This window comes from Planobispora rosea (genome assembly GCF_014648175.1).
Classification (GTDB): Bacteria; Actinomycetota; Actinomycetes; order Streptosporangiales; family Streptosporangiaceae; genus Planobispora; species Planobispora rosea.
Genome location: NZ_BMQP01000004.1, coordinates 1 through 57,443 on the forward strand (window position 1 = coordinate 1; position 57,443 = coordinate 57,443).

Consider the following 57,443-nt stretch of genomic DNA (forward strand, 5'->3'; position numbering starts at 1 on the left):
GGGATGAGCGTGGCGGCCTGGGGACCGCTCGCCGGCGGCGTGCTGTCGGGGAAGTTCACCGGCCCGCAGGCGCCGGATACGCGCACCCGGGTCGATCCGTCCTCCCTCACTCCTCGCGATCACACGGTCGCGCGCGCCGTCCGGCGGGTGGCGGACGAGCTGGGCGCCACCCCCTCCCAGGTGGCGATCGCCTGGACCCGTGCCCGCTTCGCCGCCGTCCACCCCATCGTCGGGGCGAGGGACGTCGAGCAGCTCAGGGACAACCTGGGCGCGATCGACGTCGTCCTGCCCGAGGAGGCGGTCCGGCGGCTGGAGGCGGCGGCGGAGTTCGAGCTGGGGTTCCCCGGCGACTTCATCGCCGAGTGCGAGGCCGACCCGCGGGTGTTCGGCGAGGCGGCCGGGAGGGTCGGCCGGCCGGAGGGCGGCCCCGGCCGTCCGTAGGGGCCTGTACGGCGTGCTCGCCGTAGACCCCGGCCCGTAGGACCCCCCCTGATCCCGGAAGAGCCCTGCGAAGCTCTCCGGGCATCTCAGCGGCTGCCACGGCGCCTTTCCGGGCGTCCGAACCCGGGCCCCTCCCCGAGCCGGGGCCCTCCGCCGGGCCCCTCCCGTCAGGCTCCGGACTGGCGCGAGCCGTACGGGAACGTCCTGTACGGCTCGCGCGCCGGGATCGCCGGGCCCGGCGCCCGCTACCTCTTCTGCGCCTGCTTCTTCTCGCGGATCTTCATCGTGACCTCGAGCGGGGACCCGGCGAAGCCGAACTCCTCGCGGATGCGCCGCTCGATGAAGCGGCGGTAGGTCTCCTCCAGGAAGCCCGAAGTGAACAGCACGAACTTCGGCGGCTCCGTCGCCGCCTGGGTGGCGAAGAGGATCTTGGGCTGCTTGCCGCCGCGGACCGGCGGCGGGGTCGCCGCGACCAGCTCGGTGAGGAAGGCGTTGAGACGGGCCGTCGGCACGCGGGTGGACCAGGACTCCAGCGCCTTCTCGATGGCCGGGACGAGCCGGTCGACGTGCCAGCCGGTCTTGGCGGAGATGTTGACCCGCAGCGCCCACGGCACGCGGACGAGCTGGCGGTCGATCTCCTTCTCCAGGTAGTAGCGGCGGTCCTCGTCGAGCAGGTCCCACTTGTTGAACGCCACGACCATGGCCCGGCCGGACTCGATCACCAGGGAGATGATCCGCAGGTCCTGCTCGGTCAGCACCTCGCTGGCGTCGATGAGCACGATCGCGACCTCCGAGCGCTCCAGCGCTCCCCGCGTCCGCATGCTGGCGTAGAAGTCGGCGCCCTTGAGTTCGCGGTCGCGGCGGCGGATGCCCGCGGTGTCCACGAAGCGCCAGGTCTTCCCGCCGAGCTCGACCAGCTCGTCCACCGGGTCTCGGGTGGTGCCGGCCATCGGGTCGACGAGCACGCGCTCCTCGCCGACGAGCTGGTTCAGCAGCGAGGACTTGCCCACGTTGGGCTTGCCGAGCAGCGCCACCCGGCGGGGGCCCCGCTCGGCCCCGAAGCGCTGCGGCGGCGTCTCGGGCAGCTTGTCGAGCACCACGTCGAGCAGGTCGCCGCTGGAGCGGCCGTGCAGCGCGGACACCGGCTGGGGCTCGCCCAGGCCGAGCGACCACAGCGTGGCGGCCTCCAGCTCCATCTGCTGGTTGTCGACCTTGTTCGCGGCCAGGATGACCGGCTTGCCGGAGCCGCGCAGCACGTGGCCGACGATCTCGTCGGAGTCGGTCACGCCCACCGTGGCGTCCACCACGAACAGGATGACGTCGGCCAGCTCGGCCGCGATCTGCGCCTGCTCGGCGATCCGCAGGGCCATGCCGGTCGCGTCGGGGTCCCACCCTCCGGTGTCGACCACCGTGAACCGGCGCCCCCGCCAGGTGGCCTCGTAGGTCACCCGGTCCCGGGTCACGCCGGGCACGTCCTCCACGACCGCCTCGCGACGGCCGATGATCCTGTTGACCAGGGTGGACTTGCCCACGTTGGGGCGGCCCACCACGGCCACGACGGGCAGCGGACCGGAGTCCGGCGCCTCGTCCGATGAGCTGTCCTCGGTCCCCAGATCGGCGAGCTCAGCGTCGATCCAGCCGCGGTCGTCGTCGTATTCCCCAGTCACACTTTTTCCTTGATCACGCGTAGTACCTCGGCGATGACCTCGTCGAGGTTCAGCGGTGTGGTGTCCAGCTCGACGGCGTCGTCGGCCATCGCCAGCGGGTCGGTCTTCCGCGTCGAGTCCAGGGTGTCACGCCGGGCCATCGCGGCCTTCTGCGCCTCCACCGTGGTGCCGGTCAGCTCCGCCGTACGGCGGGCCGCCCGGGCGTCCGCGCTCGCCGTCAGGTAGATCTTGACCGGTGCGCCGGGGGCGACCACGGTCCCGATGTCACGGCCCTCGACGACGATGCCGCCCGTCCCGATGATCTCACGCTGCTCGGCGACGAGCCGGCGCCGCACCTCGGGCACCGCGCTCACCGCGGAGACCGCGGCGGTCACCTCGGCGGTCCGGATCGGCCCGGCGACGTCGGTGCCGTCCACGGCCACCGAGGGGGCGTCGGGGTCGGTGCCCATGGTGAGCACCGGCTCCGCCGCCCTGGCCGCGATGGCCGCCGGGTCGTCGAGGGCGATGCCCTGCCGGAGCACCCACCAGGTGATGGCCCGGTACATCGCCCCGGTGTCGAGATATCTCAGTCCCAGTGCCCGCGCCACCCCCCGCGACGCGCTCGACTTGCCCGACCCCGAAGGCCCGTCCATGGCGACGACCAGCCCGGTCACCGTGTTCATCTGGCTCGCTCCACTCGTAACCGCCCCGCGCCGCCGTGTCGCAGGCACCCGCCACGCGGTTCACCACCCGCTTGAGTTGTCCGTACGAGGCTACCGGGAGCGGGGGCGGAAGCGCGCATCGCGCACCGGGCGTCCCGCCGCGCGGCCCCGGGTCCCGGGGCCGCGCCTGTCAGGGGAGATGCCAGCCGTGCGCGCGCAGGGCCGCCGAGAGCGTGTCCGCCGCCTCCGGCTGCACGGACAGCTCGGCGGCGCCCAGCGGCAGGCCGGGGGCGTGCTCCAGGCGGACGTCCTCGATGTTGACCCCGGCCTCCTCGGCCACCTGGAACAGCCGGGCCAGCTCTCCGGGGCGGTCGCCGATGATGACCTGGACGGTCGCGTAGGTGCGGGCCGGGCCGCCGTGCTTGCCGGGGATCCGGCCGGTGCCCGCGACGCCCCGGCGCAGGAGCTCGGTGACCGTGCCCATCGCCGTACCGTCCTGCGCGTCGGGGCCGGGCGCCGGGGAGGACTCGTCGGGTACGGCGGAGGACTCGGCGGGCGCGGCGGAGGACTCGGCGAAGGCGCGCAGCGCGGCGGCCGCGGCGGCCAGGTCGGCCGCCACCGCCTCCAGGACCTCGGCCACCGGGGCCGCGTTGCCCGACAGAATCCCGGTCCACAGGTCCGGGTCGCCGGCCGCGATGCGGGTGACGTCGCGGACCCCCTGCCCGGCCAGTCCCAGCGCGGCGGCCGGAGCGTCGGCGAGCCGGGCGGCCACCGCGGAGGCGGCCACGTGCGGGGCGTGCGAGACGAGCGCGACCGCCCTATCGTGCTGTACGGCGTCCACCTCGACGGGCTCGCCGCCGCAGAGCTTGATCAGTCCGCGCAGGGCCTCCACCGCGTCGGGCGAGGTCCGCTCGGTCGGGCACAGGGCCCACGGCCGCCCGAGGAACAGGTCGGCGCGGGCCGCGGCGGGCCCGGAGCGCTCCCGGCCGGCGAGCGGGTGCCCGGCGGCGTAGGTGGCCAGGTCGCAGCCGAGGGCCTCGGCCCGCCGGATCGGGGCGGCCTTGACGCTGGCCACGTCGGTGTAGAAGCGGGCGGCCCCGGCGCGCTGAAGCCGGGCGAGCTGCTCGGCGACCAGGTCCGGCGGGACGGCGATGACCGCGAGGTCCACCGGCCGCCCCGGGTACCACTCGGCGCCCGCGTCGAGGTGGGCCGGGCGCCCGGGATTCCACTCGATGCCCGCGCCCAGCTCGCTGGCGAGCCGTACGGTCGCCGGGTCGCGGTCGGTCAGGTAGACGGTGACGCCCTGCTCGCGCAGGGCCAGGGCGACCGAGGTGCCGATCAGTCCCGTGCCGACGACGAGGACGCTCTCCAGACCGCTCACGCCGCCGCGTCCACGGATCGCTCGCTCCGCTCGCTCACGAGTGCCTCCTTGGGCGCGGGGAGGGAAGAAGGGACCACCGGGGCCGTGCGGGGACGCGGGGCGGTCACCGGGGCCACGGGACGACATGGGGAGGTCACTGGGCGATGTCCACGCGGAGGGCCACCGCGCCGCGCAGGTAGACGTGCTGGATCTCCTGACGGGGCCTGCCGGTCTCCACGTGGGCCATCAGCCGCACCACGCGGGGCAGCGCGCCCGGGACGTCGATCTCGGTGGCGCAGATGAGCGGCACGTCGTGGAAGCCGAGCTTGCGGGCGGCCAGCGCGGGGAACTCCGCGGTCAGGTCGGGCGTCGCCGTGAAGATCACGCTGATCACGTCGTCGGTGGTGAGGCCGTTGCGCTCCATCACCTCGCTGACCAGTTCGGTGACACCGGACAGGATGGCGTCCCGGTCGTTGCCGTCGACCTGGATCGCGCCGCGGATCGCCCGCACCATCGTCGCTCCTTCATACCGTTCACGCCGGATCGCCGGTGGGGCGATCCGGCGTGTCCCGGAGATCTGTGCTCTGCGTTTCCTGGATATTCCGGAAGCCTTCTACGTATTCCGGAAGGTTACATCCCGACGGCGGCGTACAGGTCGCCGACCTCCTTGACGGTCAGCGCACGGACGGTGCCCGGCTTGAGACGGCCCAGCTTGACCGGGCCGAACTCGATGCGGGCCAGGTCGATGACCGGGTGCCCGACCTCCTCCAGCATGCGCCGGACGATGTGCTTGCGGCCCTCGTGCAGGACGATCTCGACCAGCGACTGCTGCCCGTGTTCCTGGACCACCGTGAAGGAGTCGGCCTTGGCGATGCCGTCCTCCAGCTCGACGCCCTTCTTCAGGCGGCGCGCCACCTCCGGCTTGATCCGCCCGGGGACCTTCGCCCAGTACTTCTTCTGCACGCCGTAGCTCGGGTGGGTCAGCCGGTTGGCCAGCTCGCCGTCGTTGGTGAGCAGGATCAGGCCCTCGGTCTCGGTGTCGAGACGGCCCACGTGGAACAGGCGCTCGGTGCGGTCGGCCACGTAGTCGGCGAGGGACTGGCGGCCCTCCGGGTCGGACATGGTGCTGACGACGCCGATCGGCTTGTTGATGGCGAAGTAGACCAGGTCGGGCATCGTCGGCAGCCGCTTGCCGTCCACGTGGATGACCTGCTTGGCCGGGTCGACGCGGGCGCCGAAACGGCGGACCACCTGACCGTCGACCGTGACCCGGCCCTCACCGATCATCTCCTCGCAGGAGCGCCTGCTGGCCACACCCGCCTGGGCGAGGACCTTCTGCAGCCGGACGCCGCCCGGGACCTCGGTGGTGTCGCGCTCGTCGGCGTAGTCCCTGTCGTAGAAGTCGGAGTCCCGCAGGGGCTGGCGGGCGGTCTTGAAGCGGTCGTTCTCGATCGCTCCGGGCCTGCGCCCCGCCTTCGCCGCCGGGGCGCGGTCCGAGCCGGTACGGCCCCGGCCGCCGTACTGCCCGGCGCGCTTGCCGCCGATCGTCTGGATCTCGTCCCTGCGACCGGTCCGGCCGTAGCGGCTGCGGGAGCCGCCCCGCTCGCCCTGCCGGGGAGCGGCGGACCGGGAGTCGTCCCGGTCGCCGTAGCGCTCCGGACGGGACGACCCGGCGTACTCGTCACGGCGCCCGGACCGGAAGTCCCGGTCGTCACGTGAGCCGTGGCCGCCGCGCTCATCGCGGCGCTCGGAGCGGACACCACCCCGCTCGTCGCGGAAACCGCCACGGTCATCGCGGGAGCCGTACCCGCCGCGCTCGTCACGGCGCTCGGAGCGGAAGCCACCACGGTCATCGCGGAAACCGGCGCGCTCGTCGTCGCGCGCGGGCTTGCCGTACCGGCTCCGCGAGCCGCCGCGGTCATCGCGGGAGCCGTACCCGCCGCGCTCGTCACGACGCTCGGGGCGGAAACCGCCACGGTCATCGCGGGAGCCGTACCCGCCGCGCTCATCGCGGCGCTCGGGGCGGGCACCACCCCGCTCGTCGCGGAAACCGCCACGGTCATCGCGGGAGCCGTACCCGCCACGGTCATCGCGGGAGCCGTAGCCGCCACGGTCATCGCGGCGGCCGGAGCCGTACCCGCCGCGGTCGTCGCGGCGCTCGGAGCGGAAGCCGCGGCTGTCGGCACGGAACCCGCCGCTGGAGCCGCCGCCTCCGCGGGGGTCTCCACCGCGCGGGGCCCCGCCACGGCCTCGACCGCGTCCATCACCGGACGGGGTGCTACGCCTGTTGTTCACTGTCTGTGCTCCTCTAGGGTTTCCACGTCGTCGGGCAGGAAGGGGGCGAGTTCGGGAAGCTCGCTGAGATCCCGCAGGCCCATCCGCTCGAGAAAATATGAAGTCGTCCGGTAGAGCACGGCCTGGCTCTCCGGTTCGGTGCCGGCCTCCTCGACCAGCCCTCTGGCCACCAGCGTGCGCATGACGCCGTCGCTGTTGACCCCTCGGATGGCCGCCACCCGCGCCCGGCTCACGGGCTGCCGGTAGGCGACCACGGCCAGGGTCTCCAGGGCGGCCTGGGTGAGCCGCGCCTGCTGGCCGTCGCGGACGAACCGCTCCACAAGGGAGGCGCACTCGGCCCGCGTGTAGAACCGCCAGCCGCCCGCGACCTCTCTCAGATCGAAACCACGGCCCGCCGCGGTGTATTCCGCCGACAGCTCCCGCAGCGCCGCCGCGACCTCGTGCGTGGGCCGCTCCAGCACCTGGGCGAGCGTCACCTCGGCGACCGGCTCGTCCACGACGAGCAGGATCGCCTCCAGCCCGGCGCGCAGACCGGGCCCGGACGCCTCGAACACCTCCGGCGCACCGGGCACCGCGCCAGACGCCTCGGCCAGGCCGGGCGCGCCCGGCGCCGGTGGCGGATCGGACGCCTCGGCCGCCGCCTCAACCGTCGGCTCGGCCATCGGCGGGCTCCTTCCTCGCTGGGTCGTCGTAGTCGTCGGCCACGGCGATGTCCCCGTCGTCGCTGCCGGTCCAGGTCACGTGCAGTTCACCGAGCGGCTCGATCTGCTCGAAGGAGACCGCCGCCTCCCGGAAGAGCTCCAGGACGGCCAGGAACCGTGCGACGACTTCGAAGGTGCCGGCGCAGTCGGAGGTGAGGGCCCGGAAGGTCGCCCGGCGCAGCCGCCGCAACCGCTCGACAAGGATAACCGCCTGCTCCCGGACATTGGCGAGCGGTTGGTAGATGTGGGCGACGGAGACCTCGGGCGGGGCCTTGGGCGCGAAGGCGCGCTGGGCGATCTGGGCCAGGCGCTCGGGCCCGACGCCGAGCACCAGCTCGGGCAGGAGGTTGGCGAACCGGGCCTCCATCGGCACGGTCCTGGGGAAGCGCAGGGCCTCCTCGGCCATCCTGCCGGAGAAGACCTTGGCGACCTCCTTGTAGGCCCGGTACTGCAGGAGGCGGGCGAAGAGCAGGTCCCGCGCCTCCAGCAGGGCGAGGTCCTCCTCGTCGTCGACCTCGCCGGAGGGCAGCAGCCGGGCGGCCTTGAGGTCGAGCAGGGTCGCGGCGACGAGCAGGAAGTGGCTCGTCTGGTCCAGGTCCCACTCCGGTCCCCTGGCCCGGATGTAGGCGATGAACTCGTCGGTGACCTGGCTGAGCGAGACCTCGGTGATGTCCAGCTTGTGTTTGGAGATCAGGCCGAGCAGCAGGTCGAAGGGGCCCTCGAAGACCTCCAGGCGCACCCTGAAGGTGCCGTCATCGGTCACCTGCGGCTGCTCGGTCATCCCGCCATTGTCCCGCACCCGGCGACGGAGCCGGTCGTTCCTTTCCGGGGCACGGGCTCACGACCGGTCCGTCCCGGGACGGGGCCACCCCGTTCCGGGGCGCGGGAGCGCGATCGTTTCGCCGGGCGCGGTTACTTCTCCGCGTCCCACCGGGCGAGGACCTCACGCGCCAGTTCCCGGTAGGCGCTCGCACCGAGCGAGGACGGGTCGAAGCTGGTGATGGGCTCACCGGCCACGGTGGCGTCGGGGAAGCGGACCGTACGGTTGATCACCGTGTGGTAGACCTTGTCGTCGAAGGCCTCGACCACCCGGGCCAGCACCTCGCGGCCGTGCAGGGTGCGCGCGTCGTACATCGTGGCGAGCAGGCCCTCGATCACCAGCTCGTCGTTGATGCGCTCCTGGACCTTCGTGATGGTGTCCATCAGCAGCGCGACGCCGCGCAGCGCGAAGAACTCGCACTCCAGCGGAATCATGACGCCGTGCGCGCAGGCCAGGGCGTTGATCGTGAGCAGGCCCAGGGAGGGCTGGCAGTCGATCAGGCACACGTCGTACTCGGGCAGGAGAGGCTTGATCACCCGGCCGAGCACCTGCTCGCGGGCGACCTCCGTGACGAGCTGGACCTCGGCGGCGGACAGGTCGATGTTGCTGGGCAGCAGGTCCATGTTCTCGACGCCGGTCTCCAGCAGCACCTCCTCGGCGGTGACCTGGCGGTCCATGAGGAGGTTGTAGACCGTCAGGTCCAGCTGGAGCGGGTTGATCCCCAGGCCCACCGAGAGGGCTCCCTGCGGGTCGAAGTCGACCAGCAGCACCTTCAGCCCGGCCTCGGCCAGCGCCGCGCCCAGGTTGATGGTGGTGGTCGTCTTCCCGACGCCGCCCTTCTGGTTGACCATGGCGACGACGCGGGACGGTCCGTGGACCGTCCGCGGGCGCGGGTCGGGAAACACCGGCCGGGGTCGCCCGGTCGGCCCCAGGGTCCCCCCTGCGCGGGGGGTCCCGGAGGTCTTTGTGTCCCCCCAGGGGTTCTCGGGGTTTCCCGAGTTCGTTTCCCGGATAGAACCGTCGGCGGTCACAGTCACCAGTCGAACCTCCCTGACGGTCTCGAACCGGACCGTCCGGACGGACACTACGACGACAACACGTATGCGGCAAGGCGGCACGCCCTGCCGCATCGGCAGTCAGCGCCGCCCGCGCGGATGCGCCGCGGCGTATATCTCACGGAGCCTGTCGGCCGCGGCCGGGGTGGACACCTGTCCGGTGATCACCGAGGCATGACCGAGCAGCTCCTGCACTACCCTAACGTCCGCGCCGCCGTCCAGGAGGTGCGTTGCGAACGAATGCCGCAACATGTGCGGCGAGACACCCGCCAACCCGGCGCGCTCGGCGGCGGCCTGGAGCACCTCCCAGGCGCCCTGGCGGGTGAGCCGGCCGCCGCGCGCGTTGAGGAACAGCCCCGGGGTGGCGCCCCGGCCGTGCGCGGCGATGTCCGGGCGGGCCCGGGTGAGGTAGGCCTCCAGCGCGTCCCCGGCGAGCCGCCCGAGCGGCACCGCCCGCGCCTGCCCGCCCTTGCCGCTCAGCCTGACCTGCCGGGTCCCCGGGTCGAGGTCGACGTCGTCCACGGCCAGGCCGACGGCCTCGGAGATGCGGGCGCCGGTCCCGTACAGCAGTTCCAGCAGCGCCCGGTTGCGCAGCGTGAGCGGCGCCCCGTCGGGACCGGCCGCGGCGATCAGGCGCTCGACCTCCTCGACGCCGATCGCCCTGGGAGCCCTCCGGAGCTGGCGCGGCGGGCGGACCCGGCGGGCCGGGTCGTGCCCGGAGACGCCCTCGCGCAGCGCGAAGCGGTGCAGGCCGCGCACCGCGGAGACGGCCCGCGCCGCCGAGCTGGCGACGAGGGCCCGGTGGGTCTCGTCGCCTTCGCGCAGCGCGGCCAGGAAGGCCGTGACGTCGGCCTCGGCGATCTCACGGAAGGTGACGCGGCCGCGGTTCTTCAGGTGCTCCACGTAGCGCACGAGGTCGCGCCGGTAGGAGGCCAGGGTGTTGGCGGCCAGGCCCCGCTCCCCCGCCAGGTGGGCGAGGTAGCTGGAGAGCACGGCCTCCGTCTCGCTCAGGATGTCCTCCCGTCATGCCTCCGGTGCGTCGGCGGGCCGCAACGAGGCGAAACCGTCCGCCGAGGCGGCGTATGCGGCGAGGATACCGGCCACAGCCTGGGAATTGTGGATCATTCCCCCCAGGGCGCGTCGAACCGCTTCGGCCAGCGGAATCCACACCGCCGGCATGTCGGCCTCCTCGTGCCTGCGCACGAAGTCGAGCTCATCGGCGGGGAGCGGGCTGACGTCCCGGGCGAGGAAGATCCTGGTCCGCTCGTCCGACATGCCGGGCGAGGTGAAGGCGTCGACCAGGACGTTCCAGGTCCCGGCCCGGTAGCCCGCCTCCTCGGCCAGTTCGCGGGCGGCGTTGACGTGCAGCGGCTCGCCGTCGACGTCCCGCAGCCCGGCGGGCAGCTCCCACAGCAGGTGGCGGGCCGGGTGGCGGTACTGCCGGATCAGCAGCACCCGCTCCCGCTCGTCCATCGCGACCACGGCCACCGAACCGAGGTGGGTCACGTAGTCGCGGTCGACGACCTCACCGTCGGGCATGACGACCGCGTCGGTGACGCCCGTGATGACCCGGGCCCTGAAGTGCTCGGTGGTGGAGACCACCTTCCACTCCTCGGGGACGTCCTCGACGTCCCAGTCGCCGGCCTGCCCCTCCCCGGTCTTCCAGTCGTCCCCGGTCATGCCCCCGCCTCCGGTCGCGTCCCTCACTTGCCCCGCCCGGCCTTGACCACGGCGCCGCGGGCGTCGGCGTAGGAGAGGGCGGCGCCGATGAGACCCTTGAACAGGGGGTGCGAGCGGGTCGGCCGGGAGCGGAACTCCGGGTGCGCCTGGGTGCCGATGAAGAACGGGTGGACGTCGACGGGCAGCTCGGCGTACTCCACCAGGCGGCCGTCGGGCGACAGGCCGGAGAAGACCATGCCGACCTTCTCCAGCTGCTCGCGGTAGGAGTTGTTGACCTCGTAGCGGTGGCGGTGGCGCTCGTCCACCTTCGCCTTGCCGTACAGCTGGCGCGCGAGGGAGCCCTCGGCGAGCTTGGCGGGGTACAGGCCCAGGCGCATGGTGCCGCCCATGTCGCGCTCGCCGGAGACCACGTCCTCCTGGTCGGCCATGGTGGAGATGACCGGGTGGGTGGTCTCGGGGTCGAACTCGGTGCTGCCGGCGTCCTCGATGCCCGCCAGGTTGCGGGCGGCCTCGATGACCATGCACTGCATGCCGAGGCAGAGACCGAGCAGGGGAACGCGGTTCTCCCGGGCGTGGCGGACCGCGCCGAGCTTGCCCTCGATGCCGCGCACGCCGAAGCCGCCGGGGATGACCACGCCGTCGACGCCGTCCAGTTCGCGCTCGGCGCCCTCGGGGGTCTCGCAGTCGTCGCTCTTGACCCAGCGGATGTTGACGCGGGCGTCGTTGGCGAAGCCTCCGGCGCGCATCGCCTCGGTGACCGACAGGTAGGCGTCGGGCAGGTCGATGTACTTGCCGACGAGCGCGATGGTGACCTCCTTGGCCGGGTGGTGCACCCGGCGCAGGAGCTGCTCCCACTCCTTCCAGACCACGTCGCGGAAGGGCAGGCCCAGGCGGCGCACGACGTAGGCGTCCAGGCCCTCGGAGTGCAGCACCTTGGGGATGTCGTAGATGCTCGCCGCGTCGACGGCGGAGACCACGGCGTCCTCGTCCACGTCGCACATCAGGCTGATCTTGCGTTTGATCGCGCTGGTGACCGGGCGGTCGGAGCGCAGCACGATCGCGTCGGGCTGGATACCGATGTTGCGCAGCGCGGCGACCGAGTGCTGGGTCGGCTTGGTCTTCAGCTCCCCGCTCGGCCCGATGTACGGCAGCAGCGAGACGTGCAGGAAGAACACGTTGTCCCGGCCGACCTCGTGGCGGACCTGGCGCACGGCCTCCAGGAAGGGCAGCGACTCGATGTCGCCGACGGTGCCGCCGACCTCGGTGATGACCACGTCGACGTCGGGGCCGGCCATGGACCGGATGCGGTCCTTGATCTCGTTGGTGATGTGCGGGATGACCTGCACGGTGTCACCGAGGTATTCGCCGCGGCGCTCCTTGGCGATGACGTTGGAGTAGACCTGGCCGGTGGTCACGTTGGCCGAGCCGTGCAGCTCGGTGTCCAGGAAGCGCTCGTAGTGGCCGACGTCGAGGTCGGTCTCGGCCCCGTCGTCGGTGACGAAGACCTCGCCGTGCTGGAACGGGTTCATCGTCCCGGGGTCGACGTTGAGGTAGGGGTCGAGCTTCTGCATGGTGACCCGGAGGCCACGCAGCTTGAGGAGCCGTCCCAGGCTGGAGGCCGTCAGTCCCTTGCCGAGACTGGAGGCGACGCCGCCGGTGACGAACAGATGCTTGGTGTGTGCGGCGCTGCGCAAGGAGTCTCCCGTGGTCGTGACAGATCGTCGGAACCGCTCTGATGAGCGGCCTACAGGTCCACGGGCTCTCAGAATATCAAACCCTGTTCGCGAGACGCCCGTACGCCCCCTGCTTTCCCACCACGTCTCCGGGCATGTACCGGCCGGAGAGCCGGCTCGCCGGGCCACCGCGCCCCATGTGCCGCCTGCTTTCCTCCACGCCCACGTCGCCCCACGTTCTCCCGGCAGATGACCAAGCGGTAACTTTGGCTCTTATGTCGCTTCGTGGCGTGGTACGGCGTGCCGCCGGCACCCTCATTCACCGTGGCTGGAACGCGATCCGCGCGGCCGGCACGGTCAGCCCGGCCAACCCCGCCGGCTACCGCTTCCGCCGCCTCGGCGAGGGCGTCTGCATCGCGTTCCCCGTCGGCGCCATCTTCGGCGAGGCCTGGATCGAGATCGGTGAGCACACCCTCGTGGGCGAGCGCGTCTCCATTTCCGCGGGCATGGGACCGGGGGTGGACCTCGGCCCGGACCCGATCGTGCGGATCGGCCGGAGCTGCTCGATCGGACGGGGCAGTCACATCGTCGGCCACCAGTCGATCGACATCGGCGACCACGTGTTCACCGGGCCGTACGTCTACATCACCGACCAGAACCACGTCTACGACGATCCCGAGACGCCGATCGGCCGGCAGTGGCCGCGCAACAGGCCTGTCTCGATCGGCTCGGGCTCGTGGCTGGGCACCGGCGCGATCATCCTGCCGGGTACCCGGATCGGCCGCCAGTGCGTGGTGGCGGGCGGGGCCGTGGTCCGCGGCGAGTTCCCCGACCACAGCGTGATCGCGGGCATCCCCGCCAGGGTCGTCCGCCGCTACACCCCCGGTGAGGGCTGGCAGCCGCCCCAGCTGAACGGCGCCCGCCCCGCTTTCACCGAGCCCTCCCCCGCGGAGACCGCCCCGGCGCTCGACCCGGCCTGACCGGCCCGTCCCCTATCAGCCTGTCCCGCACGGCCCGTCCTGAGCGGTCTGTCCTGAGCGGCGGTCTGCCCTGAGCGGTCTGTCCTGAGCGGTCTGTCCCGGGCAGAGCGCCCCGAGTGGACCGGCATTCCGGGAGACCCTGGACCGAACATCATTCTGGAATTACGGTCACGGCATGCGGACCACGATCTGTGAGATGTTCGGCGTCGACTTCCCGATCTTCGCCTTCAGCCACTGCCGCGACGTGGTCGCCGCGGTGACCAACGCGGGCGGCTTCGGCGTCCTGGGCGCCGTCGCCTACTCCCCCGAGCAGCTCGACACCGAGCTGACCTGGATCGACGAGCGGGTCGGCGGCAGGCCGTACGGCGTGGACGTGCTCGTGCCCGGCAGGATCGACTCCTCGGTCACCGACCTGGGCACCCGCCTGGCCGACGCCATCCCCCAGCGGCACCGCGACTTCGTGACCCATCTGTTCGGCAAGTACGGCCTGGACGCCCGGGAGCCGCTGCCCGTCTCGCTGTCCGCCTACGCCGACGAGGTGGGGCGGCGGGTGACGGCCGAGGGCGCGGGCGGGCTCATCGACGTGGCGCTGAGACACCCGATCCGTCTGATCGCCAGCGCGCTCGGCCCGCCGCCGCCCGAGATGGCGGACAAGGCCAGGGCCGCCGGGGTCCCGGTCGCCGCCCTGGTCGGGACCGTCGAACACGCGCGCCGCCAGGTGGCCGCCGGGGTCGACGTGGTCGTGGCCCAGGGAACGGAGGCGGGCGGGCACACCGGCGAGATCTCCACCATGGTCCTGGTCCCCCAGGTGGTCGACGCGGTGGACGTCCCGGTGCTGGCGGCGGGCGGGATCGCGGACGGCCGCCAGATGGCGGCGGCGCTGGCGCTGGGGGCCGAGGGGGTGTGGTGCGGCTCGGTCTGGCTGACCACCGAGGAGGCCGAGACGCCGCCCTCCGTCAGGGACAAGATGTTGTCCGCCGCCTCCTCCGACACCGTGCGGTCCCGCTGCCGGACCGGCAAGCCCGCCCGGCAGCTGAGGTCCGCCTGGACCCAGGAGTGGGACGAGGCGCCGGAGAGTCCGGGAGCGCTGCCGATGCCGCTGCAGCTGCTGCTCGCCGAGGGCGCCATGGCCGGGATCAACCGCGCGGCCGAGCGGGGCGACCCGGGCGCGCGCGAACTCGCCGGATACTTCGTGGGCCAGGTCGTCGGCCAGCTGAACCAGGTGAAGCCCGCCCGGCGGGTCGTCCACGACATGATCGAGGAGTTCGCCTCCGCCGTCGCCCGCATGCGCGCCGTCACCCATGACGACGCACCCGCCGTACCCGGCGGGATCTCTTTCCCTCCGGAAGACGTTGAAGGGAGAGAGACGACGGAGGTGTGATGCTCGCGGCACTGACCGGCCTGGGCCTTTCCACCGCGGCCGGGCTGAACGCCTACATCCCGCTGCTGGTGGTGGGCCTGCTGGCCAACACGACCGATCAGGTACGGCTGCCCGAGGAGTTCGCCTGGCTGGCCAACGGCTGGGTGCTGGGGATCATCGGCGTACTGCTCCTGGCCGAGATCGTGCTCGACAAGGTCCCGGTGGTCGACAGCGTCAACGACATGATCCAGACGGTGGTCCGCCCGGCCTCCGGCGGCGTGGTGTTCAGCGCCACCGAGGCCGCGGCCCGGCTCGACGGGTCGGCCTGGATGGCCGAGCACCCCTGGGTGGGCTGGGTGCTGGGGATCGGGGTCGCGCTGGCCGTCCACGTGATGAAGACCACCGCCCGGCCCGTGGTGAACGCCTCGACCGCCGGAGTGGGTGCGCCGGTGGTGAGCACGGTGGAGGACGCCGGCTCGCTCGGCATCAGCCTGGTGGCGATCTTCCTGCCGGTCCTGGTCCTCGTGATCGTGATCGGGCTGGCCCTGCTCGCCTGGTGGGTGGTACGGAAGGTACGGCGCCGCCGCCGGGCGCGGGACCGCGGCGGAGCGCGCTCCGGCTGATCCGCGACCGCCCGCCGCGGACCGCGGGCGGTCTCCGGCAGGCTCTCGGCGGCCCCTCAGCGGGCTCTCGGCGGCCGCACAGAAATGAACCGCCCATGGGCGGGAAACCGTCATCAAACGTCCGGAAACCACGTGCAGGCGGGCACGCGGGATATGCTCGAAGGACCTCGAACGACCCCCACCGGGAGGTGGCTCCGATCGGCACTTTCCTCACCATCATCCTGGTGATCCTGCTGTTCCTCCTCATCCTTGGAGGAGCCGGGATCTACCTGCTGGCCAAGGTGGGCAAGAAGGCCACGAAGAAGGCCCGGAAGGTGACGTCCCGGGTGGTCTCCCACGTGGCCGCGATGGACCCCGGTGACGCGGGTGAGGCCGAGCGCATGCGGCTGGACCTGCGTCGCGAGGTCTCCATCACCCGCCAGGCCGTGGACCAGGCCCTCCGGGACGGCTGGGGCCTGGGCGAGCTGCCCCAGCTGGTGGGCGAGATCGCCATGCACGCCAACCAGCTCGACGACCAGCTCAGCCGCTACGCCCAGCAGAGCCGCGTGTCCCCCTACGTCGACCACGCCACGCTCGCCCGCCTGCGCGACCAGCAGGCCAAGCTGACCACGGCCTGCGCGCGCATCCGCGCCGACCTGATGAACGACCAGATGGCGCACACGGCCAGCGGCATCGACGCGATCCAGAGCCGCACCGACCTGGAGATCGAGGCCCGTCGCCAGGCCCCGATCCCCGACCCCCTGGACCAGATCGACGAGCTCTACAACCGCACGATGATCGACCGCGCCCGCCCGGAAGAGCCCCGCTGACGATCACTGGCTGTGCCGTGACGGGTACAGCCAGTCTGTCCCGGTCCGGGTGTCAGATACCTCTGGCGGATCGAGCAAGAAGATGAACGACCGGTCGCCCCTACCTTCGAGCTGGAACCGTCCGTGAAGGCCTACGTCCCCACCGGGATCCACCGCGGGCGGCTCCGGACGCACGTCGGCTTCGACGTGGACATCGATCTGGATCTCAGCGAGTTCATCCGCGGCTGAGCGCGTCGTAGGTCTCCGCCAGCTCCTCGTAGGTCGCACCGGCGTTGATCTTCGCGCGCATGGTCTGCGCCTGCGCCGTGGTCGGCAGGAAACCCTCCAGCAGGAACGGCAGGCCCGAACGCCAGCCGAGCACCGCGCCGGGTGACTGCCGGTGCGCGGCGCGGACCACGGAGACGCCGACCCGGATCGCGTGCTCGTTGCCCGGCGGAACGCCCGGCCGGTCGGTCTCGATCGCCGAGTAGCGGAATCCGTCGGCCAGGTCGCAGGGCGGGCATCCACGGGGACCCCGCCCCAGCCGCGAACCGCACTCGGCGCACGCCAGCCGGTCCAGGGCGGCGTCCACGACCCGCCAGTCATGCCGGGAGGGCTCGTCCGCGACCATCTCGGCGATCGCCGTCTCATCCGCCCCGGACGGGTCCGCCGTACCGAACTCGCGTCGCAGGAACGCGCGCCAGCCCTCCTCGACGAGGGCATCGACCAGGGCCAGGCAGCGGGCGCAGCCGGGAGCCCCGCCGTACTCCCGGCACCCGCACTCGGCGCATCTCCGCATCCCGTCCTCGTTCCCCCAGCCCGCCAGCCCGCCAGCCCGCCAGCCCGCCAGCCGCGACCATATCCGCCCGTGCGGGTCGTGGGCGATCGATTTTGATCGCCCACGGCGCCGCCCGGTCCGGGAGAGCGGCGCCGCGGATCAGGCCGGACCGAGGGTCAGGTGACCCCGGCCTCGCGCATGTCGCGGACCTCGCGCTTGAGCTCCTTGATCTCGTCGCGGAGACGGGCGGCGACCTCGAACTGGAGATCCGCCGCGGCCTGGTGCATCTGCTCGGTGAGCGACTCGACCAGCGACTCCAGCTGGGCGCGGGGCATCTCACCGGCGATCGCCTTGGCGTGCTGCCCGGCCTGTTTGACCGCGAAGCCGGGCACCGGGGCCTTGCCGCGCGACTGCTGGCGGCCGCTGCCGCCGAGGAGCTGGGCGGTGTCGGCGTCCTCGCGGGTGAGCGAGTCGAGGATGTCGGCGATCTTCTTGCGGAGCGGCTGCGGGTCGATGCCGTGGGCCTCGTTGTAGGCCTGCTGCTTGGCCCGGCGCCGGTTGGTCTCCTCGATCGCCCGCTCCATGGAGGGGGTGATCCGGTCGGCGTACATGTGCACCTGGCCGGAGACGTTACGGGCGGCGCGGCCGATGGTCTGGATCAGTGACGTCTCCGAACGGAGGAAACCCTCCTTGTCGGCGTCGAGGATGGCGACCAGCGACACCTCGGGCAGGTCCAGGCCCTCCCGGAGCAGGTTGATGCCGACGAGCACGTCGAACTCACCGCTGCGCAGCTCGCGCAGGAGCTCGATGCGGCGCAGCGTGTCGACCTCGCTGTGCAGGTAGCGCACCCGGATGCCGAGTTCCAGCAGGTAGTCGGTGAGGTCCTCGGCCATCTTCTTGGTCAGCGTGGTGACCAGGACCCGCTCGTCCTTCTCGGTGCGGCTGCGGATCTCGTGGACCAGGTCGTCGATCTGGGACGTGGTCGGCTTGACGACGACCTCGGGGTCGACCAGGCCGGTCGGGCGGATGACCTGCTCGACCACCTCGCCCTTGACCCGGCCCAGCTCGTACGGGCCCGGGGTGGCGGACAGGTAGACGGTCTGGCCGATCCGGTCCAGGAACTCCTCCCACTTCAGCGGGCGGTTGTCCAGCGCCGAGGGCAGGCGGAAGCCGTGGTCGACCAGGGTGCGCTTGCGGGAGGCGTCGCCCTCGTACATCGCGCCGATCTGCGGGACGGTCTGGTGGGACTCGTCCAGGACCAGCAGGAAGTCCTCGGGGAAGTAGTCGAGCAGGGTGTTGGGCGCGCTGCCGGCGGGGCGGCCGTCCATGTGGCGCGAGTAGTTCTCGATGCCGGAGCACGTGCCGATCTGGTGCATCATCTCCAGGTCGTAGGTGGTGCGCATGCGCAGCCGCTGGGCCTCCAGCAGCTTGCCCTGCCGTTCCAGCTCCTCCAGCCGCTCGGCCAGCTCGGCCTCGATGCTCCGGATGGCCCCGGCCATCCGCTCCGGACCGGCGACGTAGTGGGAGGCCGGGAAGATGTAGAGCTCCTCGTCCTCCGTGATGACCTCTCCGGTCAGCGGGTGCATGGTGGAGAGCTTCTCGATCTCGTCGCCGAACATCTCGATCCGGACGGCGAGTTCCTCGTACTTCGGGATGATCTCGATGGTGTCGCCGCGCACCCGGAACGTGCCGCGGGTGAAGGCGAGGTCGTTGCGGGTGTACTGCATGTCGACGAGGCGGCGCAGCAGCTGGTCGCGCTCGACCTCCATGCCGACCTTGACCCGGGTCATGCGGTCGACGTACTCCTGCGGGGTGCCCAGGCCGTAGATGCACGAGACCGAGGCGACCACGATCGTGTCACGGCGGGTGAGCAGGGAGTTGGTCGCCGAGTGCCGCAACCGCTCGACCTCGTCGTTGATCGAGGAATCCTTCTCGATGTAGGTGTCGCTCTGCGGGACGTACGCCTCGGGCTGGTAGTAGTCGTAGTAGGAGACGAAGTACTCGACCGCGTTGTTGGGCATCATCTCGCGCAGCTCGTTGGCGAACTGCGCGGCGAGCGTCTTGTTGGGCTGCATGACCAGCGTGGGACGCTGCAGCCGCTCGATCAGCCAGGCCACCGTCGCGGTCTTGCCCGTACCCGTGGCGCCGAGCAGGACGTTGTCCTTCTCCCCCGCCCTGACGCGCCGCTCCAGCTCGGCGATCGCGGCGGGCTGGTCGCCCGACGGAGTCATGTCCGTGATGACCTCGAAGGGGGCCACCTTACGCTGCAAATCTGTTACCGGCCTCACCTGTCCCACTGTAGGCGGAAGGGCCGACAATCCTTATTCAACTGTTCGGCAAGTGGTCCGCAAGCCCGATGCACTTGACTCTCGTCCGTGCCAGGCCCACCGAATACGACATATCGGGCTTCCAGCACATGACTACCTCGGAGGTGTGATGTCCCGGCCAAGAGAGGCCGTCCGGCAGGCAGCCGCGGCGGCGGCCCAGGCGATCGCGCAGGGCGGTGATCCGCGCCAGGCGGTCGGGCAGGCGGTCGGCCAGGTCGCGGGGCAGTTCTCCGGGCAGACCCCCGGCGAGAAGGGCTTCTCGCTCAACCCCGGTGACTTCCTGGCCGCCCGCGACCAGGGCGTGTCCACCGGCACGGTCATCGAGGCCCGCAGCGCCTCGCTGAACGAGGCCGGCGAGATCGTCAACCGCAGCTTCAGCGAGCGCGGCGAGAACGGCGAGCCGGTCCATGTGATCTCCCCCGTCGTCATCCCCAAGGGGACCACCGCCCGGGTGGTCCTCCCACTGATCGTGCTGGCGGTCCTCGGCGTGGTCGGCCTGGTCGCCACCGGGCTGCCGGAGGGCGCCCGGGCGCTGTTCGGCGTGCACTACTGGGTCGTCCTGGTGCTGGCCGCCGCGTTCCTGTGGTGGCGGCGGAGCGTGGTCATGGTTCCCGAGGGCTGCAAGGCCCTGATCACCAAGTTCGGCAAGCTCGTGCAGATCGCCGAGCCGGGCCGGGTGACGCTGTTCAACCCGTGGAAGCGGGTCAGCTACATCGTCAACACCACCCGCGAGTACCCGTTCAACGCCCCGATCCGCGAGGCCCCGACCCAGCAGGGCGTCAAGGCCAGCGTGGACCTGTTCCTGCAGTTCCGGATCGAGGACCCGGCGGAGTTCATCTTCGTCCTCGGCTCGGTCGGCGGCTTCCAGGCCAAACTGCAGAACGCCATCAGCGAGGTCACCCGATCCCTGATCTACGCCCAGCGTGCCGAGGACATCTACGACCTGGTCGGGGAGAGCACGCTCGGCATGCTGGAGAGCCTCAACCAGCAGTTCCTGCCCGCCGTACGGCTCACCGACGTGAACATCACCCACGCCGAGCCCTCCAGCCAGGAGTACCGGATGGACCTGGCCGCCCCGGAGATGATCCGGGTGGCCAAGGAGGCCTACACCTACGAGTACGAGCTTCAGCTCCGCAAGGAGCAGAACGAGGGCGACCTGATCAAGGAGCTCGCCGGGCTGCAGGAGCAGCTGTCGGCCATCCACGCCGAGATCGCCGGCTACCAGGCCCGGATGGACACCGCGCTGGAACGCGCCTCCCACCAGGCCAAGGCCCAGGCGAGCCAGCGGCTGGTCGAGGCCGAGTCGACCGCCAAGGCCAACGCCGCGCTGCTGGAGGCCCAGGCACTGGACATCCGGGCGCTGAGCGCCGCCGAGGCCCCGGAGATCCTCGACTACCGCTTCCAGCAGGACATGCTGGACAAGCTGGAGGCCGTGGCCGCGCACCTGCCCCGCGTGGTCCAGGTCGGCGAGACCGTCGACATCGACCTGCTGGCGCTGGCCCAGCAGCTCGTCGGCAGCCGTGAGGCGACGCTGTTCTCCGAGACGGACATGGCCGCGATCCGCGCCCGGGTCGCCGAGATCGGGCACCGGGTCGAGGCCCGGGAGTCGGAGATCACCGCCCTGCTCAACCCGCCCGCCGAGGTAGCGGCCACGAGTGCGGCATCCGCCGGGACCGTGACGCCCGCCGTACACAACGATGACGTCAAGGAGGTGAAGGACCTGTGAGCAGGGAGTTCTCGAAGATCAAGGAATCGCTGGCGGCCTGGTCCGACATCCGCCAGCTGCTGCGCGGCGGCGAGTCCGGCCAGCTCGTGCCGGTGGTGATCCCCAAGGATCGCCGCGGTTTCGCCTGGGTGACGCTGCTGTTCCTCGCGCTGTACATGGCGGGCACCGCGGTGTTCGCCGGCGGGACGCTGCGCCTCCTGGCCGCGGGCGGCGCGGTCTTCTTCCTCATCGCCGCGGCGGTCTGGCTCTGGCGCCGGGCCATCATCGAGATCGAGGAGGGCACCACCGGCGTGCGCAGCCGCTGGGGTGCGATCACCGGCACCCTTCCCCCGGGCCGGCACTACCTGTGGCTGCCGTGGGACCGGGTCGACGCGGTGGTGGACACCTCCACCGAGATCCCCTACTCGGCGCCCATCGTGGCCTGCCCGACCGCCGAGAACGTGCCGCTGAAGTCCATCGAGTTCTTCCTGAAGTTCCGCATCGTCGACCCGGTCGCCTTCGTCCGGACGATCGGGGCGGGCAACTTCGACCTCGTGCTCAGCAGCGCCGTCCAGGACGCCATCCGCCAGCGCAGCCGCCTGGTGCACACCGAGCGCGCCTACGACCTGCGGGGCTCCGACGTGGGCGACATGCAGGACGCGCTCAACCGCCAGCTCGGCCGGTACGGCGTGCGGATCACCGGCGCCAACATCCCCGACGTCCAGCTTCCCGACACCTACCAGCAGCACCTGGCCACCCGCGAGAAGGTCGCCAAGGAGATGTCGGCCTTCGAGCGGGAGTGGGAGCTCACCCGCAAGCGGAGGATCGACACGCTGCTCATGGAGATCGAACGCGCGAAGAAGACACGCGACGCGCGTATCGTCGAGGTGAGAGCCGCTGCCAACACCGCGCGCAAGGATGTCGCCCGCATGCTGGAGGAGCACGAGACCGAGGCCCAGCGGGTCCGCTGGGAGATCGAGGCCCGGGGCCGGGCCGAGCTCACCTCGGCGGAGAACGAGGCCAAGGCGCTGCGCCGCCTGGCCGAGTCCTACCGGGACAACCGCGCCGTGCTCCAGTACGAACTCGCCCGCCGCCGTCTGGACGTGGGAGCCAGGCTCGCCGAGAGCGCGCCGCGCCCCGTCGTCGTCCGTACCGCGGGCGCGCAGGGCGATTCGTCCGCCCTGTCCACTCTGCTCCTGGCCCAGATCCTGCCGCAGCTCAGCGGCGGGAACGGCCGGGCCACGCCCCCCGTTGAACACAACGCAACCCACTGATAACCCGTCTCTACCTCCTGGGAGTCTCCCGATGGTGTTCCGTAAGCTGAAGGCCGCGTTCGGAGCCGGTGTCGAAGTCGACACCGTCCTGCAGAACTCCAACGTCCGGCCCGGCGAGATCCTGCGCGGGCAGGTCAACTTCCGCAGCAGCAGTTCCGACTACAAGGTCGAGGGCATCTTCATCGACTTCACCGCGGTCGTGGAGGTGGAGAGCGGCGACAACGAGTACAAGACGACCTACAGCTTCCTGCGTCAGCAGGTCGCCGGACCGTTCCAGCTCGCCGCCGGCGCCGCGCACTCGACCCCCTTCGAGATCCCGGTGCCGTGGGAGACCCCGATCAGCGCGATCGGCGGCCACCCGCTGCACGGCATGAAGCTGGGCGTCGCCACCGAGCTCGCCCTGGCCGGCGCGATGGACAAGGGCGACCTCGACCCGCTGTTCGTCAACCCGCTGCCCGCCCAGGACTACATCATCCGTGCCCTGGACGGCATGGGCTTCCGCTTCAAGAAGGCCGACCTGGAGCGCGGCACCCTGCACGGCTCGACCATGCCGTTCTTCCAGGAGATCGAGTACTACGCGGGCCCCGAGTGGGGCCGCCACTTCAACGAGCTGGAGCTGACCTTCCTCGCCGGGCCGAACGCGATGGACGTCATCCTGGAGGCCGACAAGCGCGGTGCCTTCGGCGGCAGCCACGACACCTACAGCCGCTTCACGGTCCGCTACACCGACAACCCCGCCCAGGCCGACCAGGCCCTGCGTGGCGGCCTGCAGGCGATGGCCCAGAAGCGCGGCTGGTTCTGACCTGCTGACCGCCTGACCGCCGACCCCGTGGTCCGCTGATCCACTGGTCCGCTGATCCACTGGTCCGCTGATCAGGACCGCCGTGTCCGGTGGCGATCTCAGCCCACCGGACACGGCGCGCCGGGTCCGCCATCCGGGTCACCGGCTCACCGGAGGCCCCGGGAGAGACCCCTCATGCGTCCCCCAGCGGTCAGGCCCTCCCGGAGAGCTCGGCCCAGACCTCGTCCACGCGGGCGTCCAGGTCCTCCAGGGACCCCTCGTTGGGGATCACGATGTCGGCGATCGCCAGCCGTTCCTCGCGGCCGGCCTGGGCGGCGATCCGGGCGCGGGCGTCCTGTTCGCTCATGCCGCGCAACCCCGTCAGCCGGGCCAGTCGTACCTCGTCGGACGCGTCGACCACGATCACCACGTCGTACATCGGGGCGAGCTTGTTCTCCGCCAGCAGCGGCACGTCGTAGACGACGACCGCGTCCTCGGCGGCCCGGCTCTGCAGCTCGGCGACCCGGGCCCCGACCAGGGGATGCACGATGGCGTTGAGGGAGGCCAGCTTCTCGGAGTCGGCGAACACGATCGAGCCGAGCTTCTCCCGGTCGAGAGCGCCGTCCTGGCGGAGCACCCCGGACCCGAAGACGGCGGCGACCCGGGCCAGCCCTTCGGTCCCCGGCTCGACCACCTCGCGGGCGATCTTGTCCGCGTCGATCACCATCGCGCCCCGGTCCGACAGCCGCCGCGACACCTCGCTCTTGCCCGACCCGATCCCACCGGTCAGCCCTACCTTCAGCATGGTCGGCAGCATACGGGTACGGCCCGCCCACCGGGAGACCGGGCACGCGGCCACCCGTGGACCGGGAGCGCGTCAGAGGTGGTCCCGCCCCGCCTCCCTGCGCATGTGCACCAGGGTCAGGTGGTCGCTCATCCGTTCCCTGCGGGTCTCGCGGTAGCCGTGACGGCGGTAGAGCCGCAGGTTGCCCTCCGACAGGTGACCGGTGAACAGGTCGAACGCCTGTGCCGGGGCGACCTCGTCGTGCAGGGCCGCCAGCAGCGCCCCGCCGATCCCCCGGCCCTGCATGTCGGGCGCGACGACCAGCCGCCCGACCCGGCAGGTCGTCTGGGACAACTGGCCGCGGACCGCGCCGACGACGCGCGAGCCGTCCCGGGCGACGAGCACGACCGCGGTCTCGACGACCTTGCGCACCTGCTCGGCCGTCTCGATCAGAGGGGGGATGAACGGGTCCCCGTAGAGCTGCGCCTCGCTCACGTAGGCCGCGCGCTGCACGGTGAGGATCTCACCTGTGTCCCCGGGCTCCGCCCGCTCGATCGTCGTCACGACGCCACCCTAACCCCCTGCCGGGACTCCCACCCCGGCACCGGGAGAGGCGGTGGAAAAGGAGAAGGGCCCCGCCGGAGCGGGGCCCTTCACCGGACTGCTACTCGTGCCTCACAGGCTCAGCTCTGGCCGCCCGCGAGCTTCTCGCGCAGGGCGGCGAGAGCCTCGTCGGAGGCGAGGGCGCCACCCGCCGGGGCGGAGGGGCCGCTGCTGGCGCTGCTGGGGGCGGTCTCACCGGAGTAGGACGTGGGGGCGGCCTCGCCCGCCTCGGCCTCGGCCTTGCGGGCCTCCTCGACCTGCTTCTTGTGCGCCTCGAAGCGGGTCTGGGCCTCGGCGTACTGCCGCTCCCACTCCTCGCGCTGCTTGTCGAAGCCCTCGAGCCACTCGCCGGTCTCCGGGTCGAAGCCCTCGGGGTAGATGTAGTTGCCCTGATCGTCGTAGGTCGCCGCCATGCCGTACAGCGTGGGGTCGAACTCGACGTCGGCGCCCATCGCGCCCTCGTTGGCCTGCTTGAGCGAGAGCGAGATCCGGCGACGGTCGAGGTCGATGTCGATGATCTTCACGAAGATCTCGTCGCCGACCTGGACGACCTGCTCGGGGATCTCGACGTGGCGCTCGGCCAGCTCGGAGATGTGGACCAGGCCCTCGATGCCCTCCTCGACGCGGACGAACGCGCCGAACGGCACCAGCTTGGTGACGCGGCCCGGCACGACCTGGCCGATCTGGTGGGTGCGGGCGAACTGCTGCCACGGGTCTTCCTGCGTCGCCTTGAGCGACAGGGAGACGCGCTCGCGCTCCATGTCCACGTCGAGAACCTCGACGGTGACCTCCTGGCCGACCTCGACGACCTCGGACGGGTGGTCGATGTGCTTCCAGGACAGCTCGGAGACGTGCACCAGGCCGTCGACGCCGCCGAGATCCACGAACGCACCGAAGTTGACGATCGAGGAGACGACGCCCTTGCGGACCTGACCCTTCTGCAGGGTGTTGAGGAAGGTCTGGCGGACCTCGGACTGGGTCTGCTCCAGCCAGGCGCGGCGGGACAGGACCACGTTGTTGCGGTTCTTGTCCAGCTCGATGATCTTCGCCTCGAGCTCGCGGCCGACGTACGGCTGCAGGTCGCGCACGCGGCGCATCTCGACCAGGGAGGCCGGCAGGAAGCCGCGGAGGCCGATGTCGAGGATGAGACCACCCTTGACGACCTCGATGACGGTGCCGGTGACGATGCCGTCCTCGTCCTTGATCTTCTCGATCGTGCCCCAGGCCCGCTCGTACTGAGCGCGCTTCTTGGACAGGATCAGGCGACCTTCCTTGTCCTCCTTCTGGAGGACCAGGGCCTCGACGTGCTCGCCAACCTCGACGACGTCCGCCGGGTCGACATCATGCTTGATCGAGAGCTCACGCGAGGGGATGACACCCTCGGTCTTGTAGCCGATGTCGAGCAAAACTTCATCTCGATCGACCTTGACGACGGTGCCCTCGACGATGTCGCCGTCGTTGAAGTACTTGATGGTCAGGTCGATCGCGGCGAGGAACTCTTCCTCGGACCCGATGTCGTTGACCGCTACCTGCGGGGTGCTCGAGGTGGCCTCAGTGCTGCTCGTCATGTGTGGAATTGCTCCGAACGCGGACAGATGTCGATGTGGCGAACGCGCGGCAGGCCTTTGAATCGTTCAGCCGAAGGAGTTTGGCATCGACGTGATCGAGCGCGAGCCCACTCCGTCCGAGACACGCGCGAGCCCACAGCGCAGCGATCAGCATATGAGACCAGACGGGCCTGGTCAATCCGGAGACAGGAGACGCCAGGCTCCCCGAAGGGATGAAAACGGCGGCGGGCAGCCTCAATAGGCGTTGACCTGCTGTCTCCGCTTGGAGCTGATATTACCCTGAAGTTCCTTCGGGATGGAGATGCGTTCGGGGTCGCCGTCCGCGGTGTAGCGCTTGCCGGGGTGCCTGTTCAGCCACTCCAGCCAGTACTGCGAGCACCACCGCCGGCACTCGCCCTTCTTGCCGTTGCTCTGGATCCGCTGGATGGCCCGCCAGTCGTAGTCCTCGGCGAAGGGCGACACCGACGGCTGCGCGCCGGCGAGGAAGACCCCCTTGAAGCCGAAACGGGTCCCGTCCCACTTGCCGCGCTGCACGCTGGAACGCGGGAACGGCATGGCGCCGAACGGCAGGGCGAGCGTCTGCGAGGGACCGGCGCCGAGGTCGACGAGCATCCGCTCGACCCTGACCAGCTGCTCGGCGATCCGCTTCCTGGACAGTCCGGGCAGCGCCGGATGGCTCCAGGTGTGGTTGGCCACCTCGAACCCGCGCGAGGTCAGCCACCGCACGGCCCGCGCCTGGTCGGCCTTGTCCCGCAGACCGAACGGCTGCCGGTTCACCCAGAAGGTGGCGACGGGTCGGAAGTCAGGATATTTCCGGGCGACCTGGTAGATGATCCCGACCGCCGTGTCCTTCGCCGGCATGCCCGCCCCGTCCAGCGCGAAGTGGCTGGGGTGACCGTCGTCGAAGGTCAGCACGACCGGATGCTTCCCGGCCGGGATGTCCATCCTGCCGTTGACGAACTCCCGGGCGGTGACCGGCACGTAGCCGTCCCGGGCCAGCCTCTCCATCTCCGCGCGCACCTGGGCGGGGGTGCGGTCGATGGAGGCCCGCCGCTTCTTCGTGATCCGGTGGTACATGATCACGGGGACCATCCCCGCCTCGTTCGCCTTCACCTGCCGGGCGAACTCCGGGGTGGCGACGACCGGCGGAGGCAGGTCGGCGGAGGGCAGGTCCGGCTCGGGCGGCGCCGAGGCCCCGCCCTTGGCCTTGCCCGGCCCCGCCGTGCCGGAGGCCGCCGGGATGCCCGTCCCGGACCGCCGCTCCTCGGCGGGCAGGACCTGGAGCACCCCCACAGCGATGATCACGACCAGTGCGTTGGCCACCACGATGATCTGGGTGAGAAGAGATGGACTCCGCACAAAACTCCCGTGCCCGTCGAGGTGTCGGCCTGCCGTCCAACCCTAGAACAGACTCAGACAAGCCCGGCCACTGCGACACCCGACCCACGGCCGGGCGAAGCAGTGCCTTCCACGCGGACCGGCAGCACCCCGGAGGCGGCTCCGGGCGCCTCCGGGGTCCACCGGCCGACCGCGGCGGGCCGGAAGACCCCCGGCGACGACCTAGTGGCCGGCGTCCTGCCAGGTACGGCCCACGCCCACGGAGACCTCCAGCGGGACGCGCAGCGCGTAGGCGGCGTTCATCCGGTCGCGCACCAGATCGCGCAGGGCGTCCAGCTCTCCGGGCGCCACCTCGAACACGAGCTCGTCGTGGACCTGCAGCAACATCCGGGAGCCCAGGGCCGCCTCCTTCATCGCGCCGTGGACGTGGAGCATCGCGAGCTTGATGATGTCGGCCGCCGAACCCTGGATCGGCGCGTTGAGCGCCATCCGCTCGGCCATCTCCCGGCGCTGCCGGTTGTCGCTGTTGAGGTCGGGCAGGTAGCGGCGGCGGCCCAGGATGGTCTCGGTGTAGCCGTCCTGGCGGGCCTGGGCGACGATCGCGTTGAGGAAGTCGCGGACGCCGCCGAACTCCTCGAAGTACTCGTTCTTGAGCCCCCTGGCCTCCGCGACCGGGATGCCCAGCTGCGCCGCGAGGCCGAAGTCGGACAGGCCGTAGGCCAGGCCGTAGTTCATCGCCTTGATCTTGGCGCGCATCTCCCCGTCGACCCGCTCGGGCTCGATGCCGAAGACCCGGGCGGCGGTCGCCTGGTGGAAGTCGTGCCCGGACTCGAACGACGCGATCAGCGCCTCGTCGCCGGACAGGTGCGCCATGATGCGCAGTTCGATCTGGCTGTAGTCGGCCGTCAGCAGCGTCTCGTAGCCGTCGCCGACCACGAAGCCCTGCCGGATCCGGCGCCCCTCCGCGGTGCGGATCGGGATGTTCTGCAGGTTGGGCTGCTTGGAGCTGAGCCGCCCGGTCGCCGCCACGGTCTGCTCGAACGTCGTGTGGATGCGGCCGTCGTCGGCGATCTCCTTGATCAGGCCCTCGACGGTGGTGCGCAGCTTGTCCTGGTCGCGGTGGCGCAACATGATCGTCGGCAGCTCGTGCTCGGTCTGCGTGGCCAGCCAGGCCAGCTGCTCGGCGTCGGTGCTGTAGCCGGTCTTGATCTTCTTTGTCTTGGGCAGCGCCAGCTTGACGAACAGGATCTCCTGCAGCTGCTTGGGCGAGTTCAGGCTGAACTGCTCGCCCACGGCCGCGTGCGCCGCCTCCACGGCCTGCTTGACCGCCGCGCGGAACTCGGCCTCCAGTGCCTCGATGTGGGCGCGGTCGGCGGCGATCCCGTCGCGCTCCAGCTCGGCCAGGACGGTCACCAGCGGCAGCTCCACCTCCCGCAGCAGGCGGGTGCCGCCGCGCGGCTCCAGGAAGGCCTCCAGCGCCTCGGCGAGGTCGCGCACGGCCACGGCCTTCAGGCCGAGGTCGCGGGCGACGTCGGCGTCCTGGTCGTCGAAGAGGGTGGCCTGGCCGTCGGCCGCGGCCCCGTCGCGCAGCTCCCGCTGGAGGTAGACCCGGACCAGGTCCTCCAGCGGGAAGGAGCGCTGCCCCGGCGTCGCCAGGTAGGCCGCCAGCGCCGTGTCGCAGGACAGCCCGCGCAGGTCCATGCCGTGGGCCCACAGGCCCAGCATCGGGCCCTTGGCGTCGTGCACGGCCTTGGGCCTGGACTCGTCGGCCAGCCAGGCGCGCAGGGCCGCCTCGTCGGCCTCGTCCAGCCCGGCCGGGTCGATGAACGCCGCCCGGGGCCCGTCGCCGTCGCCGGGCGCGGCGATCGCGATGCCGTCGATCCGGCCGGTTCCGCGGCCGTACGCGCCGGCGAGGGCGAGACCGGCCCGGCCCGCGGGGAGCCCCTCCAGCCACGCGGCCACCTCGCCGGCGCCGAGCACCGCGACCTCCACCTCGAAGCCGTCGGCGCTCTCCTGCTCGGGCGAGCCCAGGGTCTTGAAGACCCGGTCGCGGATCTCGCCGCGGAACTCCAGCGTGTCGAGGATCTTGTCGATCTCACCGCGGTCCCACCGGCCGATCGTCAGCCCGGAGACCTCGTGCTCCAGCGGGACGTCCCGGATGAGCTGGGTGAGCCGGCGGTTCATCAGGACCTGGTCGAGGTGCTCGCGGAGCTTCTCGCCGACCTTGCCCTTGACCTCGTCGACCCGGTTGACCAGCTCCTCCAGGGAGCCGAACTCGCGGATCCACTTGGCCGCGGTCTTCTCCCCCACACCGGGGATGTTCTTGAGGTTGTCGCTGCTGTCGCCGCGGATCGCGGCGAAGTCGGGGTACTGCGCCGGGGTGAGCTCGTATTTCTCCAGCACGACCTCGGGAGTGAACCGGGTCATGTTGCTGATCCCCACCCGGGTCATCAGCACCGTGATCCGCTCGTCGACCAGCTGCAGCGCGTCGCGGTCACCGGTGACGACCAGCACGTTCATGCCCTGCTCCGCGGCGCGGGTGGCCAGCGTGGCGATCAGGTCGTCGGCCTCGTAACCCGGCAGCGACAGGTGCGGCACGCGCAGCGCGTCGAGCATCTCGTGGATCAGGCTCATCTGGCTGCGGAAGCTGTCGGGGCTGGCACTGCGGTTGGCCTTGTAGTCGGCGTACTCCTCGTGCCGGAAGGTCGGCTCCGAGCGGTCGAAGCAGACCGCCACGTGGGAGGGCTGCTCGTCGCGCAGCACGTTGACCAGCATCGAGGTGAACCCGTAGACGGCGTTGGTCTTCTGCCCCGTCGAGGTGGAGAAGTTCTCCTCGGGCAGCGCGTAGAACGCCCGGTAGGCCAGGGAGTGTCCGTCCAGCAGCAACAGACACGGACGAGTGGGGGTCGCTTCGCTCTTCGGCACAGCAGAAGCCTAGTCTCCTGGTGCGACAGAAAACCCGGCCTCGCACGACAGGAGACATCCCCTTGACTTTGACCGGCCCCGGCGACGCCGCCCGCATGGAGGAGCTGTTCGGCTCCTCGTACAGGAACACCCTCGTCGAGCGGATGGGCATCGAGATCACCGAGGCGAGCGCCGAGCGCGTGGTCGCGCGCATGCCCGTCGAGGGCAACACGCAGCCGTACGGCCTGCTGCACGGCGGCGCCTCCTGCGTGCTCGCCGAGACCATCGGCTCCACCGGCGCCGCGCTGCACGCCGGACCGGGCCGCATCGCCGTCGGCATCGAGATCAACGCCACCCACCACCGGTCGGCCACCTCCGGGTACGTCACCGGCGTGGCCACCCGGCTGCACGGCGGCCGGACGATCGCCACCTACGACATCGAGATCACCGACGAGCAGGGCCGCCGCGTGTGCACCTCACGGCTCACCTGCATGCTCCGCGACGCCTGACCGTCCCGGCCGGAAGACCGGCCCCGCCGCCCGGGCGGGAGTCCTCCGCGAGGCCCGCCCTCCCGCCCGGGAACACTCCCCGGACACGTGAGAATGCCCGCCGGAAGGCGGGCGGCATGCTTATAGTGGGACCGAAATCCCGCCGCGCAGGCGAAACGGGATCGTGAGAACCCAACCGCGACACAGATGATTCCCTCTCCGCCATGAGGGGTAAGGGAATCAACGCGAGTGACGCCGGTGCCCGCGGGGAGACCGAGTAGAAAACGTGCAGGGTCGGGGAAGCTCTGCACGGCGCCAAAGGCTCCCCCGGGCCCGGGCCCGCTCGCGGAGCCGGGATCGCGCGGCACCGCACACACCAGTGCCGGGCCGTACGGTCCCGGCCTTCTCATGTCCCGGACGGCCCGTCATGAGAGCGGCCCGTCATACGGCCCGCCACGCCCCGAACGGCCCTTTCATACCCGTACGGCCCGCGCCGGATGCGCGCGGGCCGTACGGGACGGATCGGCGGGTCTCAGACGTCGGTGTGCGTCGGGTCGAGCACCCGGCGCAGGAACGACTTGGTCCGCTCGTGCCGCGGCGCGCCGATCACCTGGGCGGGCGGGCCGTCCTCGACGATGACGCCGCCGTCCATGAACACCACCCGGTCGGCCACCTCACGGGCGAACGCCATCTCGTGGGTGACCACCAGCATGGTCATGCCCTCCTCGGCCAGCTTCCGCATGACCGTCAGCACGTCGCCCACCAGCTCCGGGTCGAGCGCCGACGTCGGCTCGTCGAAGAGCATCAGCGACGGGCTCATCGCCAGCGCGCGGGCGATGGCCACCCGCTGCTGCTGGCCGCCGGAGAGCTGCGCCGGGTAGGAGGCCGCCTTCTCGCTGAGGCCCACCCTGTCCAGGTTCTCCCGCGCGATCCGCTCGGCCTCGGCCTTGCCGCGCTTGAGCACCCGGCGCTGGGCGATCATCACGTTCTGCAGCACCGTCATGTGGGGGAACAGGTTGAACTGCTGGAAGACCATGCCGACCCGGCGCCGCGCGGCGTCGATGTCGACGTCGCGGTGGGTCAGCTCGACCCCCTCCACGACCACCGTGCCCGCGGTGGGCTGCTCCAGCAGGTTCACGCAGCGCAGCAGCGTGGACTTGCCCGACCCCGACGGGCCGATGACGCAGACCACCTGGCCGGGCTCGACGTCGAAGTCGATGCCCTTGAGCACCTCCAGCGAACCGAACGACTTGTGGAGATCCCTGATCTCGACCGCGTGTGCCATCGTCCTCACCGTGCCTTCGCCTGGCGTGCCTCGAGCCGCCGCACGACGATGCCCAGCGGGATCGTGATGAGCAGGTAGGTCGCGCCGGCCAGCAGCAGCGGCGTGCTGTCGGCGTACTCGGTGGCGATGTCCTGGCCGAACTTGGTCAGCTCGCTCGTCGCCGAGGTGACGCCGATCGCGAACACCAGCGAGGAGTCCTTGAACAGCAGGATCAGCTCGTTGGTGAGCGGGGGGATCACGATGCGCAGCGCCTGCGGGATCACAACGGTGATCATGGCCCTGGAGTAGGACATGCCCAGCGAGCGCGCCGCCTCCATCTGCCCCTTGGGCACCGCCTGCAGGCCCGCCCGGATCGTCTCCGCCATGTAGGCCGCCGAGACCAGGCCCAGGGCGATGGCGACGACGCCGTACTCGTCGAAGGGGAACCGGATGCCGGGGAAGGCGGTCGGGACCGCGAGGCCCAGCAGGATGAAGACCAGCACCGCGGGGAGACCGCGGAAGACCTCGATGTAGACGAGCGCGACCCACCGGTTGGGCGCCGCGGACGACAACCGCATCAGCGCCACGAGCAGCCCCAGGAAGAATCCCAGGACGTATCCGCTGATGGTGTAGATGACGGTGTTCTTCAGGGCGACGGTGAAGATCTCCGGGAAGAGGTTCTCCGCCACCTTCATGTCGAGGAAGTGCTCGCGGATCGCCGCCCAGTCGGCCAGGCTCACCACCAGGGCGACCAGGACGACGAAAATCACATACTGCACGCCGCGGCTGATGGTCTGCCGCTGGCGGGGACTGAGCCCCGCCCCGCCGGGAACGGCTCCGGCGGGGCTGGGGAGGGGCTCGGTCAGCTTCGGCTGATCGGACATGGGATCAGGCGCCCGGCTTCTTCCCGAACCACTTCTCGTAGATCGTGTCGTAGGTGCCGTCGGACTTGGCCTGCGCGATGGCCTCGTTCAGGGCCTTCACCAGGTCGGCGCTGCCCTTCTTGGCGGCGATGCCGTACTGGGCGCCGGTCTCGACGACGCCGCCGAGCTCGAACTTCTCGGCGATCTCCGGCTTCTTCAGCCAGTCGTTGATGACCGGCAGGTCCTGCAGGATCACGTCGACCTGACCGGCCTGCAGGGCCGCGATCTGCTTGCCCGCGTCGTCGAACTGCTTGGGGTCGAAGCCCTTCTCCTTGGCGTAGTCGAGGCTCGTGGTGGCCGCCTGGACGCCGAAGCGCAGGTTGCCCGCCTTGACCTCCTCGATCGAGTTGACCTTCTTGCCCTTGGGCGACAGGAAGGCGATGACCTCGTCGAAGTACGGGTCGGAGAAGTCGAGGTTGGCCTTGCGCTCCTCGGTGATGGTCATGCCGGCCGCGGCCACGTCGCACTTGCCGGCGTTGAGCGCCGCACCGCTCTTGATCGAGTCGAACTTGATGTCGACGATCTCCTGGGTCACACCGAGCTTCTTGGCGGCCAGGTCGACGATCTCGACGTCGAAGCCGACGACCTTGTCGCCCTCCTTGTACTGGAAGGGCGGGTACGGCAGGCTCGTGCAGGTCGTCAGCTTGCCGGGGTTGACCAGCGTGGGGGCGCCTCCGGCGGCCGCCGGGGCACCGGTCGTGGCGGCCCCGCTCGGGCTCGCGCTGGTGTCGCCGCCACCGCCGCCGCAGGCCGACAGGCCGAGAGCGCCGGCGACGACCATCGCCCCCACCGTAAGCGCGCGGCGGGAAACAAAACTCAGGCCCACAACGGCCTCCTTACTGAGTTGTCGCTATGCATGGATACCCCAACAGAGGTGATGCTGCCTCATGCCCGTGACCCCACCGGTCACCACTGTGACACGATTCGGACAACAAGCGCGGTCATGGCCTTCCCCGGACCGGAGCGGGCACCGTCGATCGGCCGCGGGAAGGCACGATCGGACACCGGCCGGGAGCCGCGGCCCGCCTGCCGCCCGGGGGCGTCATGCCGTCAGGAGCCGACGCCGGCGGAGGGACTCGTCGCCCGCCGGATCCGTTCCAGCAGCGACGAGGCCAGTTCCCGGCCCCGGGAGTGCGAGACCTGCCTGAACATCGTAAGGGCCTCCGCAGCCGCGTCCGCCGCGCGCGGCAGGTCGCCGGCCTCCAGCAGGGTCTGGCCCAGATCGCACAGCGCGGTCGCCACCCTCGGCAGGTCGCCCATGCCCCTGGCCAGTTCCAGCACCTCCCCGTGCATGCGCAGCGCGTCGTCCGTCCGGCCTCCGGCCCGGTAGGAGGCGGCGAGGTCGCCGAGGACGTCGATCTGCCCGGGGCAGTCGCCGAGCTCCCGGACGATGCCGAGGGCACGGCGGCCGAACGTGATCGCGTCGTCGGGCCGTCCCAGATCGCGGCTCACCGCCGCCAGGTTGGCCAGGGCGTAGCCCTCGGCGAGCCGGTCGCCTGCGAGCCCGGCGAGCTCCAGCGCCCGGCCGTAGTGCCCGCGCGCCTCCTCGACCCGGCCGTCCTCGTGGCGCCCGGCGCCCAGGTTGATCAGGCCTCGGGCCTCCTGGGCCAGGTCCCCGGTGCGGCGGCGGAAGGCCAGGCTCTCCTCGGCGTACCGGCGGGCCGCCTCGGGGTCACCGTCGTCCTCTCGGAGCTTGGAGAGCTCGTCCGATATGGAGCCGGCCGCCGACATGAGACGGGACCGCCGCGCCGCGGCGAGCGCCGTCTCGTTCAGCCGTTCCCACTCCTCGTCGTAGCCGTGGCAGCGGAACAGGAAGGTCATCGCCTGGATCAGCTCGACCGCGCGCCTCTCGCACGCGGGCGACCGCAGCCCGGCCCGCGCGGCACCCAGCAGGTTGGCCCGTTCCTCGTGGAACCACCGGTGCACCGCGGCGGGTCCGTCGAACCGCGGCATGACCGCCTCCTTCGTCGTGACCGCGACGGCCTCGGCCGCGGCGTCCAGGAGCCAGTCGAGCAGCCGCAGGCGTGCCCGGTCGAGGTCCCCGGCCGAGTCCGTGGCCGCGGCCCGCCGGGCGGCGTACTGCCGTACCAGGTCGTGCATGCGATACCGGTGCGGCCGGTACGGCTCCAGCAACTGGGCCCTGACCAGTTCGGCCACGGCCGCCTCGGCTGAGGCGACCGGCTCCCCGAGGAGGGCCACCACGCCCGGCAGCGTGGTGTCCGGCCCCTCCAGCAGCCCGAGCAGCCGGAAGGCCCGGGCAGCGCCGCCCTTCCCGGCGAGCAGCCGGTAGCTCAGCTCGAAGCTGGACCCGACGGACAGGTCGTCCAGTTCGAGCTCCTCCAGGCGGCGCCGGTGGTCGGCGAGCCGTCCGGCGAGCGCCGACAGGGACCCGCCCATCAGGCTCTCCGCCCGGGCTCCCGCGATGCGCAGCGCGAGCGGGAGCCGGCCGCAGAGCCGTGCCACCTCCGCGGTCGCGGTCGTGTCCGTCCCGTCCGCGATCCGTCCCAGGAACGCGATCGCCTCGTCTTCCTCGAACGCCCCGAGACGGATACGACGGGTCACCGGCAGGGTCGCGAGGGGATCTCGGCCGGTGATGATCGTGGTGCAGCCTGCCCCCGCCGGCAGCAGGGGTCTCACCTGTACGGCGTCACGGGCGTTGTCGAGGATGACGAGGATCCGGCGGGACGCCACCGCGCTGCGGAAGAGGGCCGACCGCTCGGCCTCGGAGGCGGGGATCCGCTCCCCGGCGCCGAGCGCCCGGAGAAAGGCGGCGAGCACGTCACCGGGCCGCTCCGGGGTCCGCTGGACCCCTCCCAGATCGACGTAGAACTGGCCGTCCGGGTGACGTCCGCGGAGCCGGTGGCCCAGGTGCACCGCCAGCGTCGTCTTCCCCACGCCCCCGGTGCCGACGATCAGCAACGTGGGTGATTCCGCGGAATCCACGGCCGCGACCAGATCGGCCAGTTCCCTCGCCCGTCCGGTGAAGTCCGCGGTGTCGGCGGGAAGCTGCGCGGGCGTCGGCCCGTCCGCCCCGCTTATCCCGCTCGGCCCGCGGGCCGCCGCCGACCGGTCGGCGGCGCCACCGGGCGTCTCCGGCCTCCCCCGGCCGGGAGCCCGCGAGGACGGCCGGGCGGCGGCGCCGTTGCCGAGACAGCGCCAAACCCGCTGCCAGCGCCGTACCTCCCCTTCCACCTCCTCGGCGGTCATTCCGGCCACCGTCAGGCAGGCGCGCACGAAGCTGTTGACGAAGGCGAACCTCGGCAGGGCGGAATTCCTCCGGAGATTGAGCACATTGGAGACCGTCGCCTGCGGCAGCGCGTCGACCACGGCCCCGCCGGCCGTCGTCGTCTTACCCGCCACGGCCCGGAGCCTGCGCAACGACGGCTGACCGGCCCAGCGCCGCAGCAGAACGAGTCTCGTCACGAAGGTCTCGGCGTCGGTACAGCCCTCGGGCCCGGGAGGCAGGTGGTCCCCTGATCGCACGCCATCTCCCATCGCGTCAGATACTCCCGAAACACGCTTATCGGAAATAAGGCACCGCCACACTTCCAAATTCAGAAATATCCGTCAACGCCCCTTCATTCGTTTCACAGATGTAAGCAAATACTTATTGTCGTCGCGGAAAATCTCTTAACGATCGATTTCCGTCTCGTTTTGTCTCGTTCCGTTTCGAGGCTTGGCCCGCCCCCGCCCACAGGACATCGTGTGACTCGATCAGTCGGATCCACGACAGAAGGAGGACACGTGCTCCAAGGCATCGAACGCTTCGGCGACCGGCTCCTCAACCGCTTCGTCCCCCACATGAGCGCCGCCGCGGACCAGTGCGGCCCCATCCAGTACAGGTGTGAGTCCTGCTCGTACGGCGGCAGGAGGTGTTCCTACCGGGTCTGCACCAGCGGCACCCAGTACGGAGGCTGCTCCCCGTGCGGCAGCGCGTGCTGATCCCCTAACCGGCGCCATCCGGCGTTCGTCTCCCCGACGGGCCGCCTGCCGGCTCCCCGCCTCGCGGGTTCGCGCAGGACATCGCTTGACTCGACCGGTTCGAAACCCAATGAAAGAAGGGCAAGTTGCTTAAAGGCATCGAACGCTTCGGCGACCGGCTCCTCAACCGCTTCGTCCCCCACATGAGCGCCGCCGCGGACCAGTGCGGCCCCATCCAGTACAGGTGCAAACCCTGCAGCGGCAGCAGAAGCGCCCAATGCGCCTACCGGGTCTGCACCGGGGGCACCCAGAATCTGGGCTGCAGCTCCTGTACGGCAGGTACATGCTGACCCTCAAGCCGCCGTCACCTGTTATCCGGAGATGATCCACCTCGCCCTGGCCTGCCGAGTTCTGCTGGCCGCCGTGCTGCTGATCGCGGTTGGCAGCAAGCTCTCCCGGACGGCGTTCGGGGAGTTCGTCTCCTCGACGGGCCGCCTGCTGCCTCCCCGCCTCACGGGGAGGCAGCGGTCCGCCGCGGTCCTCGTGCTGACGGTGGAGGCGGCGACCGTGCCGGCGCTGCTGGTCCCGGCCACCGCCGCGCTCGGCCTGGTCGCCGCCGTCGGGCTGCTGACCGCGTTCACGATCGGCATCGGTGGGGCGCTGCACAGGGGCGAGCGCGCCCCCTGCCGCTGCTTTGGCGCCTCACGAACCCGGCTGGGCCCTCTGCACCTGGCGCGCAACCTCACTCTGATCGCGGTGGGCGTGACCGGCCTCGCCGCCTCCGCCTCCGCCGGTACGGCGCACCCGGGCGGCGCCGTCCTCGCCGTCTTCGCCGGAATCGTCCTCGCGGCCCTGATGGTCCGCCTGGACGACCTCGCCGCGCTGTTCGCCCCGACCCACCCAAGGAGCTGACCCATGATTCTCGGCGCCGTCGCCATCACGTTCCTCGGCGTGCTCACCGTACTCAACCTCATCCTCACCCTCGCCGTCGTGCGCAGGCTGCGCGAGCACAGCGACCATCTATCCCGGTTGCTGAGCTCCCCCGGCGGCGTCCCGTGGGCCTCGATCATCGGCTCCGGGGAGAGGCCGCGGCCCTTCACCGCCACGACCGTGGACGGCGGGGAGCTCACCGAGTCCTCGCTGACGGACGGGACGATCGTGGCCTTCTTCTCCCCCACCTGCTCCGCCTGCCACGAGTGGGTGCCGCGTTTCGCCGAGGCCGCCGAGGCCGTACCGGGCCGGGCGATCGCCGTCGTGGTCGCGGACTCCCCCGAGGACGGCGCCGGTCACGTCACCTCGCTGCGGGCGGTCGCCCGCGTGGTGGTGGAGGAGCAGGACGGTGCCGTGGCGAAGGCGTTCGGCGTGACCGGCTACCCGGCCATGTGCCGGATGGCTTCCGACGGCACCGTGGCCACCTCCGACAACGACGCCGTCGTGACGCTCCCCTCCCTCGCATGACGCCTGACCAGCCCAGGCTCAGGTGGAGCCAGCTCACGATGGCGTGGGACATGGTGACCCGGGTCGCGCCGCTCAGCACCGCCGGGTTCCTCGGACTGTCGGTCCTGGCGGGCCTGTCTCCGGTGGGCGCCGCGTGGCTGACCAAGCTGGTACTCGACGGGCTGACCGGTCCACGTCCCGGAACGGTGTGGCTGGCCGTGGCGCTGGCCGGGACGGGCGTGGCCGGCATGCTGCTGCCGCAGCTGATCCGGTACACCGAGGCCGAACTGGGCCGGCGGTGCGGGTGACGGCCACGGACCGGCTGTTCGGCGCCGTGAACGAACGGCTACGCGGGCTGTCCCGGCTGGAGGAGCCCGCCTTCCACGACCGGATCCGGCTGGCCCAGCAAGCCGGCAGCTCGGGGCCGGGGCAGTTGCTGGGCTGTCTCACGGGGATCAGCCAGAGCGCGCTCACCCTGGCAGGTTTTCTGACCACCCTGCTGGTCATCGACCCGCTGCTGGCACTGGCGGTCGCCGCCGCCGCACTCCCCGCCCTCCACGCCGAATTCGTGATCAGCAGACGGCGGGCGGCGGCGATGTGGCGGATCGGGCACGCCGAGCGCCGTGAGTTCTTCTACGCGGATCTGCTCACCTCTCCCCAGGAGGCCAAGGAGATTCGGCTGTTCGGGCTGGGCTCCTTCTTCCGGGAGCGGATGCTGCGCGAACAGCGGACGGCCAACGCCGCCTGCCGCCGCCTGGACCGCAGGGAACTGGCCACGCAGAGCGCTCTGGCCCTGCTCGGTTCGGTGGTGGCCGGCGCCGGGCTGGTGTGGGCGGTCCGGGCCGCCCTCTCGGGAACCCTCACAATCGGCGACGTCGCCGTGCTCGCCGCGGCAGTGGCCGGTGTGCACGGCGGGCTCGCCTCACTGGTCGGTCAGCTCGGCATGGCGCACCACGCCCTGCTCCTGCTGGATCACTACCGCGTGGTCACGGCGGTCGAGCCGGACCTGCCGGTACCGGCCGGCCCGGCCCCGGTGCCGTCGCTGCGCAAGGGCATCGAGCTGCGCGGGGTCTGGTTCCGCTACGCTCCCGATCACCCCTGGGTGCTGCGCGGCGTGGATCTGACGATCCCCGCGGGGCGCGCCACCGCGCTGGTCGGCCTGAACGGCGCGGGCAAGAGCACCCTCGTCAAACTCCTGTGCCGGTTGTACGACCCGACCCGGGGAGCGATCCTCTGGGACGGGGTGGACCTGCGCGACTGCGACCCCGCCGAGCTGCGCCGCCGGATCGGCGCCGTCTTCCAGGACTACGTCAGCTACGAGATGTCGGCCGCGGAGAACATCGGCGTCGGCGACCTGGGCCGCCTGGAGGACCGGACCGGCATCCGCGGCGCCGCGGAGCGCGCCGGGATCCACGACCGGCTGGCCGCGCTGCCGTCCGGCTACGACACCCTGCTCACCCGGATGTACCTCGACAACGCCGACCGGGACGACGCCGGGACCGGGGTGCTGCTGTCCGGAGGGCAGGGACAGCGCCTGGCGCTGGCCCGGGGTTTCCTGCGCGACGGCTGCGACCTGATCGTCCTGGACGAGCCCAGCTCGGGGCTCGACGCCGAGGCCGAGGCCGAGATCCACGCGCGGCTGCGGGAGCATCGGGCCGGGCGCACCAGCCTGCTGATCTCCCACCGGCTCAACACCGTCCGCGACGCGGACCAGATCGTGGTGCTGACCGACGGGCGCGTCGCCGAACTCGGCACCCACCCCGAGCTGCTGCTCGCCGAGGGCGGCTACGCGCGGCTCTTCACCCTGCAGGCACGTGGATACGAGGAGGTCCGATGACCGGCTGGCTGGTGGTGCCGGCCCTCCTCGCGCTGGCGGTGATCTGGGCGGACCTGGTGCGCCGTCATCTGCTGGTGGTCACTGTCCACGGCGGCAGCATGGAGCCCGCCTACTCCCACGGCGACCGGGTCCTGCTCCGCCGTGTCGCGCCGGACACCCTGCGCACCGGCCAGGTGGTGGTCGTCCATCGCCACCGGCCTCCCGGGGCCCAGGCACCCCGCTGGGCCGTGATCAAGCGAATCGCCGCCCTGCCCGGCGAGCCGACCCCGCTCCGGCAGGACGGGGAAGCGGTCGTCCCTCCGGGCAAGCTGGTCCTGCTGGGGGACAACTCCGGCCACAGCACGGACTCCCGCGACTTCGGCTACCTCGACCTCGCCGACGTCGTCGGTGTCGTGATCCGCAAGATGCGGCCGTCACCATGACACGATTCGGACAACAAGTGCGTCCGTGAGTGCCCGCTCCCCCGGTCACGATCTAGCTTGATGGCATGCCGCGCCCCGCCGTCCCCGCCGGTCTCGCCTTTCTCCTCGCCCTGTCGCTCGGCGGCTGCACGCAGCAGGAGGCCGCCTCCGGCGGCCCCTCCCCCCGTCCCAGCCCCACCTACGAGCTCCCGCCCCGGCCGGTCAGGCCCGGCGAGATCCCCGTCTCCGCCGCGCCGGTGCAGGACGGCGAGATCCGGTTCCAGGTGATCGGCCTGCAGAAGGGCCTCGACGGGTTCTTCGGCAGCCACGCCGAGTGGAAGACCAAGGGCCAGTACGTCGTCGTACGGATCGTCACGGAGAACGCCGGCCGCACCAACGCCCGCTTCGACGCCACGGAGCAGAAGCTCCTCACCTCCGGCGGCACGGCGTACCGGATCGACAAGTTCACCCAGGCCACCAAACGCCAGCCGGAGACGTTCCTGCTCGGCGCCGGCGTCCGGATCGAGATGGACCTCTGGTTCGACATCCCCGACGGCGCCGAGGCGACCGGGATCCAGCTGTTCGGCTCACCGCCCCTCGGCTTCCGCACCACGCCCGGAACCACCGTGCCCCTGCCCTGAGCGGCCCCGCCCCGAACGCCCTCGCCCGGGACGGCAGAGGGCCCGCCGCACCGGTGTGCGGCGGGCCCCTCCCCGTCATGCGGTACGGCTCAGGCCCGCTCCTCCGGGGCGGCCTGCCCCGCCTGTCCCGGCACCTCGTGCCCCATGCCGCCGCCCAGGTAGGCGGCCTGCACGTCGGGGTCGTCGAGGAGTTCCGCCGCGGGGGCGCTCTTGACCACCTTCCCGGTCTCCAGGACGTAGGCGCGATGGGCGAGCTTCAGCGCCTGCTGGGCGTTCTGCTCCACCAGCAGCACCGTGGTGCCACGCCGGTTGATCTCCTCGATGATGGAGAAGATCTGCTGCACCAGCAGCGGCGCCAGGCCCATCGACGGCTCGTCCAGCAGCAGCACCTTCGGCTTGGCCATCAGCGCCCGGCCGATGGCCAGCATCTGCTGCTCGCCGCCCGACATGGTGCCGGCCGCCTGGTCCCTGCGCTCGGCCAGCCGCGGGAACAGCTCGTACGCCTCCGCGAGCTCCTTGCTGGAGTTCGTCGTCCTCGCGTAGGCGCCCATCAGCAGGTTGTCGTGGACCGTCATGCCGGGGAAGATGCCGCGGCCCTCGGGCGCCTGCCCCAGGCCCGCGACCACCCGCTTGTGGCCCGGCATCTTGCTGATGTCCTGACCGTCGAAGATGATCCGGCCCGACGTCAGGCCGCGCAGACCCGAGATCGTCTTCAGGGTCGTGGTCTTGCCCGCCCCGTTCGCTCCGATCAACGTGACGATCTCGCCCTCGTTCACCTCGACCGAGATGCCCTTGAGAGCGGCGATCTTACCGTAGTGGACGTGGATGTCCTTGACTTCAAGAAGCATCTGCGGGAGCCCCCAAATACGCCTCGACGACCCGGGGGTCGTTCCGAACCTCGTCCGGCAGGCCATCGGCGATCTTCTGGCCGAAGTCCAGCACCGCGATGCGGTCGCTGATGCCCATGATGAGGCTCATGTCGTGCTCGATGATCAGGACGGTCCGCCCGGCGTCCCGGATGTCCCGGATGAGCTGCTGCAGCGCCACCTTCTCCGCCGGGTTCATACCGGCCGCCGGCTCGTCCAGCAGCAGCAGCTTCGGGTTGGTCGCCAGCGCGCGGGCGATCTCCAGCCGCCGCTGGTCACCGTACGGCAGGTTCTTGGCGTGGTCGTGCGCGCGGTGGGAGATGCCGACGAAGTCGAGCAGCTCCATCGCCAGCGCACGGCCCTCGCGCTCCGCCTTGCGGTGCCAGGGCAGGCCCAGCGCCACGCTGACCATGCCGGCCCGGTGGTGGGCGTCCGAGCCCACCATGATGTTCTCGATCGCCGTCATGTTGTGGAACAGCCGGATGTTCTGGAACGTCCGCGCGATGCCCTTTCGGGTGATCTTGAAGCGCTTGACGCCGTCGATCCGCTCCCCGAGGAAGCGGATCTGGCCCTCCGTCGGCCGATAGACACCGGTCACCACGTTGAACACCGTGGTCTTGCCGGCGCCGTTCGGGCCGATGAGCGCGAAGATCTCACCCTCGTTGACCGTCAGGTTCACCTCGCGCAGCGCCGTGACGCCGCCGAACCGCATGACGAGATTCTGCAGTTCCAGCATCGCACGGCCACCGCGCCCCTGCTGGGCCACCGTGTTCGCCTCGGTGCTCACTTGGACGCCACCTCCTCGCCGCGCGACTCCGGCCCGGGAACCTCAGCCCCGAGCGTACCCATTCCGCCCGATCCCTCTTTCAGCTCCGCCTTCCGCTGGCGCGACGGCAGCAGCCCCTCGGGCCGGAAGATCATCAGAGCCACGAGCACCGCGCCGAAGATCAGCATGCGGTACTCCTGCAGGCCGCGGAACCGCTCCGGCAGCCACGCCACCAGGAACGCGCCCAGTATGACGCCCGGCAGGTTGCCCGCCCCGCCCATGACCACCGCGGCCAGGATCGTCGCCGACAACATGAACTGGAAGTCGTTCGGGTTGATCGAGATGGACTTCGCCGCCCACAGCACACCCATGGCACCGCCGATGGAAGCCCCGATCGCGAAGGCCAGCATCTTGAAGCGGAACGTCGGCACGCCCATCACCTCGGCCGCGTCCTCGTCCTCGCGGATCGCCGCCCAGGAGCGCCCGACCCGGCTCTTCTCCCAGCGCTTCACCAGGATGATCACGATGACGGCCAGCGCCACCAGCAGGTAGTAGTAGGGCTGCGGGTACAGCACTCCGTACTTGAAGATCTCGATGTCGCCGATCACCGGGCCGCCCTCGATGCTCGGCGGGTGCGGGATGCCGCGGATGCCGTTCGGGCCGCCGATCTCGTCGGTGTTCCGCGCGGTGATGCGGATGATCTCACCGAAGCCCAGCGTGACGATCGCCAGGTAGTCACCGCGCAGCCGCAGCGTCGGAGCACCCAGGATGATGCCGGACAACGCGCAGATCCCGATGCCCACGATCATGATGAGCCAGAAGTTCCAGCCCATCCGGGTGCCCAGCAGCGCCATCGCGTACCCGCCCACGGCGTAGAACGCGACGAAGCCCAGGTCCAGCAGGCCCGCCTGGCCCACCACCACGTTCAGGCCGATGGCCAGCAGCACGAAGGTGCCGATCGGGAAGAAGAGGATCGACGCCCAGTCGGTGTCGGGCGACATGAAGCTGCCGATGCTCTCCGACGGCAGCAGCAGCGCCGCGACGATCAGGGCGATGTAGACGATCCACCGCTGCCAGCCGGGGGCATTCATCCAGCGGTCGTGCATCACGTCGCCGAAATGGCCGAGCTGGTTGCGGAACCGGCTCACCGGGTTGCCCCGCTGCAAAGTCTTCTGGTTCATGCGCGCGCCTGCTGAAGTGATTCACCGAGGATTCCGGTGGGACGGAACATCAGGACCAAGACGAGGATCGTGAAGGAGATCACGTGCTTCCAGTCGGAGCCGAAGAAGATGGCCCCGTAGTTCTCCACCAGGCCGAGCACGACCCCGCCGACCAGAGCGCCCCGCAGGTTGCCGATCCCGCCCAGGACCGCCGCGGTGAACGCCTTGATGCCGAAGAGGAAGCCGATGTAGTAGTTCGTGTTCTCGTACGAGATCAGGTACAGCGCGCTGGCCACACCCGCCATCGCGCCACCGAGCAGGAACGTCATCCGAATGATCTTGTCGATGTCGACGCCCATCAGCACGGCCGCCTCGGGGTTCTGCGCGGTCGCGCGGATACCGCGACCGATCTTGGTGCGGTTCACCAGCCGGTCGAGGACGACCATCATGCCGAGCGCCGCCACGATCACCAGCACCTGGTCCGCGCGGACCGGGTGACCGGCGATCGAGAACAGCTCCGTCCGCTCCATGAACTGGGGCAGGCCCATCTGGATCCGGCCCCGCTCCGGACGGTCGAAGACGTTCGGGATCACCACCAGCGCGAAGAGCTCCTGGAGGAAGATGGAGGCGCCGATCGCCGAGATCAGAGCCGCGAGCCGGGAGGCTCCCCGCTTGCGCAGCGGCCGGTAGGCGATGCGCTCCAGCGCCACCGCCGTGCCCGCCGAGGCCAGCATGCCGGCCAGGATCATCAGCACGATCATGCCCACCAGCGCCAGACCGGTGAGCGCCGAATCGACGCCGATCGCGAACGGCACGAACATCGCGCCGAACGTACCGATCATGAACACTTCGGAGTGCGCGAAGTTGATGAGCCGCAACACGCCGTACACCATCGTGTACCCGAGCGCGATCAGGGCGTAGATGGCCCCGAAAGACAGGCCGTCGATCGTCGACGGCCAGAATTGATTGATGAAGTCATTGAACACTGTGGATTGCCACTTCTAGCGGGGATCGCCTGCACTGTCCGGTAGCTCCACTCCCGGGCAGGGTCTCGTGGACCCCTCCGGAAGAGCGCGGAGAGCGGGACCGCACCGCGGCGGTTCCCGCTCCCCGCGCATCGACTACCTCATCCTCTCGGAGCTCCGGACCTCAGCCCAGCTTCGCCTCCGCGGCCTTGCCGAGCAGAGTGATCTTCCCGCCCTTGACCTGGTAGATGTAGATGTCCTTGGCCTCGACCTCGCCGTTCGGCTGGAACTTGACCTGCTTGGACACACCGGCGAAGTCCACCGTGGAGATGAACTGGTTGATGTCCTCAGCCGCCGTCTTGCCCGCCTTGAGGGCCTCGATGAACACCGTCGCGGCGTCGTACCCCTCGGAGGCGTAGATCGCCGGCTCCGCCTTGTAGGCCGCCCGGTAGGCGTCGGCGAAGCCCTTCACCTTGGCGTCCGTGACGTCCGGCGTGGCGATGTAGCAGGGGCAGCCGACGAGCGCGCCCTCGGCGTTCTGCGCACCCGCGCCCTCGATCAGGCCGTTGTCCAGCGAACCGTCACCGGAGACGAACTTCGCCGTCACACCCTTGTCTCGCAGCTGCTTGAGCAGGTTGCCGCCGGCCGAGTAGTAGCCGCCGAAGAAGACCGCCTCCGGCTTGGCCGCCGCGACCTTGTTCACCACCGAGGAGAAGTCGCTCTCCGTCGGGTCCAGCGAGTCGTCCGTGACCGTGGCGCCCTTGGTCTTCAGCTGGGCGCGGACCGCGTCGGCGAGCGGCTTGCCGTACTCGGACTTGTCGTCGATGACGAAGACGTTCTTCGCCGCGGCGCCGTCCACGATGAAGTCGGCGATGCCCGGGCCCTGCACGCCGTCGTTCGGCAGCACCCGGTGCCAGAACTTCCAGCCGTTCTCGGCCAGCTTCACGTTCGTCGCGGAAGCCGAGACGCTCGGGATCTTCGCCTCCTCCAGCACCGGCGCGACCTGCGCCGACTCACCGGAGAACGCCGGGCCCACCAGCGCCACGATCTTGTCGTCCTTGATCGCCTGCTGGGCCAGACCGACGGCCTTGGAGGGGTCACCCTGGGTGTCGTACTCGACGAACTCGATCTTCACCGCCGGGTTGGTCTTGTTGTACTCGTCGATGGCGAGCTTCGCGCCGTTCCTCGGCGGGATGACGATGCCGGCGTCCTTACCGGTCAGGTCACCCATGAAACCGATCTTCACGCTCTTGGCAGCGGCCCCGGTGGAACCGCCCTCCGTCTTGGTGCCCGTGTCGTCTCCACCACAAGCGGCGAGAGCAAGCGAGAGCGCCACGCCGGCAGCAAGCACTCCACCGAGGCGAGCAGTCTTAGGCCGCAAGGTTGCCTTCCTTTCACCCGGTCCACGGTCAGGACCAGGTTCACAGATGCCCTCCCCTGGCGGAGTGGCCAGGGGGTGTGTCGGTTAGTACAGCCAGCGGATGTCACAGGTCGATACAGGAGAGCCCTACGTTACCGCTTCGTTATTACACCGATTCTTTTCGGCTACTACCGACAAAAGCCATGGTCACCGCCAACCTGCGATCACTCCAAGCCGACACACCGGACACACAAAAGCCCGCGCACGCCGCACGACGGCGACGTGCGCGGGCCCACCCCGCGCCGCTCCCGCGCGCCCCCGCCCGGCGCGCAGGATCCCGGCAGCACTCAGCCGGACCCCCGTCAGTCCTCCCGCGCCCCCGGCGCGCCCCCCACCACGATCTGCGCCACCTGCCGCATGCTCAGCCGGCGGTCCATCGAGGCCTTCTGGATCCACCGGAACGCCTGCGGCTCACTCCACCCGTGCTCCGCCATCAGCAGGCCCTTCGCCCGCTCCACCAGCTTGCGCGTCTCCAGCCGCTCCGAGAGCGTCCCGACCTCGCGCTCCAGCGCCGCGATCTCCTCGTGACGGCTCACCGCCATCTCGATCGCCGGCACCAGGTCGGACTTCGTGAACGGCTTGACCAGATACGCCATCGCCCCGGCGTCCCGCGCCCGCTCCACCAGGTCCCGCTGCGAGAACGCCGTCAAAATCAGACACGGCGCGATCCGCTGCGACACGATCTGCTCCGCCGCCGAGATCCCGTCCAGCACCGGCATCTTCACGTCCAGGATCACCAGATCCGGCTTCAGCTCCAGCGCCAGCTTGACCGCCGCCTCACCGTCCCCGGCCTCACCGACGACGGCGTACCCGTCCTCTTCCAGCATCTCCTTCAGGTCGAGGCGGATCAGCGCCTCGTCTTCCGCGATCACCACTCGCCGCTGCGTACTCACGAGCAAGAGGGTACAGACGTCCGCTAGATTAGGACCACGCCGGTCTCCGCGACTGATCCACTTCCAGGTAAACTCGGAACCGGCTCCCAATCTGGACATGTCCGGAAATATGCCCCGATATCCCAACGGCAGAGGAAATGGTCTCAAACACCATCTAGTGTGGGTTCGAATCCCACTCGGGGCACCATCCAGGCCGCTCGATCACGTGATCGAGCGGCCTTGCCACTCCCCGTCGACGGCCTGGCGTCAGTCCGCGGTCCCTGCGGCAACCACCCACCGAACCGGTTGGCCAGTCACTCGGGCGATCATGTCGTAGTCACCGTCGTAGTGCAGAACGACCGCTCCGTGCCGCTCAGCCGTAGCGGCAATGATCAGATCGGAGACCGACAGGGCCTTCCAACTTCCACGCGCGATGAGCTGCGTCTGCACATCCAGTGCTCGATCCCACGCCTCATCCGGAGTGGGAAGCCAGTCGAATCCTCGCATCTCATCACGGATGCGCTCGGCGTCGAGCCGAGACCGTGCGCTGTGCAGGACTTCAAGCTCAACGGCTCCGCAGACCGCAAGCACTCCGGCGTTGTGCAGAGGTTCGATCACCGCCCGAACCTTCGGCTTCGGGTATCGCGCAAGCGCCGACTTGTCTATGAGGTAGCGACTGGTCATGCCGCAGCGTGGGGATTCGTCTCGCTCTCGACCGGTCCCGTCAAGCCGGGAAGCCCCCCCTCGGCAAGCCACCCGAGAAAGGACTCCCGCTTGCGACGCTTGATCGCATCCTCTAGAGCCGCGTTGACTGTGGCCACCTTGGTCGTAGTACCAAAGATCTCCGCAGCTTCGGCGAGCAGCTTGTCGTCAACATCGATGACAGTCCGCGCCATCACGCCCCCTCTCAAGCAGACGCACCCCTGGAACAGTCCGATGATATCAAATCTTCCCTGAAGAGATATCGTCTATAGCGACTCCGAGGTCGGAGCGCTTTCGCGAGAGGGCGGGACGGACAGCGGGGACCCGCGCCTCGCCGGGCGAGGCGCGGGTCCCGGTTGTCTTGCGTGGCCGTGCGCGGGCCGTACCCGCGGGCGGGGTCAGACGGGGTGCGCGACCGCGGAGCCGATGGTGTGGACGCGCAGGGCGTTGGTGGAGCCGGCGGTGCCGGGCGGGGAGCCGGCGACGATGACGACCTTGTCGCCCTTCTCCAGACGGGCGTGGGCCAGGAGGGCGGCTTCGACCTGGCGGACCATGTCGTCGGTGTGGTGGACGAACGGGACCTCGAAGGTCTCCACTCCCCAGGTGAGGGCGAGCTGGCCGCGGACGTGGGGGGCGGAGGTGAAGGCGAGCAGCGGGATGGGCGAGCGGTAGCGGGCCAGGCGGCGGGCGGTCTCCCCGGACATGGTGAAGGCGACCAGGGCCTTGGCCCCGACGATGGCGCCGACCTCGGCGGCGGCGCGGGCGATGGCGCCGCCGGTGGTCTCGGGGCGGCGGCCGAGGCTGTGGGTGGCCTGGAGGGCGGAGCGCTCGGCGGCGGCGGCGATGCGGCTCATGGTGGCGACCGACTCGATGGGGTAGCTGCCGACGGAGGTCTCGCCGGAGAGCATGACGGCATCGGCCCCGTCCATGACGGCGTAGGCGACGTCGGAGGCCTCGGCGCGGGTGGGCCGGGGGGCGTTCATCATCGAGTCGAGCATCTGGGTGGCGACGATGACGGGACGGGCCTTCTCGCGGCAGAGCTCGATGGCGCGCTGCTGGACGATGGGGACGTCTTCGAGGGGAAGCTCGACGCCGAGGTCGCCCCGGGCGACCATGATGCCGTCGAAGGCTTCGATGATCTCGGGGAGGCGGTCGACGGCCTGCGGCTTCTCGATCTTGGCGAGGAGGGGGAGGCGGACGCCCTCCTGCTCCATGATGTTGCGGACGACCTCGGCGTCGGAGGGGCGGCGGACGAAGGACAGGGCGATGAGGTCGAAGCCGGTGCGCAGGGCCCAGCGGAGGTCGGCCTCGTCCTTGTCGGTGAGGGCCGGGGCGCTGACGTTGACGCCGGGCAGGTTGAGGCCCTTGTTGTCGGAGATCATGCCGCCGATGACGACCCGGGTGGTGACGCGGGGCCCGTCGACGCGGGTGACCTCCAGGTGGACGCGGCCGTCGTCGACGAGGATGCTGTCGCCGGGGCGGACGTCCCGGGGAAGGCCCTGGTAGGTGGTGGAGACCTGCTCGCGGTCGCCGGGGACCTCTTCGGTGGTGATGGTGAAGACGTCGCCGAAGCCGAGGCGGACGGGGCCTTCCTCGAACTTGCCGACGCGGATCTTGGGGCCCTGCAGGTCGGCGAGGACGCCTACGCCGCGACCGAGTTCGGCGGCGGCCTCCTTCAGCCTGTCGTAGACCTCTTTGTGCAGCTCGTGGCTGCCGTGGCTGAGGTTGAAACGGGCCACGTCCATGCCTGCCGCGATGAGTTCGCGGAGGCGTTCGGGTGAGGAGGTGGCGGGGCCGAGAGTGCAGACGATTTTCGCGCGACGAGTCACGGATCCTACCTTAATTGGTACAGACCACTTGGGAGTGACGGGGGTCATATCCCCGGTGAAAAACTCGGTGACGTAACGCTACTCCTGGTTGACGTGGGGTGGTGATCCGGCCCTCGCCTTCCTGCGCAGGTATCCGGCCCAGGAGACGAGCACGAGGGCGGCGACGGCGAGACGGGCGAGGTTCGTGTGCTCCTCCGGGTAGACGACCCCTTCGATGTAGTGGTCGATGAAGCCGCCGGCGGGCAGCCCCTCCTGCCCGGCGTTGCGGCGCCCCCAGTCCTCCACGACGGTCAGGGGGCACTCCATTCCGGTGATCACGGAGGCGACGCCCCAGGCGGCGACGGCGAGGTGGGCCCAGATGAGGCGGGGCCGGCGCCAGGCGAGGAAGCCGCCGACGGCCATGAAGACGAGGAAGAGGAAGTGCACCAGCATCGCCGCTTCCCCGATGAGGCGGTACGTCATGTCTCCACGCTATGCAGGGGTGTGCGGGGGGCGGTATCCGTACTGCTACTCATCTCCCGCCCGGCCGTCCGGCCCGCGGGCGCCGTCAGCGGGAGGCGGTCGCGGCCGTGGCGGCGTTGACGATGCCGCGGCCGTAGAAGCCGTTGCGGGACTTCTTGCCCTCGCAGGTGTGGGTCTCCCCGTCCTCGCCCATGCGGTAGACGTACGCCCTGGGCGAGGGGCAGGCCGTGGCCGTGGCGGTGGCGTAGAGCAGGCGCTCGACGTCGGCGGGAGGCATGGTGACGCCGTCGGCGGAGGGGGTGCCGAAGCGGCCGATGAGGATGGCGGCGACGCCGGTGGCGTGCGGGGCGGCCATGGAGGTGCCGGCGAGGTACTGGTAGTAGGCGCAGGTGCCGTCGCGGCAGTCGCGGACGACCTCGGGGCTTGCGGGGGTGCCGTCGGAGCCGAGGAGGTTCTGCTTGCGCAGGACGTGCTCGGGGGCGGCGGCGAGGATGGTCCGGGTGACGTCGGGTTCGCCGGGGCCGTCGAGTTCGTCGCCGCCGGGTGCCGCGAGGTCGGTCTGCTCGATGCCGTAGTCGGAGAAGTAGGACTTGCGCTTGCTGGGGCCGACCGCGGAGACGGAGATGACGCCCTCGGACTCGGCGGGGACGTTGAGGCAGGAGTTGTCGATCGTGCGGGTGCGTTCGGACTCGAGCGGGTAGTCGGGGCTGCTGGTGTCGGTCCTGGGTCTGCCGAGGTCGGTGGAGCCGTTGCCGATGGCGCTGATCAGGGTGACGCCGTGGTCGCGGGCGTAGTCGAGGGCGCGCTGCATGCCGGTGACGATGCCGCGCTGTTCGAGCTGCTCGGCTCTGGAGTCGTCGGGGTTGGCGGTGCAGTTGAACAGCCAGGGATCGACGTAGTAGCTCATGTTGACGACGTCGATTCCGTTGTCCGCGGCGTAGGTGAGGGCGTCGAGGCTGGGCTTGAGGAAGAACAGGCCGGAGTCCTGTCCCGCGCGGAGGTTGACGAGGGTCACCTTGGGGGCGACTCCGGCGATGCCGAGCCAGTTGAGGGGGGAGGCGATGGTGCTGGCCACGTGGGTGCCGTGGCCGTCGTCGTCCCAGTCGGCGGGGTCCTTGCAGTTCTTGAACTCGCAGGGCCCGTCGAGTTCGGCGCCGTTGGGGTCCTCGGGCCGGTCGGTGACGAAGTTGCGGCTGCGGGCGGCGTCGAAGTTGGGGGCGATGTCGGGGTGTTTGCCGTCGATTCCGGTGTCGATGACGCCGACGAGCACTCTGCGGTCGCCCGGTGCGGTGGCGTGGGAGCCGTCGGCGGTGGCGCCGATCATCTTCATGTCCCACTGGCGTGCGGCGAGGGGGTCGGCGCCGCCCTTCTTCCCGAGGAGGGCGTTGCCGTCGGGGAAGGCTGCGGCGCTCGCCCGGGTCGCGGCCCGCGTCGTGGCCGCGGGCCGTACGGTGGCCGCCGCGGGCCGCGGGCCGGCGGTGGAGGCGGTGGAGGCGGCGGTGGTGGTGCCGATCCTGCGGTCGGAGGAGATTCCGGCGACGGCGTCGCTGGCGGCGAGGGTTTCGACGAACCGGGCGCCGGGACCCTTCGCGACGATGTAGCGGAGTTTGGGCTCGGTGGACAGGGTGGTCCCGCCGCCGTCGGTGATCGCCCGCAGTGCCCGGTCGTGGGCTCCGTCGGCGTAGAAGACGAGGTAGTCGCGGAGCGGTGCGGCGGCCGTCGTCGTGGCGGTGACAGTGGCGGTGGCGGCGGCAGTGGCAGTGGCGGAGCCCGGGGCTCCCGCGACCAGGAGGGCGGCGAGTGTGGCCGCCGCCATGCCTGCGAGGCGGCGTCCGCGTGCGCGCTTCATCGACTCTCCCCCTGTGGAACCAAGGAGCAGCATCTTTCAGCCATACAGCCGACAAAGCAACTTGAACATTACCTGAATAGATATTTCCGACATGGAATGGACACGGAACGCCGTACGGCGAGAGCCCGCTCCCGCCCTCGGCGCCGCGCGGACGCGGAGGGCGGGAACGGGCTCTCGTACCGCTCAGACCAGCGGGCGGGCGGTCGGCGGGATCGCGACCGGCAGGGCGGTCTCACCGGACAGGTAACGGTCGGCGGCCGCGGCGGCCGAGCGGCCCTCGGCGATCGCCCAGACGATCAGCGACTGGCCCCGGCCCATGTCACCGGCGACGAACACGCCCTCCACCGCCGACTGGTAGCCCTTGTCCCGGGCGACGTTGCCGCGGGCGTCGTAGAAGCCCTCGCCGCCCTCGGCGGCCAGGTCCGACAGGAGCGCGCCCTTCTCCGGGCCGACGAAGCCCATGGACAGGGTGACCAGCTCGGCCGGGATCTCCCGCTCGGTGCCGGGGATCGGCTTGAAGCCGCTCTGCGGGCCCTCGACCTCGACCAGGCGCAGCGCGCGGACGTTGCCGTCGGCGTCGCCGACGAACTCGGTGGTGGAGACCGCGTAGACCCGGTCGCCGCCACCGTCGGCCAGCTCCTCGTGGGCGCTCTCCATCTTGAACAGGATGGGGAACGTGGGCCACGGCTGGCTGCCGGGGCGGGCGGCCGGCGGCTGCGGCATGATCTCCAGCTGGGTCACCGAGGCGGCGCCCTGGCGGATGGCGGTGCCGATGCAGTCGGCGCCGGTGTCACCGCCGCCGATGACGACCACGTGCTTGCCCTCGGCCGAGATCGGGGACTCGGCGAAGTCGCCCTCCTGGACCTTGTTGGCCAGCGGGAGGTACTCCATCGCCTGGTAGACGCCCTTCAGGTCGCGCCCGGCGACGGGCAGGTCCCGCCACTGGGTGGCGCCGCCGGCGAGCACCACCGCGTCGAACTCCTCGCGGAGCCGGGCGGCGGTGATGTCCACGCCGACGTCGACGCCGGTGCGGAACTCGGTGCCCTCGGCCCGCATCTGATCGAGCCTGCGGTCGATGTGCCGCTTCTCCATCTTGAACTCGGGGATGCCGTAGCGGAGCAGGCCGCCGATGCGGTCGGCCCGCTCGAAGACCACCACGTCGTGCCCGGCGCGGGTGAGCTGCTGGGCGGCGGCCAGGCCCGCGGGGCCGGAGCCGACGACGGCGACGCGCCTGCCGGTCTTGACCGCGGGGACCTGCGGGGTGACCCAGCCCTCGTCGAAGGCGCGGTCGATGATCTCGACCTCGACCCGCTTGATGGCGACGGGGTCGGAGTTGATGCCGAGGACGCACGCCGCCTCACACGGAGCCGGGCACAGGCGGCCGGTGAACTCCGGGAAGTTGTTGGTGGCGTGCAGCCGCTCGATGGCCTCGCGCCAGTCGTCGCGGTAGACCAGGTCGTTCCACTCGGGGATGAGGTTGCCGAGCGGGCAGCCGTTGTGGCAGAACGGGATGCCGCAGTCCATGCAGCGAGACGCCTGCCTGGCCAGCTTCGGGGCGGGGAAGTCCTCGTAGACCTCCCGCCAGTCGCGGATGCGCACGTCCACCGGGCGGCGCGCCGGCAGCTCGCGCCCGTGGTTCAGGAAACCCTTCGGGTCAGCCATCGGTGTTACCCCCCTTATCCCTGGAATCCAGCACAGTCGGTCACGATGACCCTTCTCACGGCCGTCACCCCTGAACCGCAGCGGTCATGACCGCCTCGTCGATGTCCCGGCCCTCCAGGCGCGCAGTCTCGGCCGCGAGCAGGACCCGCTTGTAGTCGGTCGGCATGATCTTGCTGAAGCGGGCCGGGTCCCAGTCGGCGAGCAGAGCCTTGGCGACCGTGGAGCCGGTCTCGGCCAGGTGCCGCTCGACGATCTCCCGGAGCTCGTCGGCGTCGGCGTCGCTCAGGGCCTCGATCTCGACCATCTCGCGGTTGACGCGGGCGGGGTCGAGGTCGAGCAGGTAGGCGACGCCGCCGGACATGCCGGCCGCGAAGTTGCGGCCGGTGGGGCCGAGGACGACGACCTTGCCGCCGGTCATGTACTCGCAGCCGTGGTCGCCGACGCCCTCGACGACAGCGGTGGCGCCGGAGTTGCGGACGCAGAAGCGCTCGCCCATGACGCCGCGGACGAACACCTCGCCGGAGGTGGCGCCGTACAGGGCGACGTTGCCGGCGATGATGTGGCCGTCGAGGGGCGCCGCGTCGTGCGGCTGGACGGTGATCCGGCCGCCGGACAGGCCCTTGCCGAGGTAGTCGTTGGCGTCGCCGGTCAGGCGCAGCGTGATGCCCCTGGGCACGAAGGCGCCGAAGGAGTTGCCCGCCGAGCCGGTGAAGCGGATGTCGATGGTGTTGTCGGGCAGACCGGCGCCGCCGTACCGCTTGGTCACCTCGTGGCCGAGCATGGTGCCGACCGTGCGGTTGACGTTGCGGATGGGCAGCTCCAGGGTGACCCGGCGGCCCTCGTTGAGGGCGCCCTCGGCGAGCTGGATCAGGGTGTTGTCCAGTGCCGCCGCCAGGCCGTGGTCCTGCTCGACCGTGCGGCGCAGCGCGGCGCCCTCGGGCAGCTCCGGCCGGTGCAGGATGGGCGACAGGTCGAGACCCGCGGCCTTCCAGTGGTTCTCGGCCGAGGTGGTGTCGAGCAGCTCGACGTGGCCGATGGCCTCGTCGAGGGAGCGGAAGCCCAGCTGGGCGAGGTACTCGCGGACCTCCTCGGCGATGAACTCGAAGAAGTTGACCACGAACTCGGGCTTGCCGGTGAAGCGCTTGCGCAGCTCGGGGTTCTGGGTGGCGACGCCGACCGGGCAGGTGTCCAGGTGGCACACGCGCATCATGACGCAGCCGGAGACCACCAGCGGGGCGGTGGCGAAGCCGTACTCCTCGGCGCCCAGCAGGGCGGCGATGACGACGTCGCGGCCGGTCTTGAGCTGGCCGTCGACCTGGACGACGATCCGGTCGCGCAGGCCGTTGAGCAGCAGCGTCTGCTGGGTCTCGGCCAGGCCGAGCTCCCAGGGGGCGCCGGCGTGCTTGAGGGAGGTCAGCGGGGAGGCGCCGGTGCCGCCGTCGTGGCCGGAGATGAGCACGACGTCGGCGTGGGCCTTGCTGACGCCCGCCGCGACCGTGCCGACGCCGACCTCGGCCACGAGCTTGACGTGCACGCGGGAGACGGGGTTGGCGTTCTTCAGGTCGTGGATGAGCTGGGCGAGGTCCTCGATGGAGTAGATGTCGTGGTGCGGCGGCGGCGAGATGAGGCCGACGCCGGGGGTGGAGTGCCGGGTCTTGGCCACCCACGGGTAGACCTTGTGACCGGGCAGCTGGCCGCCCTCGCCGGGCTTGGCGCCCTGGGCCATCTTGATCTGCAGGTCGTCGGCGTTGACGAGGTACTCGCTGGTGACGCCGAAACGGCCGGAGGCGACCTGCTTGATCGCGGAGCGGCGGGCCGGGTCGTAGAGGCGCTCGGGGTCCTCGCCGCCCTCACCGGTGTTGGACTTGCCGCCCAGCCGGTTCATGGCGATGGCGAGGGTCTCGTGGGCCTCGCGGGAGATGGAGCCGTAGGACATGGCTCCGGTGGAGAACCGCTTGACGATCTCGCTGACCGGCTCGACCTCGTCGATCGGGACCGGCGGGCGCTCGCCGTCGCGCAGGCGGAACAGGCCGCGCAGCGTCATCAGCTTCTCCGCCTGGGAGTCCACGAGGTCCGTGTACTCCTTGAAGATCTCGTAGCGGCGGGTGCGGGTGGCGTGCTGGAGCTTGAAGACCGTCTCGGGGTTGAACAGGTGCGGCTCGCCCTCGCGGCGCCACTGGTACTCGCCGCCGACCTCCAGGCGGCGATGGGCCCGGGAGCCGGCGACGCGGGGGTAGGCGCGGCGGTGCCGTTCGGCGGTCTCGCGCGCCAGGACGTCGAAGCCGACGCCGCCCAGGCGGGAGGTGGTCCCGGCGAAGCAGGTGTCGATGACCTCCTGGCCGAGTCCGAGCGCCTCGAAGATCTGCGCGCCGGTGTAGGAGGCGACGGTGGACACGCCCATCTTGGACATGACCTTCAGGACGCCCTTGCCGTACGCCTTGATGAGGTTGCGCACGGCCTTGTGCCGGTCGACGGCGAGGGCGCCGGAGTCGACGAGGTCCTCGACGGTCTCGATGGCGAGGTAGGGGTTGACCGCGCCGGCGCCGTACCCGATGAGCAGGGCCATGTGGTGGCACTCGCGGGCGTCGCCGGCCTCGATGACCAGGCCGACGCGGGTGCGGGTCTTCTCGGCGATGAGGTGGTGGTGGACCGCGCCGGTGAGCAGCAGCGACGGGATGGGGGCGAGCGTCTCGGAGGAGCCGCGGTCGGACAGCACGATGATGCGCGCGCCGTCGCGGATCGCCTGGGACACCTCGGCCCGGATCTCCTCCAGCCGGCGGAGCAGGGCCTCGCCGCTGCCCTCGACCTCGTACAGGCCGGAGACGACGTGCGGCTGGAAGCCGGGGAGGGCGCCCTCGTCGTTGATGTGGATGATCTTGGCGAGCTCGTCGTTGTCGATCACCGGGTACGGCAGGACCAGCTGGCGGCAGGAGGCCGGGCCCGGGTCGAGCAGGTTGCCCTCGGGGCCGAGCGTGCTGGCCAGGGAGGTGACGAGCTCCTCGCGGATGGCGTCCAGCGGCGGGTTGGTGACCTGCGCGAACAGCTGGCTGAAGTAGTCGAACAGCAGCCGGGGCTTCTCGCTGAGCACGGCGACGGGGGTGTCGGTGCCCATCGAGCCGATCGGCTCGATGCCGGTCTTCGCCATCGGGCTGAGGATGACGCGCAGCTCTTCCTCGGTGTAGCCGAAGGTCTGCTGCCGCTTGACGAGCGCCTCGCGGGTGTCGCCCTCGACGCCGTCGGGCTGCACGCCGCGGGTGCGGGCGGGCAGTTCCTCGAAGCGGACCAGGCCGGCGTGGAGCCACTCCTCGTAGGGGAGTTCGGCGGCGAGCTCGGACTTGATCTCGTCGTCCTCGATGATCTTGCCGCGGGCGGTGTCGATCAGGAACATCCGGCCGGGCTGCAGGCGGCCCTTGCGGACCACGCGCGCCGGGTCGATGTCGAGGACGCCGGCCTCGGAGCCGAGGACGACGAGGCCGTCGTCGGTGACCCAGAAGCGGCCCGGGCGCAGGCCGTTGCGGTCGAGGACCGCGCCGACGAGGGTGCCGTCGGAGAAGGTGATCGAGGCGGGGCCGTCCCAGGCCTCCATGAGGGAGGCGTGGAACTCGTAGAAGGCCCGCCGCGCGGGGTCCATCTCGGTGTGGTTCTCCCACGCCTCGGGGATCATCATCAGCACCGCGTGCGGCAGCGAGCGGCCGGCGAGGTGGAGCAGCTCCAGCGCCTCGTCGAAGGAGCCCGTGTCGGAGCTGTCGGGGTTGCAGATCGGGAACAGGCGCGACAGGTCGCCGGGGATGTTCGCGGTCTGCAGCATGGCCTCGCGGGCGCGCATCCAGTT

51 protein-coding genes and 1 tRNA gene (1 of these 52 running past the window's edge) are annotated in these 57,443 nt (G+C 70.8%); 17 read left to right on the top strand and 35 right to left on the bottom strand.

Going from position 1 to position 57,443, the window contains the following annotated elements; genetic code table 11:
- A partial coding sequence (locus IEZ08_RS04750; protein ID WP_189241746.1) for an aldo/keto reductase occupies window positions 1-441 on the top strand: 441 nt, incomplete at its 5' end.
- 245 nt (window positions 442-686) lie between these two features.
- Here IEZ08_RS04750 and der read toward each other — a convergent pair.
- From der to pyrG, 11 genes are all read right to left on the bottom strand, one after another.
- Window positions 687-2,054, bottom strand: a complete 1,368-nt coding sequence (gene der, locus IEZ08_RS04755) for a ribosome biogenesis GTPase Der (protein ID WP_229802947.1) — start codon at window positions 2,052-2,054, stop codon at window positions 687-689.
- A gap of 50 nt (window positions 2,055-2,104) precedes the next feature.
- Window positions 2,105-2,770, bottom strand: a complete 666-nt coding sequence (gene cmk, locus IEZ08_RS04760) for a (d)CMP kinase (RefSeq protein WP_068922795.1) — start codon at window positions 2,768-2,770, stop codon at window positions 2,105-2,107.
- Window positions 2,771-2,939: 169 nt separating this feature from the next.
- On the bottom strand, window positions 2,940-4,130 hold the full coding sequence (locus tag IEZ08_RS04765) for a prephenate dehydrogenase (RefSeq protein WP_229802920.1): 1,191 nt from the start codon (window positions 4,128-4,130) through the stop codon (window positions 2,940-2,942).
- 133 nt (window positions 4,131-4,263) lie between these two features.
- Entirely contained in the window at window positions 4,264-4,623 is a 360-nt protein-coding gene (gene aroH, locus IEZ08_RS04770; protein ID WP_068922794.1) for a chorismate mutase, read from the bottom strand.
- 116 nt (window positions 4,624-4,739) lie between these two features.
- A complete protein-coding gene (locus IEZ08_RS04775; RefSeq protein ID WP_189241747.1) occupies window positions 4,740-6,404 on the bottom strand; it encodes a pseudouridine synthase in 1,665 nt (554 codons plus the stop codon).
- On the bottom strand, window positions 6,401-7,066 hold the full coding sequence (gene scpB, locus IEZ08_RS04780) for an SMC-Scp complex subunit ScpB (RefSeq protein ID WP_084779955.1): 666 nt from the start codon (window positions 7,064-7,066) through the stop codon (window positions 6,401-6,403). The genes IEZ08_RS04775 and scpB overlap by 4 nt, the downstream gene beginning before the upstream one ends.
- Entirely contained in the window at window positions 7,047-7,886 is an 840-nt protein-coding gene (locus IEZ08_RS04785) for a segregation and condensation protein A (RefSeq protein ID WP_189241748.1), read from the bottom strand. The genes scpB and IEZ08_RS04785 overlap by 20 nt, the downstream gene beginning before the upstream one ends.
- A 131-nt stretch (window positions 7,887-8,017) precedes the next feature.
- The gene (locus tag IEZ08_RS04790; protein WP_068928644.1) at window positions 8,018-8,962 is read right to left on the bottom strand and encodes a ParA family protein; all 945 of its coding nucleotides are present in this window, start codon (window positions 8,960-8,962) and stop codon (window positions 8,018-8,020) included.
- 99 nt (window positions 8,963-9,061) lie between these two features.
- Window positions 9,062-9,973 carry a site-specific tyrosine recombinase XerD gene (locus IEZ08_RS04795; RefSeq protein ID WP_229802921.1) on the bottom strand — a complete coding sequence of 304 codons (912 nt, stop codon included), beginning with the start codon at window positions 9,971-9,973 and terminating at the stop codon, window positions 9,062-9,064.
- A 30-nt stretch (window positions 9,974-10,003) separates the two neighbouring features.
- Window positions 10,004-10,660 carry an NUDIX domain-containing protein gene (locus IEZ08_RS04800; protein ID WP_068922791.1) on the bottom strand — a complete coding sequence of 219 codons (657 nt, stop codon included), beginning with the start codon at window positions 10,658-10,660 and terminating at the stop codon, window positions 10,004-10,006.
- 23 nt (window positions 10,661-10,683) lie between these two features.
- Window positions 10,684-12,354, bottom strand: a complete 1,671-nt coding sequence (gene pyrG / locus IEZ08_RS04805; protein ID WP_068922790.1) for a CTP synthase — start codon at window positions 12,352-12,354, stop codon at window positions 10,684-10,686.
- Window positions 12,355-12,608: 254 nt separating this feature from the next.
- Here pyrG and IEZ08_RS04810 point away from each other — a divergent pair, with 254 nt between their 5' ends.
- The 4 genes from IEZ08_RS04810 (at window position 12,609) to IEZ08_RS04825 (ending at window position 16,105) form a co-directional block, all read left to right on the top strand.
- The gene (locus IEZ08_RS04810) at window positions 12,609-13,313 is read left to right on the top strand and encodes an acyltransferase (RefSeq protein WP_084779953.1); all 705 of its coding nucleotides are present in this window, start codon (window positions 12,609-12,611) and stop codon (window positions 13,311-13,313) included.
- 175 nt (window positions 13,314-13,488) lie between these two features.
- A complete protein-coding gene (locus IEZ08_RS04815; RefSeq protein WP_189241749.1) occupies window positions 13,489-14,694 on the top strand; it encodes an NAD(P)H-dependent flavin oxidoreductase in 1,206 nt (401 codons plus the stop codon).
- On the top strand, window positions 14,694-15,296 hold the full coding sequence (locus IEZ08_RS04820) for a DUF4126 domain-containing protein (RefSeq protein ID WP_068922789.1): 603 nt from the start codon (window positions 14,694-14,696) through the stop codon (window positions 15,294-15,296). Before IEZ08_RS04815 ends, IEZ08_RS04820 begins: the two co-directional genes overlap by 1 nt.
- Before the next feature lie 224 nt (window positions 15,297-15,520).
- On the top strand, window positions 15,521-16,105 hold the full coding sequence (locus IEZ08_RS04825; protein WP_229802922.1) for a hypothetical protein: 585 nt from the start codon (window positions 15,521-15,523) through the stop codon (window positions 16,103-16,105).
- 214 nt (window positions 16,106-16,319) lie between these two features.
- On the opposite strand, the gene IEZ08_RS04830 is transcribed toward IEZ08_RS04825, so the two are convergent.
- Entirely contained in the window at window positions 16,320-16,883 is a 564-nt protein-coding gene (locus tag IEZ08_RS04830; RefSeq protein WP_229802923.1) for a hypothetical protein, read from the bottom strand.
- Between the two features lie 155 nt (window positions 16,884-17,038).
- A complete protein-coding gene (gene uvrB / locus IEZ08_RS04835; protein ID WP_068922787.1) occupies window positions 17,039-19,150 on the bottom strand; it encodes an excinuclease ABC subunit UvrB in 2,112 nt (703 codons plus the stop codon).
- Window positions 19,151-19,298: 148 nt separating this feature from the next.
- Between uvrB and IEZ08_RS04840 the strand changes: the two genes are divergently transcribed.
- The 3 genes from IEZ08_RS04840 to IEZ08_RS04850 are packed head-to-tail and all read left to right on the top strand — an operon-like array spanning window position 19,299 to window position 22,970.
- Complete coding sequence (locus IEZ08_RS04840) at window positions 19,299-20,915, top strand: SPFH domain-containing protein (RefSeq protein ID WP_084779950.1); 1,617 nt, start codon at window positions 19,299-19,301, stop codon at window positions 20,913-20,915.
- Entirely contained in the window at window positions 20,912-22,168 is a 1,257-nt protein-coding gene (locus IEZ08_RS04845) for an SPFH domain-containing protein (RefSeq protein ID WP_068922786.1), read from the top strand. The genes IEZ08_RS04840 and IEZ08_RS04845 overlap by 4 nt, the downstream gene beginning before the upstream one ends.
- Before the next feature lie 31 nt (window positions 22,169-22,199).
- The gene (locus tag IEZ08_RS04850; RefSeq protein ID WP_068922785.1) at window positions 22,200-22,970 is read left to right on the top strand and encodes a sporulation protein; all 771 of its coding nucleotides are present in this window, start codon (window positions 22,200-22,202) and stop codon (window positions 22,968-22,970) included.
- Window positions 22,971-23,160: 190 nt separating this feature from the next.
- Here the strand turns inward: IEZ08_RS04850 and coaE are convergent, their stop codons facing one another.
- From coaE to polA, 5 genes are all read right to left on the bottom strand, one after another.
- Window positions 23,161-23,754, bottom strand: coding sequence for a dephospho-CoA kinase (coaE, locus tag IEZ08_RS04855; protein ID WP_068928642.1), 594 nt, complete (start codon window positions 23,752-23,754; stop codon window positions 23,161-23,163).
- A gap of 72 nt (window positions 23,755-23,826) precedes the next feature.
- On the bottom strand, window positions 23,827-24,297 hold the full coding sequence (locus tag IEZ08_RS04860; protein WP_068922784.1) for a GNAT family N-acetyltransferase: 471 nt from the start codon (window positions 24,295-24,297) through the stop codon (window positions 23,827-23,829).
- A 119-nt stretch (window positions 24,298-24,416) separates the two neighbouring features.
- A complete protein-coding gene (gene rpsA / locus IEZ08_RS04865) occupies window positions 24,417-25,904 on the bottom strand; it encodes a 30S ribosomal protein S1 (protein WP_068922783.1) in 1,488 nt (495 codons plus the stop codon).
- Window positions 25,905-26,138: 234 nt separating this feature from the next.
- Complete coding sequence (locus IEZ08_RS04870; protein ID WP_229802924.1) at window positions 26,139-27,263, bottom strand: polysaccharide deacetylase family protein; 1,125 nt, start codon at window positions 27,261-27,263, stop codon at window positions 26,139-26,141.
- Window positions 27,264-27,464: 201 nt separating this feature from the next.
- Window positions 27,465-30,167 (bottom strand): DNA polymerase I, encoded by a 2,703-nt coding sequence (gene polA, locus IEZ08_RS04875; RefSeq protein WP_189241750.1) that lies wholly within the window; start codon window positions 30,165-30,167, stop codon window positions 27,465-27,467.
- A gap of 95 nt (window positions 30,168-30,262) precedes the next feature.
- Between polA and IEZ08_RS04880 the strand changes: the two genes are divergently transcribed.
- Window positions 30,263-30,655: a PaaI family thioesterase gene (locus IEZ08_RS04880; RefSeq protein ID WP_141704373.1), complete on the top strand. Its 393-nt coding sequence runs from the start codon at window positions 30,263-30,265 to the stop codon at window positions 30,653-30,655.
- Window positions 30,656-31,166: 511 nt separating this feature from the next.
- Here the strand turns inward: IEZ08_RS04880 and IEZ08_RS04885 are convergent.
- The 4 genes from IEZ08_RS04885 to IEZ08_RS04900 form a co-directional block, all read right to left on the bottom strand.
- Entirely contained in the window at window positions 31,167-31,919 is a 753-nt protein-coding gene (locus tag IEZ08_RS04885; RefSeq protein WP_068922779.1) for an amino acid ABC transporter ATP-binding protein, read from the bottom strand.
- A 5-nt stretch (window positions 31,920-31,924) separates the two neighbouring features.
- Window positions 31,925-32,782 carry an amino acid ABC transporter permease gene (locus IEZ08_RS04890; protein ID WP_084779946.1) on the bottom strand — a complete coding sequence of 286 codons (858 nt, stop codon included), beginning with the start codon at window positions 32,780-32,782 and terminating at the stop codon, window positions 31,925-31,927.
- A 4-nt stretch (window positions 32,783-32,786) separates the two neighbouring features.
- Complete coding sequence (locus IEZ08_RS04895) at window positions 32,787-33,602, bottom strand: ABC transporter substrate-binding protein (RefSeq protein ID WP_189241751.1); 816 nt, start codon at window positions 33,600-33,602, stop codon at window positions 32,787-32,789.
- A 269-nt stretch (window positions 33,603-33,871) separates the two neighbouring features.
- Window positions 33,872-36,304, bottom strand: coding sequence for an ATP-binding protein (locus IEZ08_RS04900; RefSeq protein ID WP_189241752.1), 2,433 nt, complete (start codon window positions 36,302-36,304; stop codon window positions 33,872-33,874).
- Between the two features lie 261 nt (window positions 36,305-36,565).
- On the opposite strand from IEZ08_RS04900, the gene IEZ08_RS04905 reads away from it, so the two are divergent.
- From IEZ08_RS04905 to IEZ08_RS04930, 7 genes are all read left to right on the top strand, one after another.
- Complete coding sequence (locus tag IEZ08_RS04905; RefSeq protein WP_068922776.1) at window positions 36,566-36,763, top strand: hypothetical protein; 198 nt, start codon at window positions 36,566-36,568, stop codon at window positions 36,761-36,763.
- Window positions 36,764-37,123: 360 nt separating this feature from the next.
- Window positions 37,124-37,654 carry a MauE/DoxX family redox-associated membrane protein gene (locus IEZ08_RS04910; RefSeq protein WP_189241753.1) on the top strand — a complete coding sequence of 177 codons (531 nt, stop codon included), beginning with the start codon at window positions 37,124-37,126 and terminating at the stop codon, window positions 37,652-37,654.
- Between the two features lie 3 nt (window positions 37,655-37,657).
- Window positions 37,658-38,200, top strand: coding sequence for a TlpA family protein disulfide reductase (locus tag IEZ08_RS04915; protein ID WP_189241754.1), 543 nt, complete (start codon window positions 37,658-37,660; stop codon window positions 38,198-38,200).
- Window positions 38,197-38,487: a hypothetical protein gene (locus IEZ08_RS39340; RefSeq protein ID WP_229802925.1), complete on the top strand. Its 291-nt coding sequence runs from the start codon at window positions 38,197-38,199 to the stop codon at window positions 38,485-38,487. Before IEZ08_RS04915 ends, IEZ08_RS39340 begins: the two co-directional genes overlap by 4 nt.
- Window positions 38,484-40,016, top strand: coding sequence for an ABC transporter ATP-binding protein (locus IEZ08_RS04920; RefSeq protein ID WP_229802926.1), 1,533 nt, complete (start codon window positions 38,484-38,486; stop codon window positions 40,014-40,016). The genes IEZ08_RS39340 and IEZ08_RS04920 overlap by 4 nt, the downstream gene beginning before the upstream one ends.
- Window positions 40,013-40,438: a S26 family signal peptidase gene (locus tag IEZ08_RS04925; protein ID WP_068922773.1), complete on the top strand. Its 426-nt coding sequence runs from the start codon at window positions 40,013-40,015 to the stop codon at window positions 40,436-40,438. Before IEZ08_RS04920 ends, IEZ08_RS04925 begins: the two co-directional genes overlap by 4 nt.
- 65 nt (window positions 40,439-40,503) lie before the next feature.
- Window positions 40,504-41,058, top strand: coding sequence for a DUF4352 domain-containing protein (locus tag IEZ08_RS04930; RefSeq protein ID WP_189241755.1), 555 nt, complete (start codon window positions 40,504-40,506; stop codon window positions 41,056-41,058).
- An 89-nt stretch (window positions 41,059-41,147) separates the two neighbouring features.
- On the opposite strand, the gene IEZ08_RS04935 is transcribed toward IEZ08_RS04930, so the two are convergent.
- The 6 genes from IEZ08_RS04935 to IEZ08_RS04960 form a co-directional block, all read right to left on the bottom strand.
- A complete protein-coding gene (locus IEZ08_RS04935) occupies window positions 41,148-41,906 on the bottom strand; it encodes an ABC transporter ATP-binding protein (protein ID WP_068922771.1) in 759 nt (252 codons plus the stop codon).
- On the bottom strand, window positions 41,896-42,660 hold the full coding sequence (locus IEZ08_RS04940; RefSeq protein WP_068928639.1) for an ABC transporter ATP-binding protein: 765 nt from the start codon (window positions 42,658-42,660) through the stop codon (window positions 41,896-41,898). The genes IEZ08_RS04935 and IEZ08_RS04940 overlap by 11 nt, the downstream gene beginning before the upstream one ends.
- Window positions 42,661-42,707: 47 nt before the next feature.
- Complete coding sequence (locus IEZ08_RS04945) at window positions 42,708-43,871, bottom strand: branched-chain amino acid ABC transporter permease (protein WP_068922770.1); 1,164 nt, start codon at window positions 43,869-43,871, stop codon at window positions 42,708-42,710.
- Window positions 43,868-44,836 carry a branched-chain amino acid ABC transporter permease gene (locus IEZ08_RS04950; RefSeq protein WP_068922769.1) on the bottom strand — a complete coding sequence of 323 codons (969 nt, stop codon included), beginning with the start codon at window positions 44,834-44,836 and terminating at the stop codon, window positions 43,868-43,870. Before IEZ08_RS04950 ends, IEZ08_RS04945 begins: the two co-directional genes overlap by 4 nt.
- 163 nt (window positions 44,837-44,999) lie before the next feature.
- Window positions 45,000-46,151: a branched-chain amino acid ABC transporter substrate-binding protein gene (locus tag IEZ08_RS04955; RefSeq protein ID WP_229802927.1), complete on the bottom strand. Its 1,152-nt coding sequence runs from the start codon at window positions 46,149-46,151 to the stop codon at window positions 45,000-45,002.
- A 386-nt stretch (window positions 46,152-46,537) separates the two neighbouring features.
- On the bottom strand, window positions 46,538-47,128 hold the full coding sequence (locus IEZ08_RS04960; RefSeq protein WP_229802928.1) for an ANTAR domain-containing response regulator: 591 nt from the start codon (window positions 47,126-47,128) through the stop codon (window positions 46,538-46,540).
- 111 nt (window positions 47,129-47,239) lie between these two features.
- Here IEZ08_RS04960 and IEZ08_RS04965 point away from each other — a divergent pair.
- Window positions 47,240-47,315 (top strand) — tRNA-Leu (locus IEZ08_RS04965).
- 59 nt (window positions 47,316-47,374) lie between these two features.
- On the opposite strand, the gene IEZ08_RS04970 is transcribed toward IEZ08_RS04965, so the two are convergent.
- The 7 genes from IEZ08_RS04970 to gltB form a co-directional block, all read right to left on the bottom strand.
- On the bottom strand, window positions 47,375-47,791 hold the full coding sequence (locus tag IEZ08_RS04970; RefSeq protein ID WP_068922766.1) for a PIN domain nuclease: 417 nt from the start codon (window positions 47,789-47,791) through the stop codon (window positions 47,375-47,377).
- A complete protein-coding gene (locus IEZ08_RS04975) occupies window positions 47,788-48,003 on the bottom strand; it encodes a type II toxin-antitoxin system VapB family antitoxin (RefSeq protein WP_068928638.1) in 216 nt (71 codons plus the stop codon). Before IEZ08_RS04975 ends, IEZ08_RS04970 begins: the two co-directional genes overlap by 4 nt.
- 204 nt (window positions 48,004-48,207) lie before the next feature.
- Window positions 48,208-49,638 carry a pyruvate kinase gene (gene pyk / locus IEZ08_RS04980; protein ID WP_068922765.1) on the bottom strand — a complete coding sequence of 477 codons (1,431 nt, stop codon included), beginning with the start codon at window positions 49,636-49,638 and terminating at the stop codon, window positions 48,208-48,210.
- 78 nt (window positions 49,639-49,716) lie between these two features.
- The gene (locus IEZ08_RS04985) at window positions 49,717-50,100 is read right to left on the bottom strand and encodes a DUF2784 domain-containing protein (RefSeq protein ID WP_068922764.1); all 384 of its coding nucleotides are present in this window, start codon (window positions 50,098-50,100) and stop codon (window positions 49,717-49,719) included.
- A gap of 85 nt (window positions 50,101-50,185) precedes the next feature.
- Entirely contained in the window at window positions 50,186-51,949 is a 1,764-nt protein-coding gene (locus tag IEZ08_RS04990) for a S8 family peptidase (RefSeq protein WP_189241756.1), read from the bottom strand.
- A gap of 183 nt (window positions 51,950-52,132) precedes the next feature.
- Window positions 52,133-53,611: a glutamate synthase subunit beta gene (locus IEZ08_RS04995; protein ID WP_068922762.1), complete on the bottom strand. Its 1,479-nt coding sequence runs from the start codon at window positions 53,609-53,611 to the stop codon at window positions 52,133-52,135.
- 64 nt (window positions 53,612-53,675) lie between these two features.
- A protein-coding gene (gene gltB / locus IEZ08_RS05000; RefSeq protein ID WP_189241757.1) for a glutamate synthase large subunit crosses the window boundary here: on the bottom strand, window positions 53,676-57,443 show its 3' portion. It continues 765 nt past the right edge of the window; only the last 3,768 of its 4,533 coding nucleotides appear in the window; its start codon lies beyond the right edge, outside the window; its stop codon occupies window positions 53,676-53,678.

What these genes read in the sequence shown, in the direction of transcription:
- rpsA (WP_068922783.1), bottom strand. Translation starts at nt 25,904, where the DNA reads ATGACGAGCAGCACTGAGGCCACCTCGAGCACCCCGCAGGTAGCGGTC.
- IEZ08_RS04945 (WP_068922770.1), bottom strand. Translation starts at nt 43,871, where the DNA reads ATGAACCAGAAGACTTTGCAGCGGGGCAACCCGGTGAGCCGGTTCCGC.
- IEZ08_RS04990 (WP_189241756.1), bottom strand. Translation starts at nt 51,949, where the DNA reads ATGAAGCGCGCACGCGGACGCCGCCTCGCAGGCATGGCGGCGGCCACA.
- IEZ08_RS04810 (WP_084779953.1), top strand. Translation starts at nt 12,609, where the DNA reads ATGTCGCTTCGTGGCGTGGTACGGCGTGCCGCCGGCACCCTCATTCAC.
- IEZ08_RS04850 (WP_068922785.1), top strand. Translation starts at nt 22,200, where the DNA reads ATGGTGTTCCGTAAGCTGAAGGCCGCGTTCGGAGCCGGTGTCGAAGTC.
- IEZ08_RS04915 (WP_189241754.1), top strand. Translation starts at nt 37,658, where the DNA reads ATGATTCTCGGCGCCGTCGCCATCACGTTCCTCGGCGTGCTCACCGTA.
- IEZ08_RS39340 (WP_229802925.1), top strand. Translation starts at nt 38,197, where the DNA reads ATGACGCCTGACCAGCCCAGGCTCAGGTGGAGCCAGCTCACGATGGCG.
- IEZ08_RS04830 (WP_229802923.1), bottom strand. Translation starts at nt 16,883, where the DNA reads ATGCGGAGATGCGCCGAGTGCGGGTGCCGGGAGTACGGCGGGGCTCCC.
- IEZ08_RS04880 (WP_141704373.1), top strand. Translation starts at nt 30,263, where the DNA reads ATGGAGGAGCTGTTCGGCTCCTCGTACAGGAACACCCTCGTCGAGCGG.
- IEZ08_RS04910 (WP_189241753.1), top strand. Translation starts at nt 37,124, where the DNA reads ATGATCCACCTCGCCCTGGCCTGCCGAGTTCTGCTGGCCGCCGTGCTG.
- IEZ08_RS04930 (WP_189241755.1), top strand. Translation starts at nt 40,504, where the DNA reads ATGCCGCGCCCCGCCGTCCCCGCCGGTCTCGCCTTTCTCCTCGCCCTG.
- IEZ08_RS04890 (WP_084779946.1), bottom strand. Translation starts at nt 32,782, where the DNA reads ATGTCCGATCAGCCGAAGCTGACCGAGCCCCTCCCCAGCCCCGCCGGA.
- IEZ08_RS04935 (WP_068922771.1), bottom strand. Translation starts at nt 41,906, where the DNA reads ATGCTTCTTGAAGTCAAGGACATCCACGTCCACTACGGTAAGATCGCC.
- scpB (WP_084779955.1), bottom strand. Translation starts at nt 7,066, where the DNA reads ATGGCCGAGCCGACGGTTGAGGCGGCGGCCGAGGCGTCCGATCCGCCA.
- cmk (WP_068922795.1), bottom strand. Translation starts at nt 2,770, where the DNA reads ATGAACACGGTGACCGGGCTGGTCGTCGCCATGGACGGGCCTTCGGGG.
- IEZ08_RS04985 (WP_068922764.1), bottom strand. Translation starts at nt 50,100, where the DNA reads ATGACGTACCGCCTCATCGGGGAAGCGGCGATGCTGGTGCACTTCCTC.
- IEZ08_RS04975 (WP_068928638.1), bottom strand. Translation starts at nt 48,003, where the DNA reads ATGGCGCGGACTGTCATCGATGTTGACGACAAGCTGCTCGCCGAAGCT.
- IEZ08_RS04800 (WP_068922791.1), bottom strand. Translation starts at nt 10,660, where the DNA reads ATGACCGGGGACGACTGGAAGACCGGGGAGGGGCAGGCCGGCGACTGG.
- IEZ08_RS04895 (WP_189241751.1), bottom strand. Translation starts at nt 33,602, where the DNA reads ATGGTCGTCGCCGGCGCTCTCGGCCTGTCGGCCTGCGGCGGCGGTGGC.
- IEZ08_RS04840 (WP_084779950.1), top strand. Translation starts at nt 19,299, where the DNA reads ATGTCCCGGCCAAGAGAGGCCGTCCGGCAGGCAGCCGCGGCGGCGGCC.
- IEZ08_RS04820 (WP_068922789.1), top strand. Translation starts at nt 14,694, where the DNA reads ATGCTCGCGGCACTGACCGGCCTGGGCCTTTCCACCGCGGCCGGGCTG.
- IEZ08_RS04995 (WP_068922762.1), bottom strand. Translation starts at nt 53,611, where the DNA reads ATGGCTGACCCGAAGGGTTTCCTGAACCACGGGCGCGAGCTGCCGGCG.
- IEZ08_RS04785 (WP_189241748.1), bottom strand. Translation starts at nt 7,886, where the DNA reads ATGACCGAGCAGCCGCAGGTGACCGATGACGGCACCTTCAGGGTGCGC.
- IEZ08_RS04970 (WP_068922766.1), bottom strand. Translation starts at nt 47,791, where the DNA reads ATGACCAGTCGCTACCTCATAGACAAGTCGGCGCTTGCGCGATACCCG.
- coaE (WP_068928642.1), bottom strand. Translation starts at nt 23,754, where the DNA reads ATGCTGAAGGTAGGGCTGACCGGTGGGATCGGGTCGGGCAAGAGCGAG.
- IEZ08_RS04925 (WP_068922773.1), top strand. Translation starts at nt 40,013, where the DNA reads ATGACCGGCTGGCTGGTGGTGCCGGCCCTCCTCGCGCTGGCGGTGATC.
- IEZ08_RS04815 (WP_189241749.1), top strand. Translation starts at nt 13,489, where the DNA reads ATGCGGACCACGATCTGTGAGATGTTCGGCGTCGACTTCCCGATCTTC.
- IEZ08_RS04940 (WP_068928639.1), bottom strand. Translation starts at nt 42,660, where the DNA reads ATGCTGGAACTGCAGAATCTCGTCATGCGGTTCGGCGGCGTCACGGCG.
- aroH (WP_068922794.1), bottom strand. Translation starts at nt 4,623, where the DNA reads ATGGTGCGGGCGATCCGCGGCGCGATCCAGGTCGACGGCAACGACCGG.
- IEZ08_RS04885 (WP_068922779.1), bottom strand. Translation starts at nt 31,919, where the DNA reads ATGGCACACGCGGTCGAGATCAGGGATCTCCACAAGTCGTTCGGTTCG.